Annotated in this window: 35 protein-coding genes and 4 pseudogenes; 12 read left to right on the top strand and 27 right to left on the bottom strand. The window is 62.6% G+C overall.

The annotated features are described in order from the left end of the window. Window positions 1-35 precede the first annotated feature (35 nt). From AAHB17_RS19120 to AAHB17_RS19110, 3 genes are all read right to left on the bottom strand, one after another. A complete protein-coding gene (locus AAHB17_RS19120; RefSeq protein WP_342132393.1) occupies window positions 36-839 on the bottom strand; it encodes an enoyl-CoA hydratase/isomerase family protein in 804 nt (267 codons plus the stop codon). 110 nt (window positions 840-949) lie between these two features. After that, a complete protein-coding gene (locus AAHB17_RS19115; protein ID WP_342132392.1) occupies window positions 950-1,807 on the bottom strand; it encodes a 3-hydroxybutyryl-CoA dehydrogenase in 858 nt (285 codons plus the stop codon). Between the two features lie 35 nt (window positions 1,808-1,842). Next, the gene (locus tag AAHB17_RS19110; protein WP_342132391.1) at window positions 1,843-3,021 is read right to left on the bottom strand and encodes an acetyl-CoA C-acyltransferase family protein; all 1,179 of its coding nucleotides are present in this window, start codon (window positions 3,019-3,021) and stop codon (window positions 1,843-1,845) included. A 174-nt stretch (window positions 3,022-3,195) separates the two neighbouring features. Here AAHB17_RS19110 and AAHB17_RS19105 point away from each other — a divergent pair, with 174 nt between their 5' ends. Then, entirely contained in the window at window positions 3,196-3,366 is a 171-nt protein-coding gene (locus AAHB17_RS19105) for a hypothetical protein (protein WP_342132390.1), read from the top strand. Window positions 3,367-3,377: 11 nt separating this feature from the next. Here the strand turns inward: AAHB17_RS19105 and icmF are convergent, their stop codons facing one another. The 14 genes from icmF to AAHB17_RS19035 form a co-directional block, all read right to left on the bottom strand. Further along, a complete protein-coding gene (icmF, locus tag AAHB17_RS19100; protein WP_342132389.1) occupies window positions 3,378-6,671 on the bottom strand; it encodes a fused isobutyryl-CoA mutase/GTPase IcmF in 3,294 nt (1,097 codons plus the stop codon). Window positions 6,672-6,833: 162 nt separating this feature from the next. Beyond that, a complete protein-coding gene (locus tag AAHB17_RS19095) occupies window positions 6,834-7,709 on the bottom strand; it encodes a MaoC/PaaZ C-terminal domain-containing protein (protein ID WP_342132388.1) in 876 nt (291 codons plus the stop codon). Continuing rightward, window positions 7,706-8,077 carry a Zn-ribbon domain-containing OB-fold protein gene (locus tag AAHB17_RS19090; protein WP_342132387.1) on the bottom strand — a complete coding sequence of 124 codons (372 nt, stop codon included), beginning with the start codon at window positions 8,075-8,077 and terminating at the stop codon, window positions 7,706-7,708. Before AAHB17_RS19090 ends, AAHB17_RS19095 begins: the two co-directional genes overlap by 4 nt. Window positions 8,078-8,082: 5 nt before the next feature. Continuing rightward, window positions 8,083-9,225 (bottom strand): thiolase family protein, encoded by a 1,143-nt coding sequence (locus tag AAHB17_RS19085; protein WP_342132385.1) that lies wholly within the window; start codon window positions 9,223-9,225, stop codon window positions 8,083-8,085. After that, on the bottom strand, window positions 9,222-10,493 hold the full coding sequence (locus AAHB17_RS19080) for a CaiB/BaiF CoA transferase family protein (protein WP_342132384.1): 1,272 nt from the start codon (window positions 10,491-10,493) through the stop codon (window positions 9,222-9,224). The genes AAHB17_RS19085 and AAHB17_RS19080 overlap by 4 nt, the downstream gene beginning before the upstream one ends. Continuing rightward, the gene (locus AAHB17_RS19075; RefSeq protein ID WP_342132382.1) at window positions 10,486-11,619 is read right to left on the bottom strand and encodes a CaiB/BaiF CoA transferase family protein; all 1,134 of its coding nucleotides are present in this window, start codon (window positions 11,617-11,619) and stop codon (window positions 10,486-10,488) included. Before AAHB17_RS19075 ends, AAHB17_RS19080 begins: the two co-directional genes overlap by 8 nt. Window positions 11,620-11,627: 8 nt before the next feature. Next, window positions 11,628-12,794, bottom strand: coding sequence for an acyl-CoA dehydrogenase family protein (locus AAHB17_RS19070; RefSeq protein WP_342132381.1), 1,167 nt, complete (start codon window positions 12,792-12,794; stop codon window positions 11,628-11,630). After that, on the bottom strand, window positions 12,779-14,332 hold the full coding sequence (locus AAHB17_RS19065; protein ID WP_342132379.1) for a class I adenylate-forming enzyme family protein: 1,554 nt from the start codon (window positions 14,330-14,332) through the stop codon (window positions 12,779-12,781). The genes AAHB17_RS19070 and AAHB17_RS19065 overlap by 16 nt, the downstream gene beginning before the upstream one ends. Before the next feature lie 10 nt (window positions 14,333-14,342). Beyond that, the gene (locus AAHB17_RS19060; RefSeq protein ID WP_342132378.1) at window positions 14,343-15,110 is read right to left on the bottom strand and encodes a crotonase/enoyl-CoA hydratase family protein; all 768 of its coding nucleotides are present in this window, start codon (window positions 15,108-15,110) and stop codon (window positions 14,343-14,345) included. Between the two features lie 10 nt (window positions 15,111-15,120). Further along, a complete protein-coding gene (locus AAHB17_RS19055) occupies window positions 15,121-16,101 on the bottom strand; it encodes a Bug family tripartite tricarboxylate transporter substrate binding protein (protein WP_342132376.1) in 981 nt (326 codons plus the stop codon). A gap of 173 nt (window positions 16,102-16,274) precedes the next feature. Continuing rightward, window positions 16,275-17,423, bottom strand: a complete 1,149-nt coding sequence (locus AAHB17_RS19050; RefSeq protein ID WP_342132375.1) for a thiolase family protein — start codon at window positions 17,421-17,423, stop codon at window positions 16,275-16,277. Window positions 17,424-17,428: 5 nt separating this feature from the next. After that, a complete protein-coding gene (locus AAHB17_RS19045) occupies window positions 17,429-17,860 on the bottom strand; it encodes a hypothetical protein (protein ID WP_342132373.1) in 432 nt (143 codons plus the stop codon). A gap of 24 nt (window positions 17,861-17,884) precedes the next feature. Then, window positions 17,885-18,853, bottom strand: coding sequence for an NAD(P)H-dependent flavin oxidoreductase (locus AAHB17_RS19040; RefSeq protein ID WP_342132371.1), 969 nt, complete (start codon window positions 18,851-18,853; stop codon window positions 17,885-17,887). Between the two features lie 26 nt (window positions 18,854-18,879). Continuing rightward, window positions 18,880-19,677, bottom strand: coding sequence for an SDR family NAD(P)-dependent oxidoreductase (locus tag AAHB17_RS19035; RefSeq protein WP_342132370.1), 798 nt, complete (start codon window positions 19,675-19,677; stop codon window positions 18,880-18,882). A 203-nt stretch (window positions 19,678-19,880) separates the two neighbouring features. Here AAHB17_RS19035 and AAHB17_RS19030 point away from each other — a divergent pair, with 203 nt between their 5' ends. Next, the gene (locus tag AAHB17_RS19030) at window positions 19,881-22,517 is read left to right on the top strand and encodes a LuxR C-terminal-related transcriptional regulator (protein WP_342132369.1); all 2,637 of its coding nucleotides are present in this window, start codon (window positions 19,881-19,883) and stop codon (window positions 22,515-22,517) included. 242 nt (window positions 22,518-22,759) lie between these two features. Here the strand turns inward: AAHB17_RS19030 and AAHB17_RS19025 are convergent. Continuing rightward, window positions 22,760-22,954 (bottom strand): annotated as a pseudogene (locus AAHB17_RS19025) (transposase domain-containing protein); the annotation flags it as partial. 13 nt (window positions 22,955-22,967) lie between these two features. Between AAHB17_RS19025 and AAHB17_RS19020 the strand changes: the two are divergent. From AAHB17_RS19020 to AAHB17_RS19010, 3 genes and pseudogenes are all read left to right on the top strand, one after another. Then, a pseudogene (locus AAHB17_RS19020) lies at window positions 22,968-23,177 on the top strand (transposase domain-containing protein); the annotation flags it as partial. Between the two features lie 214 nt (window positions 23,178-23,391). After that, the gene (locus tag AAHB17_RS19015; protein ID WP_342132368.1) at window positions 23,392-23,667 is read left to right on the top strand and encodes a type II toxin-antitoxin system RelE/ParE family toxin; all 276 of its coding nucleotides are present in this window, start codon (window positions 23,392-23,394) and stop codon (window positions 23,665-23,667) included. Between the two features lie 8 nt (window positions 23,668-23,675). After that, window positions 23,676-23,999, top strand: a pseudogene (locus AAHB17_RS19010) (HigA family addiction module antitoxin). Window positions 24,000-24,015: 16 nt separating this feature from the next. Here the strand turns inward: AAHB17_RS19010 and AAHB17_RS19005 are convergent. The 6 genes and pseudogenes from AAHB17_RS19005 to AAHB17_RS18980 all read right to left on the bottom strand — a co-directional run. Beyond that, window positions 24,016-24,149 (bottom strand): annotated as a pseudogene (locus tag AAHB17_RS19005) (L-aspartate oxidase); the annotation flags it as partial. A 355-nt stretch (window positions 24,150-24,504) separates the two neighbouring features. Further along, entirely contained in the window at window positions 24,505-25,224 is a 720-nt protein-coding gene (locus tag AAHB17_RS19000) for a hypothetical protein (protein ID WP_342132367.1), read from the bottom strand. A gap of 62 nt (window positions 25,225-25,286) precedes the next feature. Continuing rightward, window positions 25,287-26,030, bottom strand: coding sequence for a hypothetical protein (locus tag AAHB17_RS18995; RefSeq protein WP_342132366.1), 744 nt, complete (start codon window positions 26,028-26,030; stop codon window positions 25,287-25,289). 44 nt (window positions 26,031-26,074) lie between these two features. After that, complete coding sequence (locus tag AAHB17_RS18990) at window positions 26,075-26,641, bottom strand: hypothetical protein (protein ID WP_342132365.1); 567 nt, start codon at window positions 26,639-26,641, stop codon at window positions 26,075-26,077. 171 nt (window positions 26,642-26,812) lie between these two features. Beyond that, the gene (locus AAHB17_RS18985; protein WP_342132396.1) at window positions 26,813-28,321 is read right to left on the bottom strand and encodes a tyrosine-type recombinase/integrase; all 1,509 of its coding nucleotides are present in this window, start codon (window positions 28,319-28,321) and stop codon (window positions 26,813-26,815) included. 34 nt (window positions 28,322-28,355) lie between these two features. Next, entirely contained in the window at window positions 28,356-28,595 is a 240-nt protein-coding gene (locus AAHB17_RS18980; RefSeq protein ID WP_342132364.1) for a hypothetical protein, read from the bottom strand. A 150-nt stretch (window positions 28,596-28,745) separates the two neighbouring features. Here AAHB17_RS18980 and AAHB17_RS18975 point away from each other — a divergent pair, with 150 nt between their 5' ends. Both AAHB17_RS18975 and AAHB17_RS18970 read left to right on the top strand, forming a co-directional pair. After that, a complete protein-coding gene (locus AAHB17_RS18975; protein ID WP_342132394.1) occupies window positions 28,746-28,961 on the top strand; it encodes a helix-turn-helix domain-containing protein in 216 nt (71 codons plus the stop codon). Between the two features lie 335 nt (window positions 28,962-29,296). Continuing rightward, on the top strand, window positions 29,297-34,561 hold the full coding sequence (locus tag AAHB17_RS18970) for a hypothetical protein (protein WP_342132363.1): 5,265 nt from the start codon (window positions 29,297-29,299) through the stop codon (window positions 34,559-34,561). Between the two features lie 64 nt (window positions 34,562-34,625). On the opposite strand, the gene AAHB17_RS18965 is transcribed toward AAHB17_RS18970, so the two are convergent. Next, on the bottom strand, window positions 34,626-35,486 hold the full coding sequence (locus AAHB17_RS18965; RefSeq protein ID WP_342132362.1) for an HNH endonuclease: 861 nt from the start codon (window positions 35,484-35,486) through the stop codon (window positions 34,626-34,628). Then, window positions 35,483-37,051: an AAA family ATPase gene (locus AAHB17_RS18960; protein WP_342132361.1), complete on the bottom strand. Its 1,569-nt coding sequence runs from the start codon at window positions 37,049-37,051 to the stop codon at window positions 35,483-35,485. Before AAHB17_RS18960 ends, AAHB17_RS18965 begins: the two co-directional genes overlap by 4 nt. 389 nt (window positions 37,052-37,440) lie before the next feature. Here AAHB17_RS18960 and AAHB17_RS18955 point away from each other — a divergent pair, with 389 nt between their 5' ends. The 4 genes from AAHB17_RS18955 (at window position 37,441) to AAHB17_RS18940 (ending at window position 41,274) form a co-directional block, all read left to right on the top strand. Continuing rightward, the gene (locus tag AAHB17_RS18955; RefSeq protein WP_342132360.1) at window positions 37,441-37,833 is read left to right on the top strand and encodes a VOC family protein; all 393 of its coding nucleotides are present in this window, start codon (window positions 37,441-37,443) and stop codon (window positions 37,831-37,833) included. Window positions 37,834-38,068: 235 nt separating this feature from the next. Next, window positions 38,069-38,695 carry a class I SAM-dependent methyltransferase gene (locus AAHB17_RS18950; protein ID WP_342132359.1) on the top strand — a complete coding sequence of 209 codons (627 nt, stop codon included), beginning with the start codon at window positions 38,069-38,071 and terminating at the stop codon, window positions 38,693-38,695. 430 nt (window positions 38,696-39,125) lie between these two features. Continuing rightward, window positions 39,126-40,211, top strand: coding sequence for a hypothetical protein (locus AAHB17_RS18945; protein WP_342132358.1), 1,086 nt, complete (start codon window positions 39,126-39,128; stop codon window positions 40,209-40,211). Window positions 40,212-40,350: 139 nt separating this feature from the next. Further along, window positions 40,351-41,274 carry a potassium channel family protein gene (locus AAHB17_RS18940; protein ID WP_342132357.1) on the top strand — a complete coding sequence of 308 codons (924 nt, stop codon included), beginning with the start codon at window positions 40,351-40,353 and terminating at the stop codon, window positions 41,272-41,274. A gap of 454 nt (window positions 41,275-41,728) precedes the next feature. Here the strand turns inward: AAHB17_RS18940 and AAHB17_RS18935 are convergent, their stop codons facing one another. Next, window positions 41,729-42,163, bottom strand: a complete 435-nt coding sequence (locus AAHB17_RS18935; protein WP_342132356.1) for an HU family DNA-binding protein — start codon at window positions 42,161-42,163, stop codon at window positions 41,729-41,731. A gap of 280 nt (window positions 42,164-42,443) precedes the next feature. Between AAHB17_RS18935 and AAHB17_RS18930 the strand changes: the two genes are divergently transcribed. Beyond that, complete coding sequence (locus tag AAHB17_RS18930) at window positions 42,444-42,905, top strand: helix-turn-helix domain-containing protein (RefSeq protein ID WP_342132355.1); 462 nt, start codon at window positions 42,444-42,446, stop codon at window positions 42,903-42,905. The last annotated feature ends 217 nt before the right edge of the window (window positions 42,906-43,122 follow it).

The following is a 43,122-nucleotide window of genomic DNA, read 5'->3' as shown; positions in this document are numbered from 1 at the left end:
AGTGCCATCAGTGGGCAAGACTCATCTTTGAGGGCTTAGGTCCCAACAAATCGTGGTTTTTTCTTCCCCAGGAAGGCAGTGACACCCTCCTGAAAATCTGCTGTCGATACGCAGGCAAAGAAGCCGGCGGCTTCGGCGTCGAGTTGAGTATCCAAGCTGTTTTCAAAAGACGTGCGCATCAATCGCTTTAAGTGCCCATACGCTTTGGTTGGGCCGCTTGCCAACTGGTCGACGAACGCCATAACCTCCGCCTCCAGGCTGTCGGTAGGCACTATCCGATTGATCAACCCCAGTCGCAGAGCTTCATTTGCGTCAATCGGAGTGGGAAGCAATGCAAATTCGAGCGCCCTGCGAAGGCCTATTTGGCGTGGAAGACCCCATGACGTGGAACAATCGCAGCTCGCGCCGATCCCGGGATAGGCTAGGCTGAAACGCGAGTCCTGCGCAGCGATCACCAAGTCACAGGCAAGCATCAAACCCAGACCTCCACCGGCCACAGCACCTTGCACGCTGACAACCACTGGCGCATCCATTTCGGCAAGTAGACGCAACGCTCCATGCATGCCAGCAATCAGCGCCTCAGCGACCTCCAAGGGGGCTTTGCTGATAGCAGATAAATCGCCTCCAGCCATGAAAGCGCGGCCCGCAGAAGACAACCATACGACCCGCACGTCTCGGTCCATGGCGATATCGACACAAGCTTGAAAAAAGCCTTCCGCAAGTGGAACGCTAATCGCGTTCAACGCATCAGCACGATTGAATTGTATGTAGGCCACTCCCCCATCTCGCCAATGCAAGACAGGTTGGTGTGATTCAATAGGACGGTTGGGGTAGCTCATGTCGATATTCAAGTTGAAAGGTGGGACACGTTGTCAGCGCTTCAATTTCGATCTAAGAGTCATTTGATTTGACACACAAATGTCCGCCCTTGGGTCATGACGACTCCTGCTTAAGCGGCTTGATAGGAGTAGAAACCTTTGCCGCTCTTGCGCCCGTACCATCCAGCAGCAACCATCTCCTTGAGCAACGGGGCGGGGCGATATTTGGGATCGTTGAAGCCTTCGTAGAAGACCCCCATCACCGCCAACAGGGTGTCCAGACCGATCATGTCAGCCAACGCCAGCGGTCCGATCGGATGGTTGCAGCCTAGCTTCATGCCAGCATCGATGTCAGATGCCGACGCCAATCCCTCCTGCAACACGAAGATCGCCTCGTTGATCATAGGCACCAGGATGCGGTTGACCACGAAGCCAGGCGAGTTTTTGGTGGTAACGGCCGTCTTGCCGATGCGGGTCGCGAAGGCGAGCATAAGTGCGTGGGTGTCGTCCGAAGTCTGCAGGCCCCGGATCAATTCCAGCAGCCCCATCAATGGCACTGGGTTGAAGAAGTGTGTGCCGATGAAACGCTGTGGCCGGGACAGTGCTGCAGCCAGCTCAGTGATGGAAATAGACGAGGTGTTGGTGGCGATAACAGCATGCTCAGCCATCAAAGCTTCGGCCCTCCTCAGAATCGATATCTTGACGTCCTTGCATTCAGTGGCCGCCTCGATCACCAGATCACTTCCTGCCAGATCTTCGTAGACTATAGATCCATGAATACGCCCGAGGATGGCGTCACGTTCGGCGATGGCAAGTCCATTCCTGCGGACCAAGCGCTCTAGGCTGGCGTTGATGGCTGCCATGCCGTGTTCTACAGCCGACTGCGATACATCGATCATCGCGACCTTCAGGCCTGCCGCGGCACACACCTGTGCGATACCGTTACCCATGGTTCCCGAACCGATGACGCCCACATTGCTGATGTTCATGGTGAAATTTTCCTTTAGATGCTGCAAAAGGGGCCTTACACCCGCTCGAAGATGGCGGCAATGCCCTGCCCGCCACCAATGCACATGGTCGCCAGGGCATAGCGGCCACCGGTGCGGTGTAATTCGTGAATGGCCTTGGTCGCAATGATTGCCCCCGTAGCGCCCACTGGATGTCCAAGGGAAATACCGGAGCCGTTGGGGTTGACCAAAGCAGGATCAAACTCTAGTCGTCGCGATACCGCACAAGCCTGTGCCGCAAATGCTTCATTCGACTCGATCACGGACAAATCGCGGACGTTCAGGCCCGCCCGCTCCAACGCCTTGCGGCTGGCCGGAACCGGTCCTAGTCCCATCAAGCTTGGGTCTACACCGGCGTGTGCCCAGCTCACCAAGCGTGCCAAAGGTTTGAGGCCGTGCTCCCGAACTGCGCGTTCGTTTGCCAAGACAAGCGCCGAGGCGCCATCGTTGATCCCCGATGCGTTGCCAGCAGTCACTGTCCCATTCTTGTCGAATGCGGGTCTCATGGCTGCAAGTTGATCCTGTGTCACATCACTGCGAACATGCTCGTCGATCTCAAAACGAGCGATTTTCTTCCCTTGCTTGACCTCGACTGGGACTATCTGGCTAGAAAATCTACCTTCAGCAATCGCACATGCCGCGCGTTGCTGGCTGGACCAAGCCAACTCATCTTGCATTTCTCGGGTAATCCCGTCGACAGCAGCCACATTCTCGGCCGTAATACCCATGTGAATCCTGCTCAACGGATCGTGCAATATGCCCAGCATGTAGTCTTGGACCACGCCATCGCCCATCCTTTCCCCCCAACGGGCCCCATCCAACATATAGGGTCCGCGGCTCATCACCTCAGCACCAGCCCCTATCACCACATCCGCATCACCTGCGCGAAGAGCCTGTGCAGCCAAAAGAACCGCCTGTAGACCGGAACCGCACAAGCGGTTGACGTTGAAAGCTGGCGTCTCCACCGGAATTCCCGAATTCAATGCCGCGACGCGTGACAAATAGGCATCTCGCGGCTCCGTGGGAATAACGTTCCCCATCACGACGTGGCCAACACTCGCCGGCTCAACCGATGCGCGCTTCAGAGCTTCACCTACGACCAAAGTTGCGATGTCTGCCAACTTGGTTTTTTTCAGGGATCCACCAAAACTGCCAATTGCCGTACGAACAGCACTGATCACAAAGACCTCTTCCATATGATTCCTCGAGTTTCAATTAGCTGCAGACAAGAAATTTCTCAGCGAAGATGCAAGCGGTCTACCCACCCTTCGGGCTGCCAAACTCAATAACGACAACAACTCTGGATCACGGTTTTTGGCAACCACAGACTCGCAATAGGACCACTGACTACCTGCTACAGAAGCACCGGCTTGAACCGCTATCGACAAGCGAATCACTGCGAGGCGGCCATGACCAAAAGAGATGCTTCTCTCGAGAAGTGCCAATGCCGCCTCAGCACCGAGCGCAAGTTGCGCAGGCTGATTTTGGGATCGCAACGCATCACTGCATTGCCGCTTCATTCTCTTGACAAACTGGCGTGACACATCAAGCCTCACATGTTTCTGCGGTACTGACCGCCGACCTCGAAGAGGGCGCTGGTGATCTGCCCCAGGCTGCACACCCGCACCGCGTCCATCAGCACGTTGAACACGTTCTGGTTCTCGATCACCGCCTGCTGCAGGCGCTTGAGCATGGCCGGTGCCTGAGCCTGGTGGCGCTCGTGGAAGGCGGCCAGCCGCTGCAGCTGGCTTTGCTTCTCTTCCTCGGTCGAGCGCGCCAGCTCCAGCGTCTCGGGCGTGGTGTCGCCGTGCGGGTTGCGGAAGGTGTTGACGCCGATGATGGGCAGCTCGCCGGTGTGCTTGAGCATCTCGTAGTGCATGCTCTCGTCCTGGATCTTGCCGCGCTGGTAGCCGGTCTCCATGGCGCCCAGCACGCCGCCACGCTCGGCGATGCGCTCGAACTCGGCCAGCACCGCCTCTTCCACCAGCTCGGTCAGCTCCTCGATGATGAAGGCGCCCTGGCTGGGGTTCTCGTTCTTGGCCAGGCCCCACTCGCGGTTGATGATCAGCTGGATGGCCATGGCGCGGCGCACGCTGTCCTCGGTCGGCGTGGTGATGGCCTCGTCGAAGGCGTTGGTGTGCAGGCTGTTGCAGTTGTCGTAGATGGCGATCAGCGCCTGCAGCGTGGTGCGAATGTCGTTGAACTGGATCTCCTGCGCGTGCAGTGAACGGCCCGAGGTCTGGATGTGGTACTTCAGCTTCTGGCTGCGTTCGTTGGCGCCGTACTTCTCCTTCATGGCCACGGCCCAGAGGCGGCGCGCCACGCGGCCCATCACGGTGTACTCCGGGTCCATGCCGTTGCTGAAGAAGAAGCTCAGGTTGGGCGCGAAGTCGTCGATGTGCATGCCGCGCGCCAGGTACGCCTCCACGAAGGTGAAGCCGTTGGAGAGCGTGAACGCGAGCTGGCTGATCGGGTTGGCGCCCGCTTCGGCGATGTGGTAGCCCGAGATGGACACCGAGTAGAAGTTGCGCACGTTGTGGTGCACGAAGTACTCGGCGATGTCGCCCATCACCTTCAGGCTGAACTCGGTGCTGAAGATGCAGGTGTTCTGGCCCTGGTCTTCCTTGAGGATGTCGGCCTGCACCGTGCCGCGCACATTGGCCTGGGCCCATTCGCGGATCTTGGCGGTTTCGGTGTCGGTGGGCTCGCGGCCGTTGTCGGCCTTGAATTTGTCGATGTTCTGGTCGATGGCGGTGTTCATGAACATCGCCAGGATGGTGGGTGCCGGGCCGTTGATGGTCATGGACACCGAGGTCGTCGGGTTGCACAGGTCGAAGCCGTCGTACAAGACCTTCATGTCGTCCAGCGTGGCGATGGAGACACCCGAGTTGCCGACCTTGCCGTAGATGTCCGGGCGCAGGTCGGGGTCGTTGCCGTAGAGCGTGACCGAGTCGAAGGCGGTGGACAGGCGCTTGGCAGGCATTCCTTCGCTCACCAGCTTGAAGCGGCGGTTGGTGCGAAAGGGGTCGCCCTCGCCGGCGAACATGCGCGTGGGGTCCTCGCCCTCGCGCTTGAAGGCGAAGGTGCCGGCGGTGTAGGGGTAGCTGCCGGGCACGTTGTCCAGCATCAGCCACTTGAGGATCTCGCCGTGGTCCTCGTACTGCGGCAGGCTGACCTTGCGGATGGTGGTGCCGCTCAAGGATTTGGTGGTGAGCGCGGTGCGGATTTCCTTGTCGCGGATCTTCACCACGTACTCGTCGCCGGCGTAGGCCTGCACCATCTCGGGCCACTGTTTGAGCAGCTTGCGCGCATCGGCGTCCAGGTGCAGTTCGCGCACCTGCGCCAGGTCGATGGCCGCTTCGGCGGCGCGGGCGCGGTCGGGCTTGTCCTCGGTCAGCATGCGCGCGGCCTCGGTCAATTGCTGGATCTCGCGGGCCAGCCGGGCCTGGGCGCGCGCGCGCTTCTTGTAGCCGCGCACGGTGTCGCTGATCTCGGCGAGGTAGCGGGTGCGCGCACCGGGCACCACCGGGGTCTGGTTGGTGCTGTGGCGCACGTCCACGCGGGGCAAGGCGCCCTCGGCGAGCGTCAGGCCCAGCGCCGTCAGCCGGCCCTTGAGCGCCTGGTACAGCGCGGTCACGCCGTCGTCGTTGAAGCGCGCGGCCATGGTGCCGAACACCGGCATCTGTTCGGTCGGCGTGGTCCAGGCCTCCTTGTTGCGCTGCACCTGCTTGCTCACGTCGCGCAGCGCGTCCAGCGCGCCCTTGCGGTCGAACTTGTTGATGGCCACGAACTCGGCGAAGTCCAGCATGTCGATCTTCTCAAGCTGGCTGGCGGCGCCGAACTCGGGTGTCATCACGTACATGGGCACGTCCACGTGTGGCACGATGGCCGCGTCACCCTGGCCGATGCCCGAGGTCTCGACCACGATCAGATCGAAGCCCGCCACCTTGCAGGCGGCCACCACGTCGGGCAGGGCCGCGCTGATCTCGCTGCCGAAGTCGCGCGTGGCCAGCGAGCGCATGAACACGCGCGGGCCCTGGCGCCAGGGTGAGATGGCGTTCATGCGGATGCGGTCGCCCAAGAGGGCGCCGCCGCTCTTGCGGCGCGAGGGGTCGATGGAGATCACGGCCACGCGCAGGCTGTCGTTCTGGTCCAGGCGGAAACGGCGGATCAGCTCGTCGGTGAGCGAGGATTTGCCGGCGCCGCCGGTGCCGGTGATGCCCAGCACGGGCACGCGGGTGTTTTTGGCGGCGTCGCGCAGCTGGTCCACCAGCGCGCCATCGGCCTTGCCGTTTTCCAGCACCGTGATCAGCTGGGCCAGGGCGCGCCAGTGCATTTCACCGTGGCCCTGGATGGCTTCGACCGAGGCCGGCGCGTAGGGCGCCAGATCCTGGTCGCAGCGCATCACCATCTCGCCGATCATGCCGGCCAGGCCCATGCGCTGGCCGTCCTCGGGGCTGTAGATGCGTGTCACGCCATAGGCCTGCAGCTCGCGGATCTCGGGGGGCACGATCACGCCGCCGCCGCCGCCGAACACCTGGATGTGGGCGCCGCCGCGGGCCTTGAGCAGGTCCACCATGTACTTGAAGTACTCGACGTGCCCGCCCTGGTAGGAGCTGATGGCGATGCCTTGCGCGTCTTCCTGCAGGGCGGCGGTCACCACGTCGTCCACGCTGCGGTTGTGGCCCAGGTGGATGACCTCGGCCCCCATGCTCTGCAGGATGCGCCGCATGATGTTGATGGCCGCGTCGTGGCCGTCGAACAGGCTGGCGGCGGTGACAAAACGCACCTTGTGGGTCGGGCGGTAGTTGGCCAGGGCTTTGAATTCGGCGGACAGGTCGGTCATGGCGGTCTGGAGGAAAAGGCGGCCGTGGAGAGGGGTTTGGTTGACGTTTACGTAAACGTCAATTCGAAATGGGTACTGCAGTGCGCGGCTGGTGTCATACAGGACTGCTTCTTCCGCAAGATTCGGGTTGCATTGCCCGGTATTGTTCAGTACCCCCTTGTTTTACCGAAGCTCTGCTCGACCGTAGTCGAGCACGACCTGGCTGCGTTGCGTGGACCAGGCTCTGAAGGCGATGGCACCTCGATCCTCGTGCATCTCGAAGCGAAGGGTTTCTCCGGGAAACACTGGTGCCGAGAAACGTACGAACAGGCTTTTCAGCCGCTGTGGGTCACAAGCGCACCACTGCGCGAGCATGACTCGGCCAGCGATGCCGTAGGTGCATAGGCCGTGCAGGATGGGGCGCGCAAAGCCCGCCTTGATTGCTACCGACGGCTCGGAATGCAGCGGGTTGCGATCCGCGCACAGGCGGTACAGCAACGCCTGCTGCGGCAGTGTGGCGATCTCGCAGACGCGGTCGGGCGCGCTCACTGGAACCGGAGCGGGCGCGGTCAGTGCCTCGTCGGTCAGCCCCGCCTCTCGCGAGAAGCCTCCATCACCACGCGCGAACGTGGTGTGGCGCACCGTCGCCAGCTTCGTGCCGTCGGACTTGTCGAACAGTTCCTTTTCGTAGGTGATCGTCGCGCCGCGCCCGGTGCCCTTGTCGACGATGCGGACCACGCGGTGATGGGCCAGTACGGTACCGGCTGCGGGCAGCGGCCGGTGGATTTCGAGCAACTCGTCGCCGTGCACGATTTTCGAGAAGTCGATGCCAGTGGCAGGATCGTTCATCCAGGAGCCAGGAAAGCCGAGCACCACCGCCATCGTGGGCATGGCCAGCGGCAGGCCTGGACGCACGTCGTTTACAAACTGAAGTTGGTTCTCGTCGACCGGGTCGTCGCCCAGGCCGATCGCGAGCGCGTAGCGCATCGTGTCGTCTGTCGTGTAGGTGTGCTCGATGACAGGAAACGGCCAGTCGCGCAGCGTGCGGTAGTCGATCATTGATCAGAACTCCGGTAGTAAACGATGAGGTCGATGCCGGCCCGGCACTCGGCGCGTGCCGACACTGGGTCACCGATGGCCAGGCCGGGCGTGCCGTGGGCCATGACCCGCGCGCCCTCGTCAAGGTCAACCAGCACGAGGGTATAGGGCACCAGCGCGCGGAACGCGTCGGAGGGCGCGCGGGTGACGGCGGTCACCGCGTACACGGTGCCATGGCCGGCGGCGTCGTGCCAATCGAGGCGCGGTCCGCCGCAGCGTTGGCACGCCAGGCGCGGCAGCGTCTGGGCCACGCCGCAGTCGGCGCAGCGCTGGTAGCGCAGCACACCGCGGGCGACGCCATCGAGATAGACAGAAGCGGTGGGGATCATGTGGCTCAACCCTCGCGGGACAGGACGAGGCACACGTGCGACGACATCACGCCCCCGTCCGCATGCACCAGGGCGTGCGTGGGCCGGCCGGCCTGGCGCTCGCCAGCGCTACCGCCGAGCTGCCGCACCGCCTCCACGGCATGGGCCATGCCGCCCGCCACGCCGCAATGGCCGAAGGACAAAAGACCGCCGTGCGTGTTGAGGGGCAGCGGGCCGCCGGGCGCGAAGTCGCCGCTGCGCACCCGGGTGGCGGCGCCGCCGCGCGGTGCGAAGCCGATCTCTTCCAGCAGCATGGCCAGGGTGATGGTGAAGGAGTCGTAGATGCCGAGGTGGTCGATGTCGGCCAGCCGCAGCCCGGCTTCGTCGAGGGCGCGCCGCGCGGCTTCGGCGGCGCCGCAGCCAAGCACGCTGGCCATGGCCGTCAGGTGCTGGTGCAGGTGCGCCTGTCCGGTGCCGCGGATCGTGATGCGCGGGCCGCCGGTCGCATCGGCCGCAACGACCAGCGCCACAGCGCCGTCGGAGATCGGGCAGCAGTCGAGCAGCTTGAGGGGCGTGGCCACCGGCTTGGACGCCAGCACCTCAGCCGCCGTGACCGGCGTGCGCAGGTGTGCGCCGGGGTGGCGCACGGCGTTGGCGCGCATCAGCACCGCCAGTTCGGCCAGGTCCTCTTCGCGGGTGCCGGTATCGTGCATGTAGCGCGAGGCCAGGAGGGCGTAGTAGGCCGGCACCGAGGCGCCGTTGGGCACTTCGTGCGTGGCGTCGCCGACCTGGGCCAGGGTCTGGATCGCGCCGTCGCGCGTCTGTCCGCTCAGTCGGTTCTCGCCCGCGACCACGAGCACGCGGCGACAGCGCCCGCTGCGCACCAGGTCGCCGGCCAGCATCAGCATCGCGGCGCCGGTCGCGCCCCCCAACTGCATGCCATGCGCATAGGCCGGACGCAGGCCGAAGCGCTCGCAAAACAGCGTCGAGAGCATCAGGTGCGGCAGCGTGGTGGCGTAGCCGCACAGCACCCCGTCGATCTCGCCGTGCGCGAGTCCGGCATCTTCCAATGCATGCTGCGCGGCCTCGGCCATCAGTTGCAGCGCATCGCGGCCCTCATGCCGCCCGAAGGCCGTCTGGCCGACGCCGGTGATGCAAGGAAGGCTCATGTCCCATCGCTCCCCTGCACAGGCGGCTGCGCGACGGGCGAGTCAGCAGGCAGCAGTTGTTTCAGCAACTCGGGCGCCAGGCCGAGCTCGCCCAACACCTGCGCAGTGTGCTCGCCAAGCCGCGGCGGCATGGCAGCCGGCACCACGCTGGCGCCGAGCTTGATGGGCGATCGGGTGAAGCGATAGTCGCCTTCGGCGCCGTCCTTCACGGATTCGAAGAGGCCCACCGCACGCAGGTGCGAGTCCTGTTCTAGGTCCTCGAGGCGGTTGACCGGCGCGCACGGAACGTCCAGGGCCTCGCACAGGGTGATCCAGTGCGCAGTACTCTGCTTTTCCAGGATGCCCGCCATGAGCGACAGCAGTTCGGCGATGTTCTGCGTGCGCGCCGTGATGTTCGCGAAGCGTGGGTCCGTGGCCAGCCCGGGCTGGCCGATGGCTTCGAAGAAGCGGCGCCAGTTCTCGTCCGTGTACGGCATAACGCAGGCGTGGCCGTCGGCCGTGCGGTAGGGCCGGCGCGACGGGGCCAGCGTGCGCGGGTAGCCCAGATCCTCGGGCCGCGCCGGCTGTGCATCGCCCTGCGCGCTCAGGTGCCTGGCGTAGAAGTGCTCGACCAGCAGGAACGACACCATGCTCTCGAACATCGGCACCTCGATGACCTGGCCGGCCCCGGTGCGCTCGCGCTGGTAGAGCGCGGCAATCACCGCATGCACGGCCATCTGGCCGCAGATCTTGTCGGCCGCCACGGTCGGGAAGTAGCGCGACTCGCCTGACTGGCGCTGCACCAGGTCGGCCGCCCCGCTGAGCCCCTGGACGATGTCGTCGTAGGCCGGCGCGCCGGCATAGGGCCCGCCGTCGCCGAACCCGTGCAGCCCCACAAAGATCAGGCGCGGATTGCGTGCGCGCATCGCTTCGGCCGACAGCCCTAGCCCCGCCAGCTTTTGCGGCCGCACGTTGTGGATGAAGACATCGGCCGTGTCCGTCAGGGCGAGCAGGGCCTCCCGGGCCGCGGCCTGCTTGAGGTTCAGCACCACGCTGCGCTTGTTACGGTTGGAGCCGAGGAACAGCGAGCCCATGCCTTTCTCACGGGCCGGCCCGTTGAAGCGCGTGCTGTCGCCGTCGGGCGTCTCGATCTTGATGACGTCGGCGCCGTAGTCGGCCAGCGTCTGCGTGGCGTAGGGTCCGAAGATAACGGTGGTCAGATCGACCACGCGCACGCCGCGCAGCGCGGCGTCCGGGGTGGGGTCAGCGGTGGCAGTGGATTCAGGCATGGGTGGCTCCGGAGGCTTTCAGCGCCTCGATGTCGGCCGGACTGCAGCCGGCCAGGGTCAGGATCTCGTCGGTGTGCCGGCCGAGCGGCGGGACGGCCGCCAGCGCCGGTGCCGGGGCGGCGGAGAAGCGCGGCGCCGGTGCGGCCTGCAGCACGCCGCCCGGCGCGGCATAGACCGCGCGCGTGGCCATGTGGGGATGCCGTGCCGCTTCGTCGGGGCGGTGGACCGGTGCGAAGCAGGCATCGCTGCCTTCCAGCAGCCGGCACCATTCGTCGCGGGTCTTCAAGGCGAACACCTCGGCCAGCGCCTGCCGTTGCGCGGGCCAGTGGCTGCGATCCATCTGGTCGGCAAAGCGGGGGTCGCCGGCGAGGCCGAGGCGCTGCATCAGTTCCGCGTGGAAATGCGCCTCGAGCGCCGCCACGTTGACCCAGTGGCCGTCGGCGCAGCGGTAGCTGTGGGCCCAGTGGCCGCCGTCGAGCAGGCTGTCGCCGCGCGCGAAGGTGCCGTCGCGGCCCGCCACCACGCCGAGCAGCAGGTTCATCATGTGAGCCGAGCTGTCGACGATGGCAGCATCGACGATCTGCCCACGTCCGCTCGTGCGGGCCTGCAGTACGGCGGCCAGCAGCCCCACGGCCAGGTAGAGCGCTCCGCCGATGTCCCCCACCAGGGTGGGCGGCGCCACGGGCGCCTCACCGGGCGGGCTGGCGTACCAGAGCGCGCCTGACAGCGCGATGTAGTTGCTGTCGTGCCCGGCCACCTGCGCGAGCGGGCCGTCCTGGCCCCAGCCCGTCATGCGACCGTAGACCAGCTGCGGCCGCCGCGCGAGGCAGTCTTCGGGGCCGAGCCCGAGGCGCTCCATCACGCCGGGACGCATGCCCTCGATCAGCACGTCGGCGCCGTCCAGGAGGCCCAACACCACGTCGCGCGAGCGCGGGTGCTTTAGGTCGAGGGCGACGGAGCGCTTGCCACGATGGACGATCTCCATGGGCCGCGCCTGTCCAGGTAAGGGCGCGGGCCGTTCCACCGCGATCACATCGGCACCGAGGTCGGCCAGCAGCATGCCGCAGAAGGGGCCCGACCCGATACCGGCGATCTCCACCACGCGCAGGCCTTGCAGCACGGACATGGCGGTGCTCAGAAGGCGGACAGGCCGGTGAGGGCCTTGCCGATCACGAGGCGCTGGATCTCGGAGGTGCCTTCGACCACGGTGCCCTCGCGTGCCTTGCGGTACAGCTTCTCCAGCCCGAACTCCGGGCTCAGACCGTAGCCGCCGTGGACCTGCACCGCACGGTCGACCACGCGTTGCGCCGCCTCGGTGGCGTACAGCTTGGCCATCGAGGCCTCCAGGGCGCAGGGGCGGCCCTGGCGGGCGAGTTCCAGCGCGCGGTAGCACAGCAGCCGTGCGGCGTCGATCTCGACCTGGCTGTCGGCGAGCTTGGCCTGGATCAGCTGCTTGGCGCCGATGGGCGCGCCGAACTGGGTGCGCTCGCGGGCATAGGCGATCGCGGCCTCCTGTGCGGCCAGCGCGTGGCCCACGGCGCTCAGTGCGACGAAGGTGCGGGCTTCCTGGAACTGGGCGAGCATCGCGCCCAGGCCCTTGCCGTCCGTGCCCAGCCGGTTCTCCTGCGGCACCTCGATGTCGTCGAAGGCCAGCTCTGCGGTGCTGATGGAACCCATGGTCTCCAGGGGCGTGGCGTCGAAGCCGTGCTCCTTGCGGTCCACCACGTACAGGTCGAGCTGCCCGGTCTCGACCGAGCGCGCCAGCACAGTGACGAAATCGGCGTACTGGCCGTTGGTGATCCACACCTTGCGCCCGCTGATGACGTAGCCGCTGCCTTTGCGCGTGGCGCGCGTCTTCACCGCGCTCACGTCGGAGCCGCCCGAGGCTTCGGTGTTGGCCGAAGCGGCGATGCACTCGCCCGCGCCCAGCGGGGCGAGGTACTTGCGCTTGACCGCCTCCGAGCCGAAGCGCGAGAGGATCAGCCCGACACTCTCGTTGATAAAGGCATTCTGCGCGATCTCGCAGGTGTTCTGCACGCCGGCCTCGTAGAGCAGCCCGGCGGTGAGCGGGTCCAGGCCCAGCCCGCCGTCGGCCGCTGGCCAGCGTCCGTTGCCCAGGCCGAAGGGGATCATCTTGCGCAGCAGCGGCTGCAGCACCCCGCGCGGCAGGTCGCGCTGGCCCCGGTGAAGCTTCTGCATCGGCTGGATCTCGTTGCGGCAGAACTTCGCGAAGGCGTCCACCGCCTCGCGCTGTTCTTCCGTGACGAAGGGCCACACCGGGTTGCTCAGATCGATCGCCACTCGTTCCTCCAGAACTTTTCGCGCACCTCGCGGCGCAGCAGCTTGCCCACCGCGCTGCGAGGCAAGTCGTCCCAGAACTCCACGCTCTTGGGCGCGTACACGCCGCCCAGTTTCTCGCGGCACAGCGCGGCCAGCTCCTCGGCGCTGACCTGCTGGCCCGGCTTGAGCTGCACCACGGCCTTGACCGCCTCGCCCCACTTGTCGTCGGGCACGCCGACCACCGCGCAGTCGAGCACGGCCGGGTGAGACTGGATGACGGACTCGATCTGCGCCGGATAGATGTTGAAGCCACCCGATACGATCATGTCCTTGAGCCGGTCGACGATGGTGATGTATCCGCGCGCATCCTTGATGCCGACGTCGCCGGTGTGGCGCCAGCCGAAGCGCGCGATCTCCAGCGTCTCCTGCGGCTTCTTGTAGTACTCGCGCATCACCATGCTGCTCTGCACAACGATCTCGCCGCGTTCGCCTGGCGGCAGGATGTTGCCGTCGGGGTCCATGATCTCGAGGCGCACCGTCGGCACCGCGCGTCCGGTCGAGCGCAGTACCGCCTCGTCGAAGCCGCCGTCGGGCAGCAGGTAGTCCTCCGGCGCCTTCACCGCCAGGGGCATGAAGCATTCGGTCTGGCCGTAGCCTTCGTAAACCACCGGCCCGAACAAGCTCACCGCCTCCTTGTATTTCTCGGGCGACACTGGTGCCGCGCCGGTGAGGAAGACCTTCAGCGAACTGAAATCGGAGGTCTTCGCGCGCGGATGGGCCATCAGCATGTACATCAGGGTAGGCGGCACGAAGATGCTGGTGATGCGGTGCCGCTCGATCTGGTCGAACACCTGGGCCGGGTCGCTCATGTTCATCACCACCACCGCGCCGCCCGCCACCAGGGTGTGCAGCGCGGAGATGCCGCCCGCGTGGGTCAGCGGTGCCACCGCGAGGTGCCGCGTGCTGGGGCTCTTGCGGTACGCGGTGATGCCCGACAGCGCCGAGATCTCCATCGCGCGGTGAGTGTGCAGCGCGGCCTTCGACGGCCCGGTCGTGCCGCCCGTAGGCTGCAGGAAGCAGGCGGCGTTCGGGTCCTCCGGCTGCGCGTGGAACGGCTTCCAGTGGCCGGCCATCCACGTGTCGAGCGAGATGCCGTGCTCGGACTCGCGGTCGATGCAGACGAAGCGCCGGGTCTTCGGCAGGCCGTGCTGGAGTTCGGGAATCACGCTCTCGTAGCTGCTGTGGAAGAACACGAACTCGCAGTCCATGTGCGCCAGCACCTCGATGTTGACGTTCACCGGATTGCGCGTGTGCGCCGACAGCCACACCATGTCGGCCCGGTTGATGGCCAGCAGCAGCAGCGGCACGCGCAGGTGGTTGGGCGCGTACAGCGCGATGTGGGCGCCGGGCGCCAGGTCGGGCTCCGCCTGCAGCGCGTGGGCCGCGGCGTGCACGAAGCGCTGCGCCTGTGCGAAGTCGATGACGAGATCGTCCTCGACCAGGGCTGGGTGCGTCGGCTGGCGGGCGGCGACGCCGTCGAAATAGTCTGCAATGCGCATTGGCAGCTCCTCAGTGGCCCAGCCAGACAGGCGGGCGCTTCTCGGCGAAGGCCCGCAGGCCTTCCTTGAAATCATGCGAATCCAGCACAGGCTGGACCGCAGGCACCTGCTTCTCCCAGGCCTCGGCGTCGGTCCAGCGTTCCGTCATCGAAGTCCAGGCGATTTCCTTCGACGCGCGCACGGCGAGCGGCGCGTTGGCGGCGATCAGCGCCGCCAACCGTAAGGCCTCTTCCATTACTTGGCCAGGCTCCACGAGGCTGTTGACGTAGCCGAAACGGTGCATTACCTCGGCTGACTTCGGCTGGGCAGTCAGGAGCATCTCCATCGCTAGTTGGTAGGGTAGGAGCCGTGGGAGGCGGAAACAACCGCCGCCCAGGGCTACCAGACTGTGCTTGGCCTCGGCTAGCCCAAACATCGAAGAGGAAGAGGCCACGATCAGGTCGCAGCACAGCGTGAGTTCCATGCCCCCGGCCAGGGCATGCCCCTCGACGGCGGCGATCAGCGGCTTGAGGGGCGGCTTGCGGAAGATACCGAAACCGCCACGAACCTTCGACACGGCTCGCTCGCCGCGCGCGGCGGCCTTGAGGTCCTGGCCGGCCGAGAAGGTCGGACCCTTGGCGCACAGGATCGCCGCTCGCAGTTCGGACGATGATTCATAGCGGTCCATTACGGCTTCCATGTCGTCCGCCATCGCCTTGTCGAAGGCGTTGCGGGCGTCGGGCCGGTTGAGCGTGACGATAAGAATGGGGCCGTCCGTTCGGGTTTCGATGAAGCTCATGATCTGCTCCTCACTGCGGCTCCACGCCAGCGCGCTCGGCGACGCGCTTCCAGCGTTCGGTCTCGGAGAGCTGGTAGCGCCGCAGTTCCTGCGGCCCGGCCGGGAAGATCTCGATGCCGAGCTTGCCCAGGGCGGCGACGGTCTCTGGCTCGGCGTTGATCTGCTGCATCAGTGCGGCGAGCTTCTCGACGATCGATTGCGGGGTCTTGGCAGGTGCGAGCAGGGCAGTCCAGCTGTAGACCTCATAGCCGGGCACGCCGGCCTCGGCAGCGCTGGGCACATCGGGTAGCAGTGTATGGCGCCGCTCCGACGACACCACCAGCGCACGCAGCTTGCCGGCATGTATCAGCGGCAGCACGGCGGAGACGTCGGCGATCGAAAAATTGACGACACCGCCTGCCGTATCCACTAGCGCGGGCCCGGCACCCTTGTATGGAATGTCCTGGAACTGAACGCCCAACTGCTCTGAGAGTTGCTCGACGTAGAGCCGGAAACCTGATCCGCCCGCGCCGTAGGTCAGTAGCCTGGGCTTCTTCTTCGCGGCCTCGGCCAGTTCCGCCAGGGTCTTGTAGGGCGAGGTGGTGGGCACGACGATCGCGTTGATTCCCCTTGCCATGCGCGCGACAGGCACGAAGTCGGCGATAGGGTCGTAGGGCAACTTCTTGAACAGCGCCGGCTGCATCGCGATGTTGTTGGCGGCGAAGTAGAGCGTGTAGCCATCGGGGTTGGCCCGGGTGACGGCCTGCGCCGCGATGAAGGTCTCGCCACCGGGGCGGTTGTCCACCACGATGGATTGCTTGGTGAGTTCCTGCAGGCGCCGGGCATAGAGGCGCGCCGTGGTGTCGGCGCCGCTGCCTGGCGGGAAGGGAATGATCAACGTCACCGCCCGCGCCGGGTAGTCCGCTTGGGCCCAGGCCGAAGGCAGTGGGCTGGCGAGCGGCAGGACGGCCATAACCGTGAGCAGGACACGGCGGCGCTGGGAAATTTTCATGCTAGTGTCTCCGTAGGCCGGTCAAAGCCGGCGAGTGTTGTTAATGAAAGGGGCATGCGTTGAAGGCCTGGCCCGATATGGCGGCCCCGTGCCGTGCGCGTGCGATCTCGGGGTCGCGGGTTGAGGCGTTGACGGCACCACGCACGGGCCAGCTATCGAGTTGTGCATATCATTCAATTGCGGCTCAGCACATGGGCATCGGCGACCGCGCCCAGGCCCACCATGTGCGCCAGCCCCAGCGTCGCGCCGGGCTGCTGGCGCGCGCCGGCCTCGCCGCGCAACTGCATCGTGATCTCGCCGATCTGGCCCACGCCCGTCGGCCCGATCGGATGTCCCATGGCGATCAGGCCTCCGGAAGGGTTGACGGCCACCTGGCCGCCGATGTCGAACGCGCCTTCCTTGAGCAGCCGGACGGCCTGGCCCGGCCCGCAGATGCCCATAGCCTCGACATAGTGCAACTCTTCCACCGCGAACGCATCGTGCAGTTCGATCACGTCGAGCTGGCCGGCCCGGGCCCCAGCCTGGGCCAGCGCCATCTCGCTGACGCGGCGCGTCAGCTCGGCGTCGAAGCCCACGCCGGGCGGATAGACCACCTCACTGATCGCCGCCGAAGCCGCGACTCGCACCGCGCGCGCGCTGTCCAGACCCAGCCGGCGGATGCCGTCTTCCGAGGCGATCACCACCGCCGCGGCGCCTTCGCCCACCGGACAACATTGCAGCGCGGTCAGCAGGCCGGACACCGGACGGCCCTTGAGCACCTCTTCCAGAGTGCGCGCTTTCTGGCGCTGGGCGTTCGGGTTCTTCGCGCCGTTGCCGTGGTTCTTGACAGCCACGCGCGCAATGTCATCGATGCCGGCGTCGAACTGCTTCATGTAGGCGTCGGTCAGCAGGGCGAAGTGCGTGAATGGCGCGATCTCCCCGGCCGCGAGGTCCTCGATGCCGGTCTGGGTCGACGCCTTCTCGGCGCGGACGGGCTTGTCCACGCCCACCACTAGGCCGACGTCGCTCATGCCGGAAGCGACCTCTATGCAGGCATGCCGGAAGGCGGTCGAACTGGATGCGGAGGCGTTCTCGATGTGCACGATGGAGCTCTGGTTCTCGCCCAGGTGACTGAGCATGGGCCGGCCGCAGGCCATGCCCAGCAGGGCCGTGCCGACGTAGCTGGTCTCCACGTCGCGCCATGCCACCCCGGCGTCGGCCAGTGCCTGCCGGACGGCGGTGAGGCCGAGCTGCACGTAGGGGGTGCCTGAGAGCTCCTGGTAGCGATGCCAGCCCACGCCGACCACATAGACCGGGCGCAGTTGAGCCAGTGTTATGCCCATGATGTTCAATCCTTCGGGGAGGGCGATGCAGCGGCAACGAAACGCAGGTCGCGCACCGTGCCACCCGATTCATCGGGGATTTCTTCGAGCCGGGTCACCAGCACGGCGCCGGGAGCGAGCGGCAGCGCATGCGATGCGCTCAGCAAGCCGCGAACCAGCGGCCCGTCGTCCATCGCCACCTCGACAACTGTGAAGGGCGTGGCGGGCAGGGGCTTGGGGTGGATGTGGACCGTCGCGATGGCGTGCAGGCGGCCGCGGCCTGTCAGCAGCACGTCCTGCAGGTCTTCGCCATACTCGCCCGAAACCTGGCAGCCGTAGCGCTGCGGCGGAAAGCTGACATGACCGCTGCGGGACCGGACCGCGCGCAGCGCAGGGGCATCAGGCAAGGCGGGGGTGCCCTGTTCGGCATAGAGACCGGGGCGCAGCAGTGGAATCATCTGTGGATCTCCGATGGAAGCCATTCAGGCGCCGCCGGCGGCGAACTGCCGCCGCGCGTTCAGGTACTCGCGCTCGATGCGCTCGACCAGGGCTGCCGTGGTATTGATTGCAGACACCGCGCTCACCGAATGGCCCGCGCTCCAGACGTCCTTCCATCGCGCGGGCCTGTTACCACCTTTGACTTGGCTGAACAGCTCGCGCGCCTTCTCGGGCGTGATCGATTCGTCGAGCGTCGCCGGATCGAGGCCGGCAGCCCGCAGCGAAGGCGCCAGCAGGCTGGCCGGGATCCCGTTGAGCGCCCGGGTCAGCACGACGTCGTCCGCACTGGCGTCGACCAGCATCTGCCTGTAGGCGTCGGGGGCCATGCTTTCCTGCGTGGCGATGAAGCCGGTGCCCATGTAGGCCAGGTCGCAGCCCAGCACCTGCGCAGCCAGCAGCGAGGCGCCATCGCCGACGCCGCCGGCCAGCACCACCGGCCCGTCGAAGAAGGCGCGCACGGCACGCACGAAGGCGAAGCCGTTGAGCCAGCCGGTCTGGCCGCCCGCGCCCGCGGTGAGCAGGATCAGCCCGTCCGCGCCGGCGTCGATGGCCTTGCGGGCGTGCTTAATCGTGGCGACGTCGGCAAACACCAGGCAACCGGCATCGTGCAGGGGTTCTACCACCGGGGCTGGGGAGCCCACGCTGGTGATGACCATCTCGACGCCGTGGCGGACCAAGCACGCTACATCTGCGCGCAAGGCCGCGGGCTCGCGGTGCATGATCAGGTTGGGGCACCAGGGCGCCGCCGGTCGTGGGCCGTCCTTGAGCTCGGCCACGATGCGCACGATCCAGTCGTCCAGGCCGCTGGCGTCACGCGCGTTCAGCGTCGGGAAGGCGCCGACGACGCCACTGCGGCAGGCGGCGATCACCAACTCTGGACCCGAAACGCGCAGCATTGGCGCAGCGATCAGCGGCAGGCGCAGGCGTCGGGTGATATGGGCGGGGAGTGTCATGGCGGGTTCTCGTGGCGACGGCGGGACTACATCGAGAAGCTGAAGCCACCGTTCACCGGGTAGGTCTGTCCCGTGATCCAGCTGCTCGCGCCCGAAGCCAAGAACAGCACCATCGCGGCGACGTCGGAGGGTTCGCCGACGCGGCGCACAACGTACTGGGCCAGTGCCTTCTTCATAAATTCCGGATTGGCAAGCGCCGCGGCGATGGCAGGCGTATTGGTCGCGGCGATGGCCACGTTGTTGACCGTGATGCCGTAACGCCCGACACTGCGCGCGATACCGCGCGTCAACCCGGCTGCGCCTGCCTTTGCCGCCGAATAGGCCTCCAGGCCATGGCCTTCACCCGCGCGCCCGGCGTCGGAAATGATGGTCACGATGCGACCGCTCTTGCGCTCGACCATCCCCGGCAGGGCGTGCCTACAACAGTTCATCACCCCGTCCAGGTTGACTGACAGATAGCGCTTCCAATCGGCAGGTTCGGTCTCCCAGAACGGCCTGCGCTCGCCGCCGCTGCCCTGGCTGGCCCCGGCATTGCCAGCGTTGTTGACCAGAATGTCAACCTTGCCAAAATGCGCATTTGCCTGCTGGAACATGCGCGCCACGCTATCGTAGTCGGTCACGTCCGCCTGGATGCCCAGGGCTCGGCCACCGCTGCGCACGATCTGATCGGCCATGCCGCGGGCGCGCTCCTCGACGTAGTCGTTTATCGCGACGCTTGCGCCATGGGCGGCCAGCATCTGGGCGATGCCCAGCCCGACGCCTTGGCCTGCGCCCGTGACTAAAGCCACCTGGCCTTCGAGGTTGAGAATGTTACCGACGCTCATGGGGTGCTGTCTCCTTTCTTCTGTTGCACGGGATAGACTATGAAACGGAGATGTGTACTGGTGATCGTCGGTACCGACGATTCGCTCGCAACAGTGGCAAGTTGCTCGTACTCCGCACAAGCTGGTTCGCACGGATGACAAATTCAGGAATGATTGACGGTAAGTTGCGGCCCGCGTCGGCAGATGCAGGCCAAGTCCGGCGCGTGCGCATCGTCGAACTCGCGCGGCGCGAAGCACGGCTCGTCCTGATCCGTGCTCCGGCGGGATACGGCAAGACCACTGCGATGGTGCAACTGCAGCGCAGCCACGAACAGTCCGGGACTGCTACAGCGTGGCTGACTCTGGACGCTGGTGACAACGACATCTCGCGCTTCATGCATTGCCTGACCGAGGCTCTGCGGCGGCTTCCGCAGTTTGCTGGTCGGTCCGCTGAGGAGGATGTCGCCGACGCTACCCTGTTCGGGAGGCTGGCACGCTGCAGCCAGCCCTTCGTACTTTTCTTCGACGACATGGAGGCGGTGCACAACAAGGCCGTGCTCGACACGCTGCAATACTTGGTAGATCAGCTTCCGGCCTGCGGCCAGCTCGTCATCGGTTCGCGGACCCTACCCGAACTGCGGCTAGCGCGGATGCGGGCGCGTCGGCAACTGGTGGAAGTGGATGCGGGGGCCTTGCGCTTCTCGCTCGCCGAGACGCGCGAGCTTCTCGGCCTGCAAGGCCACAGTGCGCTGGCCCCAGACGACGTGCAGCGCCTACACGTCAAGACCGAAGGCTGGATCGTCGGGCTTTGGCTGGCGTCGATGGCGCTGGAAGGCCATCCGTCCAAGTCGGCGTTCATCGCACGTTTCTCCGGCTCCAGCATGACTGTAGCCGACTATCTGCTGGACGACGTGTTTCGGCAGCAAGGCGACGAAGCGCGGGACTTTCTAATGCGCACCTCCGTGCTGAGGGTGTTGACGCCCCCTCTGTGTGAGGCGCTGGTCCCGGGGGTGGATTGCGCGCGGATGCTGCGCGAACTGAGCGCGCACAACGTGATGCTGACGCCTATCGATGCGGGCGAAGGTGGCTACCGCTATCACAGCCTCTTCGCCAGCTTTCTCCAGGCCCAGTTGCGCCGCCACAGCCGTTACGATTTCGCCGCTCTCCACGAGGCGGCCGCGCGATGGCTTGAAACCCATGGGCGGCCGATTCAGGCGATCGACCACTTGCTGGAGGCTGACCGCGTGGATCGCGCGCTGGCCCTGATCTCCGAACACATGATGACGCTGCTGGCTCAGGGACGGATGCGGCTGCTGGCGCGCTGGTTCTCGGCGCTGCCGAAGTCGGCGCTGGAAGCGCATCCGAGGCTGCAGATCGTGCAGATATGGGCCGTGTGCTTCACGCGTGGCCCCTCGGAGGCGATGGAACGGCTGCAGGACAGCGGCCTGTCGGATTCGGAGGATCCAGAAGTGTGGCCCCTGGTCTCTTCGCTACAGCCAGTGCTGCTATCTATGATGGACCGTTACGATGAGGCCTGCGAGATCGGCCAACGCAGCCTGGCGCGGCTGCCGAGCCAGGTCGGCTTCGCCGACGACGTGCTGATCAATATCATGTCGCACCTCTTCGCGACCAAGGGGCTGTCCTTCGACGCGCTGCGTTTGATGGATAGTGGCCGGCAAGCACCTGTCAGTCGCCGTAGCGCGCTCAACAGCATGTACGCCGAAACCATGGAAGGCATGTTGGACCTTTTCGAAGGCCGCATCCATGAAGCACAGGCACGATTTCACATGGCGATCAAGAGCAGTTGCGTCAGTAACGAGGGGCTGACCTACGGCAACGCATGGCCAGGAATCCTCTATGCGGCATCGGTGTACGAGCGCAATGACGTCGCGACCGCCGCCGAACTGCTACGGGTATACCTGCCGATGGCGTGCGACGCGGGGCTGGCCGGCCACATGATCCATGGCTACCGAATGCTCGCGCGCATCGCTTTTGACGAAGGCGACGTGGACGAATGCTTTCGCCTGCTCTGCGAACTCGAAAGCCTTGGCCACCAGCGCAAGCTTCCACGCGTGGTTGCCAGCGCTCACCTGGAGCGTTCGCGCGTGCAGTTGCTGCAGGGTCGCGCGCCCGCGGCGCATGTGGAACTTGAGCGCGCCAACAGCGGCGTCTGGCGCAGTGTGTCGCATTTGCGGTACCTGTTCGGAAACGATGCCGACGATCTGACGCTGGGCCGGTTGCGATGGGAAGCCGTCGCCGGGGATGCTCGGCATGCGGCACTGCGCCTCGCGCGGGAGGCTGCCGACGCGGCGGCGGCGCACCACCACCGGCGCGCCACGGCGCTGCGCTTGGTGCACGTGATTGCGCTGATCCGCTGCGAGAGCACCGAGTCGGCACTGAGCCTGCTGGCGCAGACCCTGAGGCGCTGCGCCACGCAGGGCTTCATCCGTTTGATTCTAGACGAGGGACCGACTATGGGCATGCTGGTCGGCCGCCTGGCGGCATCGCTAAACCTCGGCGACACGGCGACGACGGCCGATCCCCTGGCCTTCTATGTGCGGGAACTGGTGCAGGCATTTGGTGGGCAGGTTGACGGCTCGCACGAGGAGGATCACCCACCCTCAGGGGCCAGCGTGAAGGCCACGGGCGGAGTACGGCTGCTGCTTGATCCCTTGACGCAGAAGGAACTGCACGTGCTGCGCCTGTTGGCGGATGGGTATTCGAACAGCGCTATCTGCGAGAAGCTCTTCGTCTCAGACAGCACAGTGCGGACCCACCTGCGCCACATCAACAGCAAGCTCGCGGTCGGCAGCCGCGCCCAGGCCGTCAGCGCGGCGCGGCAGTTGGGGCTTATTCGCTGAACGGGCGCTGTGCCACCATCTGGCGTCGAAGGTGCGCTCTCGGTAATCGCTACGGCGATAGAGTTACTCGACGAGGTTCTTTTCGTCGGAGATCGCGCCGCACTTTGCGTGTGCATCTCGGGTCGAAAAGGGAGCGCCTCGCCGCGAATTTGACCGACTTCCCACTGTCGGTCACGCTCAGCGCAGTCCATCGGTATCCGGCAAAGTCATCTTGACGGACAGCACGAGGCTAGCGCCGCACCTCAGATGGCTGGCAACCAGCGATGCGGCAGCAGCTCGTCGATACGACTGGCCGGATGCGTTGGCAACCGCTCGAGCACGTCCTTGAAGTACGCGTAAGGTTCGTGCCCCTTGATGCGTGCAGAGTGCAGCAGGCTCATGATGGCTGCGGCCCGCTTGCCCGCACGCAGGCTACCGCTGAACAGCCAGTTCGACCGTTTATGCGGAGTTGCGCATAACCGCAACAATTGGTTATTCGCAGGAAGCTTGCGTGCCGGACAGCGGGCGGCCGCCGTGATGAGTTTGATCCAGTCGGCACGAATGAACGGGCATGATCCATATGCCATCTATCTCAACGATGTGCTGACCCAGCTGCCCACGCACATGGCAAGTCGCATTGACGAGCTCTTGCCGCACCGCTGGCACCCCGCCCACGTCTGACCATCAGCCATGACCGCACGGCGCGATCAAGGTGGGGTTCACCGCGCGCATACATTGAATTGCGGGGTCAATGCTGATGCATAGCCTCCGACTGTTGAAGCCCTGACTGGAGTTTCTATGGGTGGCGGGCTACCAGGTGCCGCATCGAACGAAGTTCTGCGCCTGTTCGATAGTATCAACTTCATCCGTGCTGCGTGGCGTTACACTACACAAAATGATCAGGACCTTTGCACACAAGGGCATAGAGGCCTTCTTCAGAAAGGAGCCAGGCCTCATTCAGGCGGTGCATGCCGACAGGTTAGCCAGGCAGTTGGCGCAGCTGAACCAGGCTCAGGCGCCAAAGGACATGAACTTGCCGGGCTGGAAGTTGCACCCGCTGTCTGGGGCGCTTGATGGGCATTGGTCCGTGTCGGTCAGCGGCAATTGGCGGCTGACGTTCCGGTTTGATGTTGGAGATGCGATTCTGTTGGACTACCAGGACTACCGCTGAGGAAAATGATGACCAGAATGCACAAACCTCCCCACCCCGGTCAGACATTGCGAGACGACGTTTTACCGGCCCTGGGCATGAGCGTTACGGACGCAGCAAAAGCCTTGGCCGTGACTCGTCCGACTCTTTCGCGCGTTCTGAATGGTGCGGCTGCGGTATCCCCTGAAATGGCCTTGCGACTGGAGCGCTGACTGGGAGTTGAGCATGGAGGGCGTGCCGATGTATGGCTGGGCATGCAAGCGGCCTACGACCTGTGGGCAGCACAGCAGAATGCCAAAGCACTCATTCGCAAGGTCAAGCCACTGTCGGCAGAAGCACTGGCTGCTGCTTAAACCAAGGAAAGACTGGAAGGAATTCGGGAGGTTGGTGCGAGGTGTCCAGGTGCACACAATCCAGTCCATGTTGTTTCTTTCGGCATCGATGGCAAGCGCCACCACGTCGCGGGGCGCCAGTTCAAAGCGGTCATCGTGATCGGGCATGAAACCCCGGGCGCTGTGCGCAGGCTGCAACTTGAGTTTGCCCCTTTCAAAACCCACGCAAGTTGCTCAGCGCGTCCACCTGCAACGACGTGTTTTGACAGGCCTGTTCCTTCGGGTCCTTTCAGCCTCCTTAACGGCTCGTAAAAACAAGATCATCAGAACGCAGGCGATCACGATGCCAATGATCATGACCACCTTCAGTGTGGCGTTGGTCTCGAACATGTTTGTTGACAGCAAGTGGGAATATCCAGGTTGGCAGACTGGCGGCGCTGGGCCCGATACCCCAGCTCATGGTCACCCAGAGCTGGGCTCAGGCCACTCACCTGTCAACGTCTACAAAGTCTTCACAGCTCCGTGCTCAGAGCCAACCGCACACATCCAGCACAGCGCGGCGGATGCGCTGCACCTGATCGGCATCCACGTCATCGGTTTCGTTCTTCTCCGGGTTCCAGATCGCGGTCAGTGTGGCCACCAACGCTGGGTGGCGCTTGCGTAGGGCACGCAGCGGGTAACGCAAGGCCTCCATCCGAAGCTCGCGCAACGCGCTCAGGTTGGAGCGCTGGCCCATGAGTGAGGTGTCACACTGATTGAGGTGCAGGTACCACCCACACGGGGCGAAGAAAGCCGCCACCGCCCCCAGGCGCCGCTCGTGCTTCAGCAGCCCTGACCGGCTGAGCATCACGTTCATGTCGGCAATGCTCAAGTCCAACGCCAGACGGGGTGGGTTAACCTGCCCGCCCACCGTTGTCTGAGCCAGGCTCATGACCGGGTCGGGCATGACCAGGAGGTATGCATCACACAGACCACGGCCCCCGAAAGCGTCTCCGAAAAAGCCATCCAGCGACGGCTCGCCCAGCATGGGAACGGCATGCAAGATGTGCGACGTCCGGTGCTCATGCAGCGCGTTGGGCGCGATCATCACAGGAGACTTCACGGCCGAACGCGTGGGCACGTACCCTGGCACCGCAACCGGTAGCGGCGACCGGACTGGCGTGGCAGGAGCCTGCATGTGGGCGTTGAATGCCGACGCGGATTGGGCCTGGTTGCGGTCGGTCGAGTGGGGGTTGGTTTTCAGCATAGGTGGTGTGGTCAATAAGATGGATGAGTGGGTTCAGCTGACTCGATCACGGGCTCGTGCATTCAAGTTCTCATACTTCGTCCTGTTGTCAAGGCCGCGTGCACCCATAAGCGTGAGAAGAAGATCGCCGCCCCGATGCGCGCCACACGCTCGGGCGCATGCGTGGTCACGCTCCTGATCACCCGCTCGTCTTCCATCACCACGCTCAAGGTGTTGCCCAGCTCGGCGTTGTGTCTGCAGAGGTAGTTCAGCGAATCGCTCAGCAATGCCATGCGCACCGCCCGCGCGGCGGCCATTCCCTCCGGGGTGTTGAACTCACGGGAAGGGATACGTCCTGACTTGGCCATGCTGTCCCAGTAGCGCAGTACGCCGCTGTGGTACAGAAAGGTGGCCAGGTGCGTCGGTGCCGCATCGGCGGCGGAGATGAACGGACCGCGGCTGGCCCGCTCCGCCGCTCGGTGGGCCAGGCGGTATGGCCAGTCGACAAAAGTGACCACCGCTTGCGCATTCGCGACCGACGCCACCGGTGCGGTGTGAACACCTGTGGCATCTGAGGTCCCTTGAGCACCAGCACCACTCTGAGCACCAGGTGTGATACGGGTGTGGAAATAGGCAGCGATCAGCTCATTGGTCATGAAGGCGTGGGTCGCGAAATGCTCCAACGCCTTGCTGGACGATCGCAGGCGCTCGGCATGGATCCGGTTGCGCAAGGGGTAGTAGAGCTCCCACGGAAAGGTGGGCAAGGTGCGGACCTCCTCACTTCTGGGCAGCGAGGTCGAACGGTGGCTGGAGGACTGGGATTTCATCGGGGATCCAATCGGGATGTGATGTGCTCGCTCAACGTTGGCGTTCATTCGCCCCGGTCTGCAGGTCGTTTTCCTGCTTTGCGGGTCTGCCGTGCCTTCGCCGCCCCAGTCTTTGCCGGGGTGTTTGACGCCCATTCCTGCAGCACCGCCGCTGCTGGTGGCCAGAGGTGGTAGTCCTGCATGCCCCAAGGTGGTGTGCCGACCACCTCCAACACGGGCACGCACACCAGGTCATAGACCGCTTCGTCGGTCTGCACAGTCACGCCCAGCAGCTGATCCGTGAACGCTTGGCACAGCGCATCGGCCGCCGCCTGACCCATCGTCTCCAACTGCGAGGGGTACATCTGCAGGTTCAACACGCCACGCAGGTGGTAACGGGTGATGGACTCGCTGGTGCCTGAAGGTGGGGTAGGCATTTCAGGAATGCCCTCCAGTGCGTCGGGGTCCACCCGTGCACTGCCTTGTGGGGCCAGCGTAAAACCAAGCACATGGCTGCCGGCTGCTGCGGGGCGCGCTGCTTGTTCAGTGGTGGGCTTGGAGGTGTTGCCTGGGGTCGCAGTCGCTGTCGTGGCAGCGGTTTTGGCATCAGAGGTGGTGTTGGTCTTGCTCATGTGAATTCCTGGTTAGGTGAAATGCAGCGTCGAAACGGTTGAGGACCCAGCAGCGGGCGTGGCTCTGCCCTACCCAGCGCCGGCGGTGTTTCAAAACACGTGCTGCGCTGGGGTACTGGTCGGGATCGGAGGTAGAGGCGGAAGCCGGGAGGTGCCGGTCAGGCGTTCAGGTCACACCACGAAGGCGTCACCATTGGCCCGAGACGGACGAGCACGCGGGGGCGGCTGGGACCGGTCCGGCTTGGCGGTGGACCAGGCCCAGGGAATCGCGCCGTCGTCCCCGACACCGCTGCCAGCGGTCCGAGAGGCACCCATTGCCTTGTCTGCCGTCGCACGGTCGACCCCACCCGAGACCAGCCGGTGGGTCTTGGCGCCACGCTGGGAGGCCTGATTGCCGTCCGAGGTGGCGAGGAAGGCCGACAGGGTGCTCTGGTTCTCGTCCGCGGAATCGAAGCGTTCCCGCGCTGCCTCGCCCAGTGCGGGCTCGTCCAGCCGGATGACCGCCCCGGTCACGGGCACCGTGGAGATGTGCTGGGCCAGCATGCGCTCCATGGCCGAGCCATCGCGGCGCGTCAGGTTGGGCACGTACCGGCTGTAGACCCGGAACAGCATCTCCGTGGTGGTGTGCCCCAACTGGCGTGCGATCCACTCCGGCGCCTCGCCCGAGGCCAGCCACAGGGTCGCGGCCGTGTGGCGCATCTGGTAGGCCCGGCGGTGATCGAGCCCCAGGTGGCGCAGCAGGGGTGACCAGACCCGGTTCAGGAAGTTCTTGTTGTCCAGCGGCTGCCCCTTGCGGTTGCAGAACACGTAGTCAGAGAGCTTGCCGGTGGCCTTGAGCTGGCTCTTGAGGGCATCGACCACCAGCTGGCTCATCTGGATATCGCGCAAGCTGCCGTCGGTCTTGAGCTCGTCCTCCTCGTTGAGCACGATGGCCTCGCGCACCAGGATCAGGTTGCGCTCGAAGTCGATGTACTTCCACTTCAAACCGTGGACCTCTCCCGTGCGCATGCCGGTGAAGAAGCGCACGACGAAGTAGTTGCGGTAGTCGACCCGGACGGTGCTCAGGATGCGCTGCACCTCGTCGAGCGAGAACGGGTTGACATCGCTGCGCTTCATCTTCAGCGGCTTGATGTTGCGAAACGCCGAAGTAAACTCAAACCGGTCGGCCGCTTCGTTGAGAATCTGGCGCAGCGGTTTCATCACCGCGTTGATGCGGCGGTTGGACAAGGTGCCTTGGGATTTTCGGGTGGTGACTTTGGCGAGTGAAGCCCGAAATGCCAGTACGTCTGCCTTGGTGATTTGGCCGACCTCCTTGTCCCCGAAGTAGGGGGTGATGTACTTGTCGATGGCGCCGCGCTGCGTCACGCGGTAGCTCTTGCGCCACAGCACCTCCGTCTCGGTGAACCAGACCTCGATGAAGTCCCGCAGCAGCGGCGTCTTGCCCACGCGGGATTGCACCATCGACGCCACCAGTTCGGTTTGCGCCTGGGGTGCCTCTTCGACCGCGGTGGTGGCGGCCGTCGGCAAGGGCTTGCCAAAGGTCTTCTGGTAGTCGAAGGTGCCCAGGGCAATCTCGCCTTCGATTCGCTCCAGGGCTTTTTGGAGGCGTTTGCGGTTGGCGACGTTGTCTGGCAGCACTGTGTACTCCCGCAGCCTCCGCCCCGCGAATCTGAAGTCCATGAAGAGCGTGCCCTTGCTCTCCAGTCGGCGAATGCTACCCATGGAGAACGCTCCCGTTGGCCATGGGAATGGAGCCAGCGCCGGCCGATGAGGCCAGGGCCATGTCGACTTCAATGTGCTCCCAGATGTAGAGGGTCTTGCGGCCTCCGAATGGGCGGATGTAGTGCCGCCCCTCCAACAACACGCTGTCCTTCAGGCGTTCGCGGATGGTTCGGCTGTCATACTTGATGCGAGCTGACAACTCGTCTGTGGTGAGGTAGGTTGCGGCCGGCACTATGCACTCCTTAAGAAGAATGGGACAATCAAGACGTCAAAACCCACGCCATCGTGTCTTTTTGTCGTCTTGGATGACATTATGAGTGCGAAAATGTCTTTGTCAACTGCTTTTTGTCATTCAGAATGAAAAAAATACTTGGAGCATGCGGTGGTTAAGTGCCATCTGTCCCGATTGATGGGGGAGCGCAAGCTCAAGATCATCGATGTGGCACGCGACACCGGCTTGCATCGGAACACGGTGACCTTGCTTTACCAGGAAACCGCCACCAGGGTCGACCTGGATGCGATCGAGCGTCTGTGCCGCTACTTCAACGTGTCTGTTGGAGATCTTTTCGAGATCACCGGCGAACAGGTCTCACCCTGATCTCGCACCTATCCTTTGAGCGAATGGGTTTAGTCGTGCGCCGATGAAGGTTCGGTCAAGGCTGACTGCAGTCGCTCATCGAGGTCGTGTTGAACGCCAGCTTCTTGACCCTTTAGAGCCGTTCCGGACGTCTGTCCAGGGTAGTCGCCCAGATTTTTGAGTGGAAGTGCGGCGGCTTCGGTAGTTCTTTGGCGGTCCACATGGTTAGTGCTGCTGAAATTGCGTTCGAGAACCTACGACGCGCTGAATGCCTATATGCCAGCAAGGTGCCTATGCCCACTGCTGCTCGCCGACATATGTGTCAATAATGCAGAGCAACAAGCACTCGAAAGTAGATGACGCAGTCCAAGAAAACATCGAAGTCCACCCCGCCTCGCGGAGGCATCGCGAAACGCGCGACCGCGACGCTGCGGTCGACGAGTGGGGCCGGTTTCGAGTTCGAGGACCTGATAAGTGCCTGGCAGTTAGTGAAGGCCCTGTCAGGTGAGCAGGTGCCAGGTATTGGCGGCGTGGTCACACAGGTCCAAGCCCAAGTCTCGACCTTAAGGTGGCGTATCGACGACCTGCTGCTGACAGCCCAGGTGGCCGGTGTGCCGCGGCGGCTAGCGATCTCGGCGAAGGGCAATTTGCAGGTGACTGCGGTCGGTCTCCCCGCTGACTTCGTTACGCGTTCCTGGGAGCAGTGGCGTGACCCTCAGGGGCCATTTAACCGCGCGACCGACGGGCTAGCCTTGGTGACACTCGACGCACATCAACAGTTCAACTCGGCGTGGCGTGAAGTCAAGAACGCGTGCAGCGGCACTGACAAAGCGCTTGCGATGAGCCGCATCCGCAGCAATGCGAGGCAGTCACGCGTCTTCGACAGCGTCCAGAAGCCCGGCGGCGGGTCTGACGAGGAGACCATCGAGCTAATTCGCCGCCTGCACGTGCTGCCAACCGACTTGCAGCTTGCGCACTCCGAGAACGAGATCCAGGGCATCGCGCAATGCCGTCGTTTGCTCGTGTCGGGACGTGACGACGAAGCGCAGGCTCTTTGGAAGGATCTCATTTACGTCGCGAAGGAGGTGCGTCTTAGCAGCGGGACCATCACCATCCTAGACCTGTTGTCCTTGCTGCGGGGCCAGTTTGGCCTCCGCCATCATCCGGACTTCGAGCGTGATTGGGAGACACTATCCAACATCACCGCGGACCATACGGCGCGTATTGAGACGGAGTTACCGTCTGGCTACGTCGTCCCGCGAACAGAGGAGAAGGCGTTGCTCCAGGCAGTGATCGCCGACAAACCGGTCACGGTGGTCTTTGGGGAGTCTGGTTCGGGCAAGTCGGCGCTGGTCAAGTCGGTTTTGGACGGCGCTTATCCATCTTGGAACCAAGTGTGGTTCGGCCCGGAGGACCTGAAGACGGCGCTCAGTGCGGCGCGCCGTGGTGCCCTTCCACTGACGCACGAACTTTCGCAAGTACTGAACGCCACGGTGAAGCAGCAGAACGTACTTGTCATCGACTCGGCGGAACGTGTTGAGGCTGGCGAGTTCATTGTCATCCGCCAACTGCTTCAAGCCATCCTGCCAAATGACGGAGAAAAGACGTTGGGTGCGTGGCGGGTCGTCATCGTCATGCAGACGCAGAGCTGGGTCCAAGGCGAAGAGACAATCCTGGGCGGTCGGAAGGCATGTTTGGTCGAGGTCGAAGGGCTGAAAGCCAATGCTGTGAAGCTAGCGCTTCTGCAGTCGCCCAATTTGGGCTGGTTGGCTGCGCATGACGAAACCATCGCGGCACTGGCGAACCTGCGGACATTAGCGTGGGTCATTCAGGCGGGGGAGGCGTTGAGGTCAACCGCCGGTGGACTGGCGTCACACACCGCCATAGCTGACCGCCTCTGGAAGTACTGGACTAAAGACCGCGCCGACGTGCAGGCGTTGGCGATGCGCCTCGCCCAGCGAGAAGCATTGTTTGAGAGAAGCTTCGCGTTGACTGACTTGCAGCCGGCGGACACGGCAACGTTCACGCAGCGGCCCGAGGAGCTTCCGCTGCACTTGAATGAGCGAACCAACCGCATCGAGTTCGAGCACGATCTTGCAGCGGATTGGTCGCGCTTTCAGTACCTGAAACAGATTTGGACGGACACGTCGCAGTGGACCGCCCTGGCCGTCAATCCACTCTGGACGAACGCACTCCGAATGCTCGGCCAGTTTTTGCTGCGACAAGCGGCCGAGACTGGCACTGCCTGGGACGTTGCCTTCGGAGCCGCAGAGGCAGCGAAGATCGATGTGGCGGGTGACATCCTTCTTGACGCTCTTTGCTTGGACCCCGACGCCGAGCGCTTTCTGAGCGAACGCGCCAACCTCCTGCTCAACGACGGCGCTCAGCACTTCACGCGTCTGCTTCTCCGTTTCCACCACATCGCGACGGTCCCAGCGAGCGGTGGAACGGGCTTGGACGCTGCGCTTGGCCTGTACATTGAGGCGCAATACCGCTCGATCGTCTTCGGCCGATGGCCACCCGTTCTCCGCTTCCTCATTGCGCAGCGGGAGCGACTAGCTGGGCTGGTTTCACCCGCTCTAGCGAAGGTCATCGAGACCTGGTTGACAAAGACGCCAACTACGCTGAGCAGCGGCAATCCCATGCCTTTCCGCCTGGAGATGGCTGAGATAGCGCTCGCCATGGCTCGGAACGTGCAGGTTGAGAAGGGCCACGGCGTGATTTACCTGATGCGTGAGCCGTTGCTGTACACCGCACCGCTTGCAGGGATTTCCGACCTGCCAACCGAGGTCGGAAATTGGACGCTCGAACTTGCAGGACGTAGAGAGGTCGACGCTGACGTCAAGCGGCGAATCTCCGAGGTGCGGCGTCAGCAGTCGACGGCCCACGCAGAGCGTCTAAAAACCGATTCCGAATACAAGGCGCGGCACGAAGAACTAAAGCGGATACCGCCATCACTAGGATCGTTCCGAAAGCGGTTGCCACCTTGGCCGCTTGGAGCCAGCTCCAGGGTCGATATGGACTTTCGAACTGCCTGCATCAAGGAAAACGGCATCCAGTCTCTGATGCGAGTTCAGCCTGAGCTGGCGGCCGAAATCCTGCTTGCTCTCATCATTGAAGACCAACCGGAACGGGAAGACGGTTCCACGCGGTTCGAAATCGACCTCGGACTAGAATACGCTCAGGACGCTTACCCGACGGCCTTCTGGAAGAGCCCGTTCTTCCCCTTCTTTCAGATTGCCCCAGAAACCGCACTCACCGCGCTCATCGCGCTGGTGAACTTCTGCACCGAGCGCTGGGTTGCCGGGGTCATGAAGGAGCGCTCCTGCGAGATTCCCGGGGTGACGCTGCAGTTTTCGGACGGGTCGAACAAGATATTCCGCGGATGGTGGCAGGTATTCGGTTGGCCGCAAACCAATGACCTGCACAACGGCAACCTGTATTGCGCTCTCGATGCGTTGGAGCGTTGGCTTGTGCAACGGCTCGACGCGGGTGAGGACATCAGTGCAGATCTCGAGAGAATTTTCCAGGAGGGAAACTCCGCGGCACTCGTCAGCGTGCTCCTCAACGTGGCCAAGTATCGACCGTCCCTGCTGACAGGGCCCCTCTCCATCCTGGTTACGCACCCGAGCCTTTTCTATTGGGACAGCGTGCGCGTTGAGCACGTTGGTCAGAACTTCATCGCTTGGAGCTGGTCCCGTGCAGGTGAGGCGATGTTCAACTTTGCCCGTGACTGGACCTTGGCGCCTCACCGCCAAGAGAAGTTTGTCGATGTCGTAGTAAAAGTCTTGTTGGCCGATCAAGACTTTGCACAACGCATTCAAGCGTTGTTGCCGACCTGGTCGCTGCCAGAAAATCCGAAGGAGGCGCTCGAATTCAAGCTGCTCTTCGCCGCACTTGACCAGAACAACTATCCGACCGCTATCGATCAGGAGACAGGCGTAGAGAGGCGGAACTTCGTCTGTCCCGCCCAACTAGGCCTTGAGGTGCAGTCTTGGCAGGACGATTCCGCGCCCATCCTTACATACCTTCTCATGCCAGAGAAGTGCGAGCGGCGACTTCTGGGCGGCAAACCGCTAACCGACGAAGAGGCTGCGTACCTCTTCAACTTGTTGAAGGAGTGTGAGACGGAAGCGGACGGAGACGATAAGGAGGCAAAGTTGAAATGCCGCTTCGCTGCTGCCGGCACGCTCGTAGCGTTGGGCGACGCATGGTTCACCAAAATTCCTGAAGCGCGGAAGCGCTCGCTCGAAATCCTACGATCCGGTGTGGCGGCGGTCGCGTCGACGAGAGAAGATGTCCAAGGGCTGCGAATAGACCACCGTGACGAACTGAAATTCGTCGCCTATGCAGTCATGCCGCTTTGGCTGAACAATGGAGATAGTGGCCAGGAATGGGAGGACGCCGTCCTGCGACTTCTGACAAGTGGCGACCAACGTGCCGTCGCGGTTGTGATCAACATCGCCTACGCCAATAGGGATCAACTTGGTCACGCATGGTGGCGGTTACTCCGTGTTGGGCTGTTCTGGTCGGGCCTCCGCCTGCTCGCGCCGCGACACGGTGACGGTGACGATGTCGAGAACGTCTGGAATCGGTGGCTCGCACGACTACGGTGCTTTCCACTCCGTGGACAAAACTCGACACCGGACGATCTCGATTTCAAACGTGTGGTCGCGGGCCTAGAACGCTTGGATTTCCGACGTCGGATGAGGCGTTACAGAAAAGGCGACCAGCCTTGGTCGAGAAAGCCGGAGCGTGATCGAGGCGCTTCGTTGGACGGGCACTTCCTAGAGGTCCTGTTCAAATGGCTCATCGAAGGAAATGGCACTGGCGACCACGACCTTGACTCGCGCTTGGTGCTGCGTATCTGGGACTACGACATCACTCGTGCAAAGTCGAACAAGAAGAAAGAGGGCGAGTACGACTTACCTAGCCAGAGTCTCGGCTACGGCATCCTTCAAAAGCTTGGAGCCTTGGCAATCGCGGCGCCCGCTGTGGATGCGCGTGCAGTTTGGGAGCCAGTGCTTGCCCACGGTCCAGCTGCGCACTACGCGTTGAAGCACTTTATTCACGGTTTTTTTCTGCGTCTCGGGAAAGGTGAAGATCCAGTTGCATTCGAACGCATCTGGCGAGCCATCGCGGAATATGGTCTCGCAGCCGATTGGTCTCCACCTGGCCTCTGGTTCCACGGCGAACGCTTGATTTGTGACCTGCTCGGCTTCGGGAACGAGGAGGCCCTTTCCAAACTACCCCCAGACGCGGCGCTGAGAATGCAGGAGTTCTACGAACGCTGGGCTTCTGCACACCTGGCACGCGATGATGAATGCGTAACCCGCTTCTGCCACTTCTTGACGACAGACTTCGGATCGACACTGCGCCTTGACGGGCTTCGCTGGCTCGCCGCCGTGCTAAGGGAACACGAGCATTCCGCTGGTTGGTACCGCGAGCGCGCTGGCGACGCACTTGTTGAACTCGTTGCGGAGGCGTTGAGCTCCGATGCACAGGCCCTGTCACATCACGCGCAGGCTCGGCAGGCGCTTGTCGAAATAGCTGCTGCGCTTGCTGTCGTGAACAGTCCGACCACTTTGGCTCTCCAGGAGCGCGTGAAGCAGCTTCGATAGAGATCGAGGACAGGCTTGAATTGGTCAAGGGATGCAGCATCAACTCTACTGGCTGCAGTACGCCCTATGCTCGCGCACCGTAGCCACCTTCGGCGTACCAAGCACTTGTCGCGAGCGCCCGATACAGCGCGGCTTTCCAGGAGTTTGGCGAGTGATGTGTCAGACCTTGAGCCCACTTGGCGAGATGCGATTGGATATCCGCTGGAGAGCCCATCAAGCAAAGGACGTCGGCGTTGCTGGCCAGCTCGTTGGCCGCCGCCACGGCATAGCGCCCAGCGAGGTTCAGTTGCCCAAAGTGATTGCGTACGCGCCTGGCAAGCTCGGGCGACCACGCATCGACCTGAGCGACGCTATAGGACACCGAGGCAGGCGCTGTCTCGTTCAACGAGGCGGTCAACCATGTTGTGTTTTCAATCGCAGCGTCCTCAAAATACGGATGCAGGGCAATGTTGTCGACAGTCGTGAGCCCCCCGCTCATTGTCTTGTTGCAGGTCTCGCAACAAGCAATCAGGTTCTCGCAAAGAACCGAGAACTGTGGATAGCGAGACTTCGCCAGAAAGTGGTCCAAGGTGAAAACTTGACCAAGCCCACAGTAGGGACAGTTCGAATGGGCAGGCAGTGCCATCAACCTGTCGTAGACCTTGCGTGCCTGCCCGTCCTTCCCAACCATGGTGTGGCTATAGAGGTCTGTCAGGTCCCCTTTGCTGATAGCTCCACAAACGATCTGGTCGGTATTTCCATGAAGGAAGGACTGCGCGGAGAACAAGGTGTGTTGCCCGGCCATTGCAACATAGGCCGCATAGTGTTGGACAAGGTCATCTCGCGCGTCAGTGAATCGGTCTTTGTCGTCTTGTGCATCGAGCTGACCGACGCAAGCATCCAGGAGCGTGGCGGAATCGAATCCCGAGCAATCCAATCGCTTCATTGCTCACCGCCGCGATTCGCCCGTTCCCGGATCATGGCGCGCAGTTGAGCCTGCGCCTCAAAGCCAAGCTGCTCACCGAACTCCAGACAAATGCTCTCAAACGAGCCCCCTTTGTCGACGGCTTGCTGCAAATTGTCGTGGAACCCCGACTTCGCCACCTCCAGACCAAACACGGCTCGTGTCAGGACACCAACGTTCTCCCCGAACGTCTCGCCGGACGGACGCTCATAGCTGCCGGCACTACGGACGCGTGAGATCACCCATACACAGCCTCTTGGCACCTCCTGCAGCACCACGGGCGAATGGGTTGCAATTACGGCGACGGCGTTACGGTGATTTAGGAGATCAGAAAGTGCGCGGATAAACGAAGATAGCAGTGGCGGATGCAGATGGCTCTCCGGCTCGTCGAGCAAAACCAGAGTCTTTTCCTCCATGCAGTCGACCAGCTTCGTAATGGTCAGCAAGACCACTGCGTGCCCCGAGCTGAGTTCGTCGAATAGAGTTCCCGCCGCGATCTTCAGCTCCGTCTCTTTAAGTTTCATTAGGTCTCTAAGCGCAATATCCTGAAAATTTCGATCAGACTCAATGCGCCCAATGGCATCAGACCAGCGATCTCGCTTGCTATCCAAGCTAATGCAGGAATGCACTGCCTCAACGAACTCTTGCCGAAGCTGCATCCTTGTTTTCACCTTCCGCACTTCGACCGTCTCTCCCTTCTCGTTCACATCTTTCACGATGTCCTGCATGCCAACGTAGAAGTAGGCCACGCCAGCCGATCGATCTTGGTCAGGGGATGGCGGAGGTTCGAATGGATCGAAAGCGCTGAACGATACGGAAACGACGCAGCTGAACTCTGACGCATCGGAGGGGGTCTCTATGAAGTGTTCACTGACTGTCAGGACCATAGGTCGATTCTCTTGATTGGTGTGGGGCGCAATGATGGACCGCACCATGTTGTTGAGAATCGTCGTCTTTCCCACGCCGTTGCGACCAATAAGGACATGGAGGTTGGTCGAGGGCGTGGTCATCGGCTCGACCTTAAAGTCGAGCTTGAACGCTGCGCGCTCCGCCTCTCCAGGGTCCTTGTAGCGAAAGCGGAATGGTGTCAGCACCGATTTTCCGTCAATCACCCGGCGGTACTGACCCAGGATGGCTGAGATGCTCACGTCGCGCATCAAGGACTTCGCGAGCACCGCTTCGCCCTGAACTGCCTGAAATATCTCGTCGTGCGCTGCTATGTCGCCAACCAGTTTAAAGTACACACTGACGACAGAAGGGTCGACCTGATCCTGTAGCGACTTGTAGTAAGAGACATCCTGACCCAGCGAGAAGATATCTGGCGAGGCTTGCTCCTTCACATGGTTCAGTGTCCAGCCATCGACCTGACCACGGTATCCGACTCGCGTCTGCCCAATCTTGAACTCGGTGCCCGCCTTGTCTACATAGAAGACATAGAAAGTCGTCTTGAACCCGAAGTCATCCCAGTTATTGGGATAGAAGTAAAAGGTATTTGGCTGCCGAGGCGGATTGGATACGCTCTTTTCCTCGAAGACGAGACTGGTCATTGGTGGCTCTCCTGATGCGATCTGCCTAATTCTCGCAACTATTCTTTGCTGCGGTGTAGCTCAGAGACTGACCCCGAGGCTATCCTCCCGCCAAGTTGCCGCTTCTTGTTGGCATACACACCCACCGAAAACGGTGATTGAGGGCTTCTATTTGTAGAACGTCCGTAGAGCGCTGCCCTCAACGACCGTTTACTGGGTCCCAGTGACAGTAGCCCATGCAGTGTTGACAGACCGCTCCCGCTGCACACCGGCCGGCCGCGCTGCGATATCGGCTTCAGGCACTGAGCGCCGAACTCTCGCATCAATGGTCGACCGTGATCACACTCAGCGTAGACTCGCGCCGCCGGCACACCGCTGGCCATGAGAACACTTTAAGGAAAGAGCTAGACATGTTGAACCACGTGATGGTCGGCACCAACGACATTGAACGTGCCAAGCGCTTTTATGACGCCGTGCTCCGCGTGCTGGGCGCGGGAGAGGGCGTGCTCAACGTGAACGGAACCGGCCAGTCTCGCCTGTTCTACCGCCACGACGGCAGCACCTTCGGAATCAGCCAGCCTGTCGACGGCCAGCCGGCCACTCACGCCAACGGCGGCACGATCGGTTTCAAATGTCAATCCGCTGAGCAGCTGCAAGCCTTCCACGACACGGCCATCGCGCATGGCGGGACCTCGATCGAGGGCGCGCCTGGCCCCCGAGAGGACAAACCGGGCGCCATGCACCTGGCCTACGTGCGCGATCCGGATGGCAACAAGCTCTGCGCGGTCTACCGGCCCGCGTAAGCCCGGCGTGAGCGAATCGCGCCTGCCTTGACACCGGCTTTGGGCGGACCAGAGCATGCGCCGTTCGTTGGCTGCTCCTGGCCGAGACCGTGATTCCGCCGGTGCGCGCCGAAGCGGCCTGTCAGCGCGACATGGTGGTTCGAGAGTGCCCCCTATGAGCCCCTGAACTCGATCGGAGAGCGTTCAGGCTGTCCAGTATTTCGGGTCAGGGCGGTGCTGTATGAAATGATGCGGTATGCCATTGAGTTCCGAAGACCTGCAACAAGTCGCCGCGCGCACCCTGGCGCACTACGAGCAGAACGCCCAGAGCTACTGGGAAGGCACGCGCGACCACGACGTCAGCCAGAACATCGCGGCGCTTCTGAAGCACATTTCCGGGCCACCGCCTTTTGACCTGCTGGATTTCGGCTGCGGGCCTGGGCGCGACCTGCACGCCTTTACCGCGCTGGGCCACCGCGCCGTGGGCCTGGAAGGCGCACCAAGCGTGGCGGCGCTGGCGCGCCTACGCAGCGGCTGCGAGGTGCTGGAGCAAAGCTTCCTGCACCTCGAACTACCCGCGCAGCGTTACGACGGTGTGTTTGCGAACGCCGTGCTGTTCCATGTGCCCCGCCCGGTGCTGCCGCAGGTGCTACGACAACTGCAGGCATGCCTGCGGCCGGGCGGCGTGCTGTTCAGTTCCAACCCGCGCGGCAATGGCCAGGAAGGCTGGAACGGTGAGCGCTACGGCGTGTTTTACGACTGGCCAACCTGGCGCGCTTTGATGATGGCCGCCGGCTTCGACGAGTTGGATCACTTCTACCGTCCCTCGGGCCTGCCGATCGAGCAACAGCCCTGGCTGGCGAGTGTGTGGCGCAAGCGCTGAGACCTAGACACGACTGCTGTGCGGCTGATAGTTTCGGCGGGCGGATGCTTGGTTTGGGTCGGCTCTCGATCGTCTTGGTCATGCACTTGTCCTGCGATATGGCGCATGACCAAGGACCTCTGTCGGGCTCACCAGCGAACTGACGGAGCCGGCCAGGAGCGGACATTCGGGTTGGCTCCGAAAGCTGTCTCTCAATGCACCTTTTGGGGTATGTACCCGAGGGCAATCGCGACCTAGAATGGCAAAATTTTTGCGGGATTTTTTTACTCGAGTTTAGTAGTGACACCCAACCAACAATTTAAGGGATACCAATTTGTTATCAAGCACTTGGACCTGTAGGGTAAACAAGATTGGGCCGCAGCGATCAGATACAGGTTGTGCCAGCTTGCGGTCTACATTCCTTTAGGTATCAAAGGAGGAAGCACCGAATATGGATGATGCAGTAGAACCAAAGCCTTCTTGCTTTGTAGTGATGCCTTTTGGGAGGGATGCCGAAGAGCAAAAATGGTTTCGAGGATGGTACGAAGTTGTCATTGCTCCTGCCATTCACGCGTCTGGGTATGAACCTGTCCTTTCCGCAGGAGAAGAGCAGCCAGGAGCAATCAACGACGAGATTCGGGCCCATCTAGCATTCGATCCGATGGTCCTCGTAGATCTGGGGGGGTTCGAGAAGACCGACGATCCGAACCCCAATGTTATGTACGAGCTCGGGATTCGCCATGCGCTAGGCCTTCCGCTGGTGATCATGGCTTGGGAAGGGCAGCGTCTGCCATTCGACGTTTCGAATCAGCGCGTCATCATGCATGACCGACAGCTGCTTGATATTGAAGTTAACAAGAGAAAGATTGTCGCGTTTGTTCAAGCGGCGTCGGAAGGAAAATACTACAAACCCATGGATGCGGTTGGTCGGATGGCGACGATCGCTGCGGCCTCAGGAGCACTGGGGAAAGACGACATCCTCTCCGCCCTTGTTCAAGAAGTGCGTGAGCTAAAGGGCTCTGTGCATGAAGTCGTGAGCGCGCCGAAGCCTGACATCAAGTGGGATTCGACCTTGCCGTTGAAGACGATTTGGAACCAGAGAAAACTGCGCAAGAGTTTGTTCGCGTACTTTGAGTCAATGGGTGGTACTGCAAAGACCTGGAATTCTGTTCTGAAGCACAGAGTGTCGGTTGAATTCGAACGCGAATCGGCAACATGGACAGACCAACGTTGGATGGAGTACGTCGCTTCCGAGTTCGAGCCCAAACCGAAGCCGATCGCTGCTCCAATAGTTCGAGTACCTATTCCTCCGCAGATTGCCCTGCCAGTCGATGACGAATTGATTGAGAAGGTGAGGTCATGCTTACCGGATCAGCCTTGGCCAAAAGATACGCACAAAGTGGTCATCTCTCAATTGGGGATTAGTAGCAGTCAGTACACGCGTGCTGTGAACGTCCTGATAAAGCGAGGGGTATTCAAGAGACAGGTAGATGGGGTGCTGTTCGACGCGCCTGAAGCAGGCGGTCCTGATGCCTAACAGGCCGTTCGACAACGACCTCCAACGACATTGCCGTTAGGTGCCCAGAAAATCCTACACATGGCGACGCGATACCGTTGCGCGCCGGTCAACTCCGACGTTAGATCGCTCAAATAACATGCCACCACTTCGCCACCTCGTGCTAAAGAGCAAAACTGTTACTGTTACCATCTGGATCGTGTCGGTCCTGATCTTTTCCCTCGCGTACTGGTGCGCTTGGGTAGCTCGGCCTGACAGCTTTATCTTGAACAGAGAGTTCAATCTGACGCCGTACGATCAACTCCTAGCCAAGCTATGGTCGCCGAGTGCCGGAGCCATGTGGAACTCCACAGCGGTTTCGTCTTCAACGTCTGCCATTGAACTGGACGAATTCTCCAAGATCGTTGGCGAAATTGATCGAGAAGCGACTTCGGCGCAGGTCCAGCTACGCGCGTTGGAACGAGAGCAGGCCGCAATTGAACTAGCTGCGAAGGCAATATACGAAGAGCATTCGGCAAAGCTTTGGTCAAACGTCGAGAAGTACAAGCAAAAGGCTGTCGCCGCCGAATCCGCTGCGGTTGAACGTGCTACAACTGTTGTCGATGCGCTAACTGCCGCTGCCCAACGATCGCCATCGCCAGCCGCAGCCATCGCCGCTGCCAACGCAAGAGTTGCCCTCGCAAAGGCACAGTACGCATTGGCTGTCCGTCAAGGTGACGCCGGTGAATATGCGCTTCACCACCTGCGGGAACTTGCCGATCCGGACGCATCCGCGAAGTTCGGAGCGACGGAGGCCAAACTCGCGACTTTGCGCCAAGAGCAGAACGACCTCATAAGAAGGCTAGGCGATCTTCGCAGCCATGCTTTTAAACGCCTTGAAAATTGGTACTCAACTCGCACCGGAAGACTTGAGTGGATTGACTTCTTGTACTTCAGTGTCGGAGTCTCCACGACGACTACCTTCGGCGACATCGTTCCAAACAGTCGACTCGTTCGAATGGTCGTCTTGACTCAATTGATCTTCAGTGTTTTGCTAGTTGGCTACCTCGTCAGTTTGCTTGGCCGTCCGCAGGCAGCGCCATAACCCATCTCGACAGCGGATCGCCTTCAGCGGCCGCCGAACTCAAACGTTAAATGTCCGCTTTCCAAGCTGCCGAGCGTCTGCTAAGGGTCGACAGTGTGAGTTCGGCCCTTCGAGCAGCAGACATCCGACCGCGAGTTGGCGGAGCAACCTGCGGCCTGCCACGCTGGATGACTGCAGTCCCCCCGATACCTGTCGTTGATGCCCTCGTGCTGCTGGGTGAGCCGATGACGGCTTCGTGCCAGGCACCGTGAAAACAATTCCCGGGAGCGACCGACGGCTGTCGCTGCACTCCTGCCTTTGGAAATCTCGTCTAGGAAGCTACCCGGCAATTGGGCCTCTATGCGATCCCGCCCAGCGGACCCGCTCACTACAGGTAACCGCATATGAAAAATACGGCTGCGCAAAAAATGCGCGCCAGGCTAGGCGAGCATCTTTTTTGCAGTAGACCGATGAATTACAAGGCCGCGTCTTTCACCTTCTTGAAGAAACGGGCCTTGACCTTCACAGAGGCCGGCTTGGCCGCAAAGGTACGCTCTTGCTTGGTGAACGGATCAATGCCTTTGCGGGCCTTCTTGGCCGGAACTTGAAGCGCCGTCACCTTGACCACACCAGGCCATGAGAACTCGCCGGCGCCCTTCTTGTTGATGGAGGCCAGCAGCGTGGCTTCTAGTGCACCCAAAACCGCCTTGACCGCCTTGGGTTCCTGGCCAGTGGTTTCGACCAGGTGCGCGAGCAGCGTGGTTTTATTGAAAGTGGTTTTGATAGGCTTGAGAGCCACAGGCGCGGCAGCCGGCTTCTTGGCGGGTGCTGCCTTGGCTGCAACCTTCTTGGGTGCGGTTTTTGCGGGTGCGGCCGTTTTGGTGGCAGGAGATTTTTTTGCAGTTGCCATGTGACTGTCCATGTGTAGGTTGTAGATACCGAGGCGCACATCGTCATGGCGCGCACGGATTTTAGGGTGCGTGTGGGTAACTGCTGTTGAGAATTTCACGCGGCACTTTCGGCACGCCATCACATACCTCGCCGCCGTGTGAATCAGCTGCAAAAGCGCCGGCGCAGTCGATGCGGCAGGACTGACCTAGCTTCGTCAATTGATTTCAACAAAGTCGGATGAGCAATCTTGAAGCCTCCTGTTTTGCAGCGACTTCCGCACGCGCGCTAACATAGGCCCCATGAGTACATTCGCAAACACCCTCAAGTCGGAAATCGCCCGCGTGGCTCGCAAAGAGTTGAAAGACGAAGTGCAGGCCTTGCGCAAAGCAACGTCTGCGCACCGGACAGAAATTGCAGCACTCAAACGCGATGTCAAGGCATTGGCGGGTCTGCTGAAGCAAGCTCAGCGCAGTGCCGCGAAAGCAGCGCCTGAACCCAAGGCTTCGGAAGCTGAAGAATCGACATCGCGCGCTGGCCGTACGGCGCGATTTGATGCAGAGAAGCTGGCTGCGCACCGCGCAAAGCTGGGCATTTCGCAGGCCCAGATGGCGACGCTGATCGGTGCATCGGCGTTGTCGGTGTACAAGTGGGAATCGGGCAAGGTGCAACCGCGTGCGGCACAAGCTCAGCAAATTGCTGAGGCGCTCAAACTCGGCAAACGGGCGGTGGTGGCTCGTTTGGCGGAAACCACGCCCGCTTGACCGGCATCGAGGTCGGCTCGCACAAATAGTGGGCCAAACCTCCGAACCCCGAACTGACATAGAGTCGTCTGACGGTCACTCCGTCTGGAGCATCTCGACGGTGACGCCGTACTGATCCATCAGCACTTTGATTTCGGTGATCGTGGCCGCCTTCTCGGCCTCGACATCGCGCTCGGCAGTGGCAAAGAAGGCACTTGCCCTGCTCACTAGCTCCTTG

Origin of the sequence: Hydrogenophaga sp. OTU3427 (assembly GCF_038440225.1) — a bacterium.
Classification (GTDB): domain Bacteria; phylum Pseudomonadota; class Gammaproteobacteria; order Burkholderiales; family Burkholderiaceae_C; genus Hydrogenophaga.
The sequence above is the reverse complement of the archived record's forward strand: the minus strand, read 5'-3'. Positions and strand labels throughout refer to the sequence as shown.

What these genes read in the sequence shown, in the direction of transcription:
- AAHB17_RS19120 (WP_342132393.1), bottom strand. Translation starts at nt 839, where the DNA reads ATGAGCTACCCCAACCGTCCTATTGAATCACACCAACCTGTCTTGCAT.
- AAHB17_RS19115 (WP_342132392.1), bottom strand. Translation starts at nt 1,807, where the DNA reads ATGAACATCAGCAATGTGGGCGTCATCGGTTCGGGAACCATGGGTAAC.
- AAHB17_RS19110 (WP_342132391.1), bottom strand. Translation starts at nt 3,021, where the DNA reads ATGGAAGAGGTCTTTGTGATCAGTGCTGTTCGTACGGCAATTGGCAGT.
- icmF (WP_342132389.1), bottom strand. Translation starts at nt 6,671, where the DNA reads ATGACCGACCTGTCCGCCGAATTCAAAGCCCTGGCCAACTACCGCCCG.
- AAHB17_RS19095 (WP_342132388.1), bottom strand. Translation starts at nt 7,709, where the DNA reads ATGATCGACTACCGCACGCTGCGCGACTGGCCGTTTCCTGTCATCGAG.
- AAHB17_RS19090 (WP_342132387.1), bottom strand. Translation starts at nt 8,077, where the DNA reads ATGATCCCCACCGCTTCTGTCTATCTCGATGGCGTCGCCCGCGGTGTG.
- AAHB17_RS19085 (WP_342132385.1), bottom strand. Translation starts at nt 9,225, where the DNA reads ATGAGCCTTCCTTGCATCACCGGCGTCGGCCAGACGGCCTTCGGGCGG.
- AAHB17_RS19080 (WP_342132384.1), bottom strand. Translation starts at nt 10,493, where the DNA reads ATGCCTGAATCCACTGCCACCGCTGACCCCACCCCGGACGCCGCGCTG.
- AAHB17_RS19075 (WP_342132382.1), bottom strand. Translation starts at nt 11,619, where the DNA reads ATGTCCGTGCTGCAAGGCCTGCGCGTGGTGGAGATCGCCGGTATCGGG.
- AAHB17_RS19065 (WP_342132379.1), bottom strand. Translation starts at nt 14,332, where the DNA reads ATGCGCATTGCAGACTATTTCGACGGCGTCGCCGCCCGCCAGCCGACG.
- AAHB17_RS19060 (WP_342132378.1), bottom strand. Translation starts at nt 15,110, where the DNA reads ATGAGCTTCATCGAAACCCGAACGGACGGCCCCATTCTTATCGTCACG.
- AAHB17_RS19055 (WP_342132376.1), bottom strand. Translation starts at nt 16,101, where the DNA reads ATGAAAATTTCCCAGCGCCGCCGTGTCCTGCTCACGGTTATGGCCGTC.
- AAHB17_RS19050 (WP_342132375.1), bottom strand. Translation starts at nt 17,423, where the DNA reads ATGGGCATAACACTGGCTCAACTGCGCCCGGTCTATGTGGTCGGCGTG.
- AAHB17_RS19045 (WP_342132373.1), bottom strand. Translation starts at nt 17,860, where the DNA reads ATGATTCCACTGCTGCGCCCCGGTCTCTATGCCGAACAGGGCACCCCC.
- AAHB17_RS19040 (WP_342132371.1), bottom strand. Translation starts at nt 18,853, where the DNA reads ATGACACTCCCCGCCCATATCACCCGACGCCTGCGCCTGCCGCTGATC.
- AAHB17_RS19035 (WP_342132370.1), bottom strand. Translation starts at nt 19,677, where the DNA reads ATGAGCGTCGGTAACATTCTCAACCTCGAAGGCCAGGTGGCTTTAGTC.
- AAHB17_RS19015 (WP_342132368.1), top strand. Translation starts at nt 23,392, where the DNA reads ATGATCAGGACCTTTGCACACAAGGGCATAGAGGCCTTCTTCAGAAAG.
- AAHB17_RS19000 (WP_342132367.1), bottom strand. Translation starts at nt 25,224, where the DNA reads ATGCTGAAAACCAACCCCCACTCGACCGACCGCAACCAGGCCCAATCC.
- AAHB17_RS18995 (WP_342132366.1), bottom strand. Translation starts at nt 26,030, where the DNA reads ATGAAATCCCAGTCCTCCAGCCACCGTTCGACCTCGCTGCCCAGAAGT.
- AAHB17_RS18990 (WP_342132365.1), bottom strand. Translation starts at nt 26,641, where the DNA reads ATGAGCAAGACCAACACCACCTCTGATGCCAAAACCGCTGCCACGACA.
- AAHB17_RS18985 (WP_342132396.1), bottom strand. Translation starts at nt 28,321, where the DNA reads ATGGACTTCAGATTCGCGGGGCGGAGGCTGCGGGAGTACACAGTGCTG.
- AAHB17_RS18970 (WP_342132363.1), top strand. Translation starts at nt 29,297, where the DNA reads ATGACGCAGTCCAAGAAAACATCGAAGTCCACCCCGCCTCGCGGAGGC.
- AAHB17_RS18965 (WP_342132362.1), bottom strand. Translation starts at nt 35,486, where the DNA reads ATGAAGCGATTGGATTGCTCGGGATTCGATTCCGCCACGCTCCTGGAT.
- AAHB17_RS18960 (WP_342132361.1), bottom strand. Translation starts at nt 37,051, where the DNA reads ATGACCAGTCTCGTCTTCGAGGAAAAGAGCGTATCCAATCCGCCTCGG.
- AAHB17_RS18955 (WP_342132360.1), top strand. Translation starts at nt 37,441, where the DNA reads ATGTTGAACCACGTGATGGTCGGCACCAACGACATTGAACGTGCCAAG.
- AAHB17_RS18950 (WP_342132359.1), top strand. Translation starts at nt 38,069, where the DNA reads ATGCCATTGAGTTCCGAAGACCTGCAACAAGTCGCCGCGCGCACCCTG.
- AAHB17_RS18945 (WP_342132358.1), top strand. Translation starts at nt 39,126, where the DNA reads ATGGATGATGCAGTAGAACCAAAGCCTTCTTGCTTTGTAGTGATGCCT.
- AAHB17_RS18935 (WP_342132356.1), bottom strand. Translation starts at nt 42,163, where the DNA reads ATGGCAACTGCAAAAAAATCTCCTGCCACCAAAACGGCCGCACCCGCA.
- AAHB17_RS18930 (WP_342132355.1), top strand. Translation starts at nt 42,444, where the DNA reads ATGAGTACATTCGCAAACACCCTCAAGTCGGAAATCGCCCGCGTGGCT.